Genomic DNA, 49147 nt, shown 5'->3' on the forward strand with positions numbered 1-49147 from the left:
CGCGCTGGTCGGCGGCGGGTGCCGGCCGGTGGTCGGGTGGTGGCAGCGCGGCCGGCGGCAGTGGGGCGGGCCACGACACGTCGGGCGCGGCGGGCTCCGGGCCGAGCGTGCCGGGTGCGGGGAACGCACCGGGCGGCGGCTCCACGCCGGGTGGTTCGGGGGCCGGGGTGGGCGGCCGGGAGGGGGAGGTGGGGCCAGGGATAGCCGAAGGGTCGCCGCTCACATGTCGAGCGTAGGCGATCCGGGCACCGGAGTGACGGCACGCAGAAAGCCGCGAGCGTCCAGGAAGTCACCGAGGGTGCTCCGGTGCGCGTCGCAGGCCAGCCAGGTCTTGCGCCGATCGGCGTCGTGCAGCCGCGGATTGTTCCACTCGAGGGCCCAGACGGCGGCGGCGCGGCAGCCCCGGGCCGAGCAGACCAGGGCCTCGTCGGCGGGGAGGGGGATGCTCATCCCGGCCAGTCTAGGGCGGCGGGAGAGGAAGTTTGAGCGCCGGGCGACCACGGGGGGAGCCGCCCGGCGACGGGGTGAATCGTACACGCGGCGGGCCGGTCCGTGCACGCCCGCGACGCACGATTCGGCTGCCGGGGACGGCGCGGCAAAAAACGGCTTCTCCCCACCTCGACACTCAGCAAGGCGTGCGAGTCTTGATACCGCACGAGCCGCGACGACGACCAACGCTGTGGAGGACCGGTGGCCCAGCCGACCATGCCCGACGCCCCGACGCCGAACGGGGCAGCACCGCAGACGCCTGCGCCGGTGACCACGCCCGCGCAGGACGCCAGTCTGCTGGAGAAGGCGTTGTTCGAGATCAAACGCGTGATCGTCGGGCAGGACCGGATGGTGGAGCGGATGTTCGTCGCGCTGCTCGCCCGGGGCCACTGCCTGATCGAAGGGGTGCCCGGGGTCGCCAAGACGCTCGCGGTGGAGACCCTCGCCAAGGTCGTCGGCGGGTCCTTCGCCCGGGTGCAGTTCACCCCGGACCTGGTGCCCGCCGACATCATGGGTACCCGGATCTACCGGCAGTCCAGCGAGAAGTTCGACGTCGAGCTGGGCCCGGTCTTCGTCAACTTCCTCCTCGCGGACGAGATCAACCGGGCTCCGGCGAAGGTGCAGTCCGCGCTGCTGGAGGTGATGAGCGAGCGGCAGGTGTCCATCGGCGGGGAGACCCACCGGGTGCCCGACCCGTTCCTGGTGATGGCCACCCAGAACCCGATCGAGCAGGAGGGCGTCTACCCGCTGCCGGAGGCGCAGCGGGACCGGTTCCTCATGAAGATCGTGGTGGGCTACCCGACCGACGCGGAGGAACGGGAGATCGTCTACCGGATGGGCGTGGCCCCGCCGGAGCCGAGCGCGGTGTTCGACACCCCCGAGCTGATCGCCCTGCAACGCAAGGCGGACCAGGTCTTCGTGCACAACGCCCTGGTCGACTACGCGGTCCGGTTGGTGTTGGCCACCCGCGCCCCGGCCGAGCACGGGATGCCCGACGTCGCGCAACTGATCCAGTACGGGGCCAGCCCGCGCGCCTCGCTGGGCCTGGTCCGGGCCACCCGTGCCCTGGCGCTGCTGCGCGGGCGCGACTACGCCCTGCCGCAGGACGTGCAGGACATCGCACCGGACATCCTTCGGCACCGGTTGGTGCTCAGCTACGACGCGCTCGCCGACGACGTGCCCGCCGACCACATCGTGCACCGGGTGATGTCGACGATCCCGCTCCCGGCCGTCGCTCCCCGCCAGCAGGCCACCCCGTCGTCGACCGCGCCGCCGCCGGGCGCTGGCTGGCCCGGGCAGCGCCCGTGACCTCACCCACCCCTCGTCCCGCCCCCCTCGCCGACCGCAGCGAGGCCGTGCTGTCCCGGCTGCAACTGCTCGTCACCCGCAAGCTCGACGGTCTGCTCCAGGGCGACTACGCCGGCCTGCTGCCCGGGCCGGGCAGTGAGGCGGGAGAGTCACGGGAGTACCGCCCCGGCGACGACGTGCGCCGGATGGACTGGCCGGTCACCGCGCGCACCACGACTCCGCACGTCCGTCGTACGGTGGCCGACCGGGAGCTGGAGACCTGGCTGGCCCTGGACCTGTCCGCGAGCCTGGACTTCGGCACCGGGCAGTGGCTCAAGCGTGAGGTGGTGGTCGCCGCCGCGGCCGCCATCACCCACCTGACGGTGCGCGGCGGCAACCGGATCGGCGCCGTGATCGGCACCGGCGGCGGCGCGTCCGCCCCGGCCCGCCGCTGGCGGGGAGCGCCACCGCCGGCCGGGCCGGGGGTGCTCACCCGCCTGCCGGCCCGTTCCGGTCGCAAGGAGGCGCAGGGCCTGTTGCGTACGGTGGCCGGCACCACCATCCAGCCCGGCCGGGGGGATCTGGGTGCCCTGATCGAGATGCTCAACCGTCCGCCCCGTCGACGCGGGGTGGCCGTGGTCGTGTCGGACTTCCTCGCGCCGGCCGAGCAGTGGGCCCGCCCGTTGCGCAAGCTCCGGGTCCGCCACGACGTGCTGGCGATCGAGGTGATCGACCCTCGGGAGCTGGAGCTGCCCGACGTGGGCGTGCTGCCGGTGGTCGACCCGGAGACCGGCGAGCTGCACGAGGTGCAGACCGCCGACCCTCGGCTGCGGCAGCGCTACGCCGATGCCGCCGCCGCCCAACGGGCCACGATCGCCGCCGCCCTGCGGGGCGCCGGCGCGGCCCACCTGCGTCTGCGTACCGACCGAGACTGGCTGCTGGACATGGTGCGATTCGTGGCCGCGCAGCGGCACGCCCGCACCCGGGGGACGACACGATGATCCGTTTCATGCAACCGTGGTGGCTGCTGGCCGTTCTGCCGGTGCTCGCCCTTGCCGCGTTCTACGTCTGGCGGCAGCTGCACCGCCGGGCGTACGCGATGCGGTTCACCAACGTGGACCTGCTGCGTACGCTGGCGCCGAAGGGGCTGGGCTGGCGCCGGCACGTCCCGGCGACCGCGTTCCTGCTCTGCCTGCTGGTGCTGGCCACCGCGCTGGCCCGGCCGGCGGTGGACACCAAGGAGCCGCTGGAACGGGCCACCGTGATGCTCGCCATCGACGTGTCGTTGTCGATGCAGGCCGACGACGTGGCGCCGAACCGGTTGGAGGCGGCCCAGGAGGCGGCCAAGCAGTTCGTCGGTGAGCTGCCGGAGAGCTACAACCTGGGCCTCGTGTCGTTCGCCAAGGCGGCCAACGTGCTGGTGCCCCCGGGCAAGGACCGGGACGCGGTGACCAGTGCGATCGACGGGCTGGTGCTGGCCGAGGCGACCGCGACCGGCGAGGCGGTGTTCACCTGCCTGGAGGCGATCCGGTCGGTGCCGGCCGACGGCGCGGCGGGCATCCCGCCGGCACGGATCGTGCTGCTCTCCGACGGTTTCCGCACCTCCGGTCGCGCGGTGGAGGAGGCGGCGGCAGCGGCGCAGGCGGCCAACGTCCCGGTCTCCACCATCGCCTTCGGCACCGACACCGGCCAGGTCGACATCGGCGGGCAGTTGCAGCGGGTGCCGGTGGACCGGATGGCGCTCGCCGAGCTTGCCGAGACCACCGAGGGCTACTTCTACGAGGCGGCCTCGGTGAGCGAGCTGAAGCAGGTCTACCAGGACATGGGCAGCTCGATCGGGTTCCGCACCGAGCCCCGTGAGGTGACCCAGTGGTACGCGGGGCTCGCGCTGCTGTTGGCGCTCTGCGCCGGCGCGCTCAGCCTGCTCTGGTCGTCACGGATGCTCTGACGTCGCGAATGCTCTGACGTCGGGCGGATGCTCTGACGTCGGCGGTGCCCGGGCTGGTACCGGGCACCGCCCGTCGGGGCGGCGGGACGGGGCGGGTGAGCGCGACGGTCAGTGACCGCCGCCGGCCAGCACGAAGACGACGGCCACCCAGACGGCGGCGAGGGTGAAGCCCAGCGGGGCGACGTAGCGGCTCATGGACGGCTCCGGGTGGCGGCTGGACGGTCCGCGTGCGGGGGCGGACCGCAGGGGGTGGGGACGCGCACACGAAGTCGTGACCGGGCGGCTCCCGGCGACCGTCCGGATTCGGACGGCGCGGCGCACGCACCTCGGCGTCGGCCGAAGCGGTGGGGGAGCGGAGCGGGGTCAGCTCACCAGTCTGAGTCGTGGCTCAGCGGGTCTGACCATCGGCCCGGCCACGACTGGGAGGATCGCTATCTCGCACAGCGATCACCTCCTGCAAGTCGGCCCGGCCGGAACGTTGATGATCGTACACCTGCGGTGCCGGCGGGACGCACTCGGCCGACCGGTCGGCGACCCCTCCACCGGCCGGTCGGCGCCGCGGCTGCGGTCGGCCCGTCCGCACCACCGTGACCAGCACCGCGGCCAGCAACGGCAGCCAGCAGCACCGCGCCAGCACCCAGCCCGGGCCGTCCGGGACGGTGTGCAGACCCGGCAGGGTCAGCCCGCTGCGGGCGGTGAGGGCGGTCACCGCCACCAGCACCGGCTGGTGCCACAGGTAGATCCGGACCGCCTGCCGGTTCACCTCGGTCGCCGCCCGGCCGGGTAGTGGCCGGGCGAGCAGCCGTTGCAGCGCCGGTCGGGCGAGCAGCCCCAGCCCGACCTGGGTGACCGCCAGCGCCACGGCCAGCAGCGACGGCGGGTTCAGGTTGGACACCCCGGCCCCGGGCACTCCGACCGCGCTCACCGGGTAGCCCAGCGCCAGCAGCGCCCCCAGCGCGACGACTCCGCCGCCCGCCAACGTGCCCGCCGTCCGACGACCGTCCAGCTGCCCGTCGGCGTGCGCCACGCCCAGCAGGAACGGCACCGCCCACGCCGCCAGCACGGTGACCGGTGGCACGTCGGTGCCGGCCGGCAACAGGCGGACGGCCAGGTCGACCGCCGCGACCGTGACCACCGCCGGCGCGACGCAGCGGGCCACCCCCCAACGGCGTACGGCGGCGCGCAGTGGGCCGGTCAGCGCGACCAGGGACACCAGCGGCACCAGGAACCACAGGGGACTGATCGCCAGCCGCAACGCCACGGTGAGCGTGTCGTCCGGGGTGCCGGCGACGGTGGCGGCGAGCAGCACGGCGGCACCCACCCCCAGCAGCGCCACCGTGGGCAGGAGCAGCCGGCGCAGCCGACGCGCCAGCCAACCGCCCGCGCCTCCCCGGTGGCGGGCCAGCGACCGGGTCGAGCCGAACCCGGCGGTGAAGAAGAACAGGCCGAGTGTCTGCAACGCCCAGGTCAGCGGGGCCAGACCGGGCAGGGCGGTCAGCGGGCTGGCCTGGTGCAGCCCACCGTCGCCGGTCAGTACCAGCCCGGTGACCAGCCAGTGCCCCAGCACCACCCCGCCGATGGCGTACGCCCGCAGCGCGTCGACGGCACGGTCCCGGCTCACCGGGCGTCCCCGACCCGCTCGGTGTCGCCGCCGCCCAGCACCACCGCCGCCACCGCGACCAGCGCGGCGCTGCCCGGCACCAGGTAGCCGTCGTGCCCGTCCACCCCGGCTGTCGACAAGGGTCGGGCGCCGAACGCCGGGTCGCCGGGGCGACGGCCGAAACCCAGGCCGAGCAGTCGCACCGGCGGCACCCGACGCACCCAGTCGCTCGACGCCTCGGCCGCCCAGAACCGCCGCCCACCGGGCAGCTCGTCGGCGCGCTGCACCCCGGCGCCCACACCACCGAGGCTGACCACGTCGGTGACCTGGGCCGGGGCGTCCGCCGCCGCCAGCGACACCACCAACGCCCCGTAGCTGTGCCCGACCAGCGTGATCGTCGCCGCCGGGCGGCGTGCGGCCAGTTCCCGCAGCAGCGCGCCGAGCCCGTCCGCGCCGCGCCGGGCGCTGACGCCACCGGCCGCGGTCAGCACCCCGTCGGGCGGGTCGTAGCCGAGCCAGGCCAGCACCGCGACCCGCGCCGCCGGCTCGGTCGCCCGCAGCTCCCGGTAGAGCTGCCCGGCCTGCACCGCCGGCGCCCGGCGGGTCACACCGCCCAACCCCCGGTCGAAGTCGGCCAGGGTGCTCCCCACCCCCGGCACCAGCACCGCGATCCGGTCCGCGCCGGCCAGGTCGCCGAGCACCTCGACCGCGCGACCGTCGCCCCGCGGGTCGAACGTCAGGAACCGGCGTCCGTCGGCCGCCCAGTCCGCGTAGGGCGGGCCGGCCGCGCGCAGCGCCGCCGCCATCACCGGGTACGCCTCGACGAACCCCGCCGCCGCAACCGGCTCGGGTCGGGTCGGCAGTACCAGGTTCACGCCGAGCAGTGCGGCCACCGCCACCCGGCTGGCACCTCGTCGTCGCATCACGTTCTCCCTCCGGAATGTCGTCCGGAGGGAGAGTGCGCGGGTGGGCGGCGCTCGGTCGTCGTCCCGGGGAGCCGTCTGCGGGCTGGCTCCCCGGGGCTACTCGCCGGCGGCCACCAGACCCGTCTCGTACGCCAGCACCACGGCCTGGGCCCGGTCTCGTAGTCCCAGCTTGGCCAGGATCCGCCCGATGTGCGTCTTCACGGTCTGCTCGGCCACCACCAGGTCAGCGGCGATCTCCGCGTTGTTGCGACCCCGGGCGATCAACCGCAGCACCTCGGTCTCCCGTGGGGTGAGCCCGGCCAGGTCGGTGGGGCGCGGACGGTGGCGGTCCGGGCGGGCCGCGAACTCGGCGATCAGCCGGCGGGTGACCGCGGGGGCGAGCAGCGCGTCACCGGCCGCCACGACCCGCACCGCCTGCACCAGGTCGGCCGCCGGGGCGTCCTTGAGCAGGAAGCCGCTGGCCCCGGCGCGCAGCGCCTCGTACACGTAGTCGTCCAGGTCGAAGGTGGTGAGGATGAGCACCCGGGGTCGCTGCGCCGAACGGTCACCGAGCAGCTTGCGGGTCGCGGCCAACCCGTCCATGACCGGCATCCGCACGTCCATCAGCACCACGTCCGGGTCGAGGCGGCGGGCGGCGGCGACGGCCTGCGCGCCATCGGCGGCGTCACCCACCACCAGCAGGTCCGGCTGGGCGGCCAGCAGCGCGCCGAAGCCCTGCCGGACCATCGCCTGGTCGTCGGCGATCAGCACCTTGATCACGCGTCCCCGCCCTCCGCGTCGTACGGCAACTCGGCCGCCACCGCGTAACCCCCGTCGGGCAGCGGCCCGGCGGTGAACGTACCGCCCAGCGAGGTGGCCCGTTCCCTCATGCCGGTCAGCCCGTGCCCGGGGCCGCCGTCGGGGGTCGGTGGGGCGTCGGCCGGGGAGTTCTCGACGCGTACCTCCAGACCGGAGCGACCCGCGCGGACGGTGACCCGCACCGCGGCGCCGACCGCGTGCCGGGCCGCGTTGGCGAGACCTTCCTGCACGATGCGGTACGCGGCCAGCCCGACCGGCGCGGGCACCTGCTCGTCGTCCACCGGCCCGGCGTCCAGGGTCACCGGCAGCCCGGCCCGGCGTGCCGCGTCCACCATGGCGTCCAGGTCGGCCAGGTCCGGCTGCGGCGCGGTCTGCGGCCCGGACGACTCGCTGCGCAGCACCCCCAGCAACCGTCGCATGTCGGTCAGCGCGTCGCGGGCCGACGCGGCGATGGCGACGAACTCCGCAGCCGCCGGCGCCGGCACGTCCGTCAGCCGGTACGGGGCGGTCTCGGCCTGCACCGCGATCAGCGACATGTGGTGGGCCACCACGTCGTGCATCTCCCGGGCGATCCGGGTGCGCTCCTCCAGCACCGCGCGGCGCTCCTGCTCCCGCTCGCTCTGCTCGGTCTGCGCGGCCAGCGCGGCCCGGGACAGCCGGTTGCGTCGGATCAGGTCACCGACGATCGCCAGCGCGCCCAGCAGCAGCAGGACGGCGACCCGGTTCTCCGGGTCGACCAGGGCGAGCACCGGCACCGTGCTGATCGCCACCACCCAGACCAGCACCGGCCGGTCGACCCGCGCGACGACCACCGCCAGCACCGCGATCGACCCGAGCGCCAGCGGCGGGGTCCACGGCCAGGACTGGTCGGCCGGCGCGTTGAACGTGCAGATCAGCAGGGCCAGCACGGTCAGCCGCCAGGCCAGCAGCGGACGCCGGGGCAACGCCAGCAGCGGCGCCACGGTCATCGCCGCGAACAGCAGCGCGATCGGCGTCGGCAGGCCCCACTCGCTCTCCACCGTCAGCGTGATCAGAAAGAGGCCGAGCGCGGCGAGCAGGCCCACCGGGGTGGCGTACGGGGCCAGCCGGGGCCAGCGGGCCAGCAGCGGCCGTTCGGCCGGGGCGTCCGGGCCCAGCAGGGTCTGCCGCAGCGCCCGCAGGGCCACGGCGATCGGTTGCCGGTTCACCACCGGAAGGCTACGGTTGCGCCGCCTCCAGGGCGTGCCACCAGGGGTTGATCCCGGTGTCGTACCCCAGTGTGACGCGACTCCCGTTAGCGCTTACCTGCCGGTAACGCCTAGGCTCCGACGCGTCCGTGCTGACCATTCGCAAGGGGGAACAGTGGCCCGTACCGTGCTGGTGACCGGGGGCAACCGGGGAATCGGCCTGGCCATCGCGCAGGCCTTCGCCAAGCAGGGCGACCGGGTGGCGGTCACCCACCGCAGCGGTGAGGCCCCCGACGGGCTGTTCGGCGTACGCGCCGACGTCACCGACGCCGCCTCGATCGACGCCGCGTTCACCGCCGTCGAAGCCGAGCTGGGCCCGGTCGAGGTGCTGGTCGCCAACGCCGGCATGACCGCCGACACGCTGCTGCTGCGGATGACCGAGGAGCAGTTCACCGATGTGGTGGACACCAATCTCACCGGTGCGTTCCGGGTCGCCAAGCGGGCCTCCGGCAAGATGCTCCGCGCCAAGTGGGGCCGCATGATCTTCATCTCCTCGGTGGTCGGCCTCGCCGGCGGCGCCGGGCAGGTCAACTACGCCGCCAGCAAGGCCGGTCTGGTCGGCGTGGCCCGCTCGATCACCCGGGAGCTGGGCAGCCGCAACATCACCGCGAACGTGGTGGCACCCGGCTTCATCGACACCGACATGACCGCCGGCCTGTCCGAGGACCGCAAGGCGGAGATCCGCAAGTCGATCCCGGCCGGCCGGATGGCCAGCCCGGACGAGGTCGCCGGGGTGGTCACCTGGCTGGCCTCCGACAGCGCCGGGTACGTCTCCGGCGCCGTGATCCCGGTCGACGGCGGCCTCGGCATGGGCCACTGACCCTTTTGACTACGGAGGAAATCTGCGATGTCCGGACTGCTCGCCGGTAAGCGGCTGCTCGTCACCGGTGTCATCACCGACGCCTCGATCGCCTTCTCGGTGGCGAAGCTCGCCCAGGAGAACGGCGCGCAGGTCGTGCTCACCGGCTACGGCCGGCTCTCCCTGGTCGAGCGGATCGCCAAGCGGCTGCCCGAGCCCGCCCCGGTCATCGAGGTGGACGTCACCAACACCGAGCACCTGGCCGGTCTCGCCGACCGCGTACGCGAGCACGTCGACGGCCTCGACGGTGTGGTGCACTCGATCGGTTTCGCCCCGCAGAGCTGCCTCGGCGGTGGCTTCCTCGACGCTCCGTGGGAGGACGTGGCGACCGCCCTGCACGTCTCCACCTTCTCGTACAAGTCGCTGGCCATGGCCGCGCTGCCGCTCATGTCGCCCGGTGGCGCGGTGGTCGGCCTGACCTTCGACGCCACGAAGGCGTGGCCGGTCTACGACTGGATGGGCGTGGCCAAGGCCGGCCTGGAGTCCGCGTCGCGCTACCTGGCGCTGCACCTGGGCAAGCAGGGCATCCGGAGCAACCTGGTCGCCGCCGGGCCGCTGCGGACCATCGCGGCCAAGTCGATCCCCGGCTTCGACCAGTTCGAGGACGCCTGGGCCGAGCGGGCCCCGCTGGGCTGGAGCCTCACCGACCAGGAGCCCGCCGCCAAGGCCTGCCTGGCGCTGCTCTCCGACTGGTTCCCGGCCACCACCGGCGAGATCGTCCACGTCGACGGCGGCTACCACGCCATCGGCTCCTGACGCTGCGCCCTGACGCTCCCTGGTCGCCGTTCGCGTGATCTGCGCGGCCGGACCAGGGGGCGTCGCCGGGCGGTCACGGCCGAGGGGCGAGAATGACCCCATGTCGTACGACGCGGTGGTGCTGGTGTCCTTCGGTGGGCCGGAGCGGCCCGAGGACGTGATGCCGTTCCTGCAGAACGTGACCCGTGGCCGAGGCGTGCCGCCCGAGCGGCTGGCCGAGGTCGCCGAGCACTACCAGCACTTCGGTGGGGTGTCCCCGATCAACCAGCAGAACCGTGAGCTGTTGGCCGCCGTCCGCGCCGACTTCGCCGCGCACGGTCTGGACCTGCCCGTCTACTGGGGCAACCGCAACTGGGACCCGATGCTCACCGACACCGTGACCCAGATGCGCGACGACGGGATCACCCGGGCGCTGGCCTTCGTCACCAGCGCGTACGGCGGCTACTCGTCCTGCCGGCAGTACCAGGAGGACATCGCCGCCGCCCGGGCCGCCGTCGGCGCGGACGCGCCGGTGATCGAGAAGCTGCGTCAGTTCTGGGACCACCCCGGCTTCGTCGAGCCGCACACCGACGCGGTCCGGGCGGCCCTGGGCCAGCTCGACCAGGCGTTGCGGGACACCACCCGGTTGGTCTTCACCGCACACTCCATCCCCACCTCGATGGCGGCCAACGCCGGCCCGCACGGCGGCCGGTACGAGGCGCAGTTGCACGAGACGGCCCGGCTGGTGGCCGCTGCCGCCGCCCCCGACCTGGAGTACGACCTGGTCTGGCAGAGCCGCTCCGGCCCTCCGCAGATGCCGTGGCTGGAACCGGACATCAACGACCACCTGGCCACCCTCGCCGAGAGCGGCACCACCGGCGTGGTGGTCAGCCCGATCGGGTTCGTCTCCGATCACCTGGAGGTCGTGTGGGACCTGGACACCGAGGCCCTGGAGACGGCCAAGCAGCTCGGCCTGGACTTCGTCCGGGCCGACACCCCCGGCACCGACCCGCGCTTCGTGACCATGGTGCGTGAGCTGGTCACCGAGCGGACCGACCCGGACGGTGCGCAGCTGCGCCGCCGCCTGGGTGAGCTGCCCATGTGGGACACCTGCGCCACCGTCTGTTGCGTGCCGACCCGTCGCCCCTGACCTCTGAGGATCATGATGCATGACCGCAAGCCCGTGCAGAGCTGGCTGACCGACATGGACGGCGTGCTGGTGCACGAGGGCCAGCCGGTGCCCGGCGCGCCGGAGTTCATCAACCGGCTGCGCTCCTCCGGCAAGCCGTTCCTGGTGTTGACCAACAACTCGATCTACACCCCGCGTGACCTGACGGCCCGCCTGAGCCGGATGGGGCTGGACGTACCGGAGGAGTCGATCTGGTCGTCGGCGCTGGCCACCGGCCAGTTCCTCGCCGACCAGCGGCCGGGCGGCACCGCGTACGTCATCGGTGAGGCCGGGCTGACCACGGCGCTGCACGCGGTCGGCTACGTGCTCACCGACTTCGCCCCGGACTACGTGGTGCTCGGCGAGACCCGTACCTACAGCTTCGAGGCGATCACGAAGGCCGTCCGACTGATCAACGACGGCGCCCGGTTCATCTGCACCAACCCCGACGTGACCGGCCCGTCCGTCGAGGGTGCCCTGCCCGCCGCCGGTTCGGTCGCCGCCATGATCTCCAAGGCGACGGGGGTCGAGCCGTACTTCGTCGGCAAGCCGAACCCGATGATGATGCGCTCGGCGCTCAACACGATCAACGCACACTCGGAGAGCACCGCGATGATCGGCGACCGGATGGACACCGACATCCTGTGCGGCCTGGAGGCCGGGCTGGAGACCATCCTGGTGCTCACCGGGATCAGCAGCCGCACCGAGGCCGAGCGTTACCCGTACCGCCCGTCCCGGATCATCAACTCGGTCGCGGACCTGCTCGACGAGGTCTGACCAATCCCGGTCGTCGCGCGGCGGCCAAGATCCGCGCAACTTCCGTGTTGTTGCTGCCTCAAGTCGGCCGGAGACAGCAACAACAGGGAAACTGCGCGGATCTTGCGCGCGGCGTGGCGGCGGGCGGCGCGGCGTGGCGGCGGGCGGGCACGCCCGTCTGGTCAGGGGCGCAGGGGAGCGTTGCAGGCGGCCACCAATGCCTGCCGGCAGGCATTGGTGAGAGGACGAAGTGCCGCGTCCCGTTGCTGCGCCTCGTAGTTGTTGATCGCCCCACCCGGCGCGGCGTGCCCGGCCAGCGCGAGCACCCGGTCGAGCACCGCGGCCCGGGCGAAGAGGCGGCGGGCCCGCGGGTCGAAGCCCGGGGGCAGGTCGGTGGTGCCGTCGGGCCGGCGCAGCGCGGCCAGCGCACCGGCCAGCTCGGGCCGCCACTGGGCCACGTCGAGGCGGGTCAGCGCGGCGGTCGTCTCGGCCAGCGCGGCGGCCAGCTCGGCCTCCGCCTCGGCGGCGCCGGGCAACGAGAGTGATGCGGCGGGCGCGTTGGCCGGCAGCGGGTAGACCCGCCACAGCACCGTCTCGAAGCAGTCCCCGGAGCCGGAGGTGTGCGAGCGGACCTCCGGGATCAACCCGAGCCCACCAGCCACCACCGCCTCACCCGTGACCAGCGCCGCGCCGGCGAAGTCACCGGGGCCGGGCAGCCCCCGGGGGTCGCCCGGCGCGGGCAGCACCAAACGGATCTCGTCCGGGGAGAGCTTGGCCAGGGTGGGCAGCGCGGCACCCAGCGGGACGTCGGTCCAGGTGCCCGGGGCATCCGCGACGAGATGTTCCTCGTCGCCGGCGATGGCGTCGGCGACCTCGTCGTACGGCACCAACCCAGCGCGCCACGCGCGCACCCAGGCAACGAACCGGCTCGACCGGCGCGGCGCGAGTGTGGCCGCGCCCGTTGCTGGGGTGGACATGCCGAAAGGGTACGTGGTCACGACCGGCCCTGTCTCGGCTGCCGCTCCGGCCGCCCGGCCTGCCCCGAACTACCCCCTTCGCCCACCCCCACCCCCACCCCGAACCCCCACCCCCGCCCACCCCCACCCCCTTCCGCGTCGATCAAGGAGTCGTGGTGGGCGATTGCTGGCGGTGGGAGCGTTTTGTCAGGCACCACAAGTCCATGATCGACGGGGGCTGGGCGGTGCGGCGGTCAGGCCTGGCTCGGGCGGTGTGTCGGTGGGGCGGGGGCGGGGGTTCGGGGTTTAGCGTGATCGACCATGGCGGGGCGATACGGCGAGGACGTGTTGGCGGGGGACTGGCGGCGGCGGAAGGTCACCCCCGAGGTGGACGCCGAGCCGGATCTCGTGGTCGAGGATGCCGACTCCGGGTTCTGCGGGGCGGTGGTGGGCTTCGAGGCCGGCGCGGTCGTGCTGGAGGACCGGCATGGCCGACGGCGCAACTTCCCGCTGCTGCCGGCGGCGTTCCTGCTCGACGGCCGCCCGGTGACGCTGCGCCGCCCCACCCGCGCGCCCGTGCCGGCGGCCCGTCGGCGCACCGCGTCCGGTTCGGTGGCGGTGGACAACGTCCGCGCCCAGGTGGCCAAGGCGAGCCGGATCTGGGTGGAGGGCATCCACGACGCGGCGCTGGTCGAGCGGATCTGGGGCGACGACCTGCGGATCGAGGGTGTCGTCGTGGAGCCGCTGGACGGCATCGACGCCCTCGACGCCGAGGTATGCGACTTCGGCCCCGGCCCGACCCGGCGACTCGGCGTGCTCGTCGACCACCTCGTGCCGGGCAGCAAGGAGAGCCGGATCGTGGCCCGGGTGAACTCGCCGTACGTGCTGGTGACCGGTCATCCGTACGTGGATGTCTGGCAGGCGGTCAAACCGTCGGCGTTGGGTATCGCGGCGTGGCCGGTCGTGCCGCCGGGGCGGCCGTGGAAGGAGGGTGTCTGCGCGGCCCTCGGGGTGGCCGAGCCGGCGGACATGTGGCGGCACATCCTGTCCCGGGTGAACAGCTTCGCCGACGTGGAGACGCCCCTGATCAACGCCATGGAACGCCTCATCGACTTCGTCACCGAAGCGCCCTGAGCGCCGGATCCGTCGCCCCTGACGGTCGGATCCGGGCGTGGGTCAGGGGATCTCGTCGGGGCTGCGCGTGAAGACGAACGTGGCGATGTCGACCGCCACCGCCCGGCCGCTGGCGTCTCGCCGTACGGTCAGGATCTCGCCGTTCTCCGGGCCGGAGCGGCCCCGCCAGCGGTCCGTCCCCTCGGCGGTGAACCGGCTCACCCGCTCGCCGCGTACGTGGGCCACCAGGTCACCCGCGTCCCAGCTCAGGTCCAGCGACGTGCCCATCCACCACCAGCGGCCGGTCAGCTCGGCCAGCTCGCCTGCGGGCACGTCGGTGGCCGGCCGCCACGGCTGCGTGAACGTGGGCTCGGCGTCCAGCACGGTGGTCAGCAGCCGACGGCCGAGCCCGGTGATCGGGAAGCCGTACGAGTTGGCGAAGCCGACCACGGCGGTACGGGTCGGCCGGTGCACCACGAGGGCGGCCACGTACCCGGGCATCGAGCCGCCGTGCCCGACGTACACGCGCTCGCCGTCGCGGTAGAGCTCCAGCCCCAGGCCGTGCCCGCCGGTCCAGGAGTCGAGGTCGCTGATGACCACGGGCGCGCACATCTCGGTGAGCGTCCCGGCGGCCAGCACCGACGGGTCGGGGTCGGCGAGGAAGGCGGCCCAGCGGCCCAGGTCCTCGATGGTCGACCAGAGCTGCCCGGCGGGAGCCATCGCGCCGGTGTCGGTGCGGGGCTCCTCGCGCAGCGTGCCGTGCCACGGGTGTACGACGTAGCCGCGGGCGTACGGCTCGGTGGCCGCGTACGTGGTGCGGCCCATTCCCAGCGGGCCGAACAGCCGTTGGGTGAGCAGGTCGGCCCAGGGCGTTCCGGTGAGTCGTTCGAGCAGACCACCGAGCAGCCCGTACGCCAGGTTGGAGTAGTGGTACGCGGTGTGCGGCGGATAGGCGATCTTGTCGGCGCTCAGGCCGGCGAGCAGCGTGGCCAGGTCGGCGCCGGCTGCCCGTTCCCACCAGTCGCCCTCGGGTTCGCGTTGCATACCGCTGGCGTGCCCGAGCAGTTGGCGCAGGGTGAGTGAGCCGACGCCGGTGCCCGGCAGGTGCTTTTCCAGCTCGTCGTCGACGCTGAGCCGGCCGGCGTCGCGCAGTTGCATGATCAGGGTCGCGGTCATGGTCTTGCTGATCGAGCCGACCCGGTACTGCAGGTCGACGGCCGGGTGGGGGTGCTCGCCGGCGGCGGCCACGTGGACCAGCGCGCCGTCGCGGACCACGCCCAGCACCAGTGACGGGGTGCGACCGTCGATCTGTGCCTGGGCGACCTGGGTGTCGATCTGCCGGGCGGTCGCGGGCAGCAGGGTCAAGGGAATCTCTCCTCGATCGGTGGCTCGGACCAGACGGTAGCGGGGGTGTTTCGGCCGGGCCAGCCCGTTTCGCGAGCCTACTGATCATCACAGGTGGGCTACTCGTGCATTGGCGTGTCACGATCAGAGGGTGGACGCGGTGGTGTGGATCGTATTGGGTGTGGTGCTGGCGGTCGCCGAGATCTTCACGACGACGCTCTTTCTGATCATGTTCGGGGCCGGGGCGTTCGCCGCCGCCGGTGCCGCCGCCCTGGGTGCACCGGTTGCGGTGCAGGCGCTGGTCTTCGCGGTGGTGTCGGCGTTGAGCGTGGTGGTGGTCCGGCCGGTCATCCGGCGGCACAGCCGTTCCGCTCTCGACAGCGGCGAGCAGCCGTTCGGCGTGGAGGCGATCGAGGGCTCCACGGCGCTGGTGCTGGAACGGGTCGACGCTGAGCACGGCCTCGTCAAGATCGACGGCGAGCTGTGGACCGCCCGCTCGTATGACACGACGCAATTTCACGAACCTGGCCAACGGGTTCGGGTGATCAAAGTTCGGGGCGCGACCGCCCTGGTCTGGCAGGACGACATTTCTTCCGGCGGCGAGCTGCCGGAAGCGAGAGGGTGAACGGGATGACGGTAATCGGGGTGCTGGTGATCGCGGTGGCGCTGATCGCCGTGATAACGCTGGCGAAGGCGGTGCGGATCGTGCCGCAGCAGCGCCAGGACGTGGTGGAACGGCTCGGCAAGTACAAGCGCACGCTCAGCCCCGGCCTCAACCTGCTGGTGCCGTTCGTCGACGCGGTGCGCACCAAGGTCGACATGCGCGAGCAGGTGGTCAGCTTCCCGCCGCAGCCGGTGATCACCTCGGACAACCTGGTGGTGTCGATCGACACGGTTCTCTACTTCAAGGTGGTCGACTCGGTCCGGGCGACCTACGAGATCTCCAGCTTCCTCCAGGCCATCGAGCAGCTGACCGTCACGACGCTGCGTAACGTGATCGGCTCGCTGGACCTGGAGCGCGCGCTGACCAGCCGGGACGAGATCAACCGGCACCTCTCCGGCGTGCTGGACGAGACCACCGGCCGCTGGGGCATCAAGGTCACCCGGGTTGAGATCAAGGCGATCGAGCCGCCGGCCAGCATCCGTGACTCGATGGAGAAGCAGATGCGCGCCGAGCGGGACCGTCGCGCGGCGATCCTCACCGCCGAGGGCCACAAGCAGTCGGTGATCCTCACCGCCGAGGGTGACAAGCAGTCGGCGGTGCTGCGGGCCGACGGTGACCGGCAGGCCCAGATCCTGCAGGCCGAGGGTCAGGCGAAGGCGATCCGGACGGTCTTCGACGCGATCCACCAGGCGAACCCGAGCCAGAAGGTGCTCGCCTACCAGTACCTGCAGGCTCTGCCGCAGATCGCCCAGGGCAGCGCCAACAAGGTCTGGATCGTCCCGGCCGAGCTGACCAAGGCCCTGGAGGGCATGGGTGGCGCGCTCGGCGGGCTGAGCCAGATGGTGGGGGACCTGCCCGCACCGGAGGCGGCCGAACACGCGAGCCAGGTCCAGCGCGAGGCCGCGGAGGCGGCGCAGGCCGCGGCGGATGCCGCCCAGCAGATCCACGACGAGGTACGCGTCGCCGAGGCGCAGGCCACCGGCGGCAACAAGCCGCAGGGGCTGCCCGCCCCGGAGCCGGTGTCCGCGGCCAGCCTGACCGAGGACCCGGCCGACCAGCGGGAGCGCGGCTGATCACGGCCTTAATGTGAGAAAGGCTCATGGGGCGCTCCGACGCCTGCCACGATCGGTCCTAGGACGGGTGGTGACCAGGTAATCGGGGCGCCCCGGCGCGTCTCGCACCGCTCGTGGACGAGCGAGGTGACGCATGAAGGATCCGGCGAATCGGATGTGGTCCTCGGCCCCGGTGCCCGGCGCGCACGACCCGGTCGCCCCACTGGGCTCCCGGCGCAGTGGAGGCGGGTTCGGCGTACTGCCGTTCGTCGGCGAGCCGACCCCGGGCGCCCCGGCCACGAACGCCAGCTGGGCCTGGTCGGTACGTCGGTTCGCGCGGGCCGCGGTGTGGCTGCTGCCCGCGTACGCCATCCTCTACGGCGCGGTGGCGATGGCCAGCGACGGAGGGGTGGGCAACGACCCCTATCCGGCCGACGGCCGCGCGGTGTATCTGATCGGGTGGGTGGCGGCGATCTGGCTCGGCCTGCTCGCGCTGCTGGCCCTCACCGGTCTGCTGGCCGCGACCCGCAGCCGCCGGGTGGCCGCCACTGGGCTGCTGGTCAGCATCGCCGGCACCGTGCTGATGCTGCCGTTCGCCGGGCTCGCCGAGCAGACGCCGGTCTTCGGCACCACCGAGCGGTCGCTGGTCCTGCTCGGGGCGACGTTCTACAGCGTCGGGTGGTTCCTCACCGGATGGGCGGTTGCCCGCTCGGGCACCTTCAGCCTCGGTGACGGCGTCATGTTGATCATCGCTGCGCCGCTCCTCGGCCTCGGTGGCGCCCTGATCGGTTCGCTCCAGACGTTCGGCGCGATCTTCGTACTGATCGCCGGCATCGGCATCGGCTACCGCTCCGGCCGCCTGATGCCCCGCGAAACCGCGAGAGACGCCGCCAGCGCCAGCCTGAGCACCCCGAACCCCTAACCCCGACCCACCCACCCACCCAGGCCCCACCCTGAGCCCCGTTGATCATGAAGTTATTGCCATCCCCGTCGGCGTGTCGTGACAATAACTTCATGATCAACGGCGTCAGGGCGGGTGGGGCCTGGGGTGGGGTGGGGCCGTGAAGTTGCTGACAATTGGCCTTCGGGGGTGGTCGGTTGGCGGCTTTCGTGGCAATCCTGGGGAGCATGGCCGCCTCTCGCTCGCCGCTGTCGCGGCTGTTCACCGTGCTGTTCGCTGGCGTGTTGGCCGGGCTCGTCCTGGCAGTCGCCGCGCTGCCGGGCAACCTGCTGCTCGGGCTCGGCGCCCGCTCCGCGCTCGGGTCGTACGCCGCGTTGCCGGCCTCGCTGAAGACCCCGGCCACGCCGCAGCGCTCGTACCTCTACGCCAACGACGGCAAGACGCTGATCACCACGTTCTACGACGTGAACCGCACCGACGTCCCGTTGTCGGAGATCGCCCCGGTGATGCGGCAGGCGATCGTGGCGGCCGAGGACCGGCGCTTCTACGACCACGGTGGCGCGGACCTGCGCGGCCTCGCCCGGGCGCTGGTGGCCAACGTCAAGGGCGGCGGCACCGAGCAGGGTGGCTCGACGCTGACCATGCAGTACGTCCGTAACGTGCTCAAGACCGACCCCACCCGCACCGCCGAGGAGCGCGCCGCCGCCACCGATCCGACCGTCGGGCGCAAGATCCAGGAGATCCGGTACGCGAGCGCGCTGGACAAGAGCCTCGGCAAGGACGAGATCCTCGACCGGTACCTGAACATCGCCTACTTCGGCTCCGGCGCGTACGGGATCGCGGCGGCCAGCCAGCGGTACTTCGGCAAACCGCCAGCGCAGTTGACCCTCGCCGAGTCGGCCCTGCTGGCCGGCCTGGTGCAGTCCCCGGACGCGTACAGCCCGATCAGCGGCGACAAGGACGAGGCGCTGACCCGCCGGTCGTACGTGCTGGACTCGATGGTCGCCACCAACGCGATCACCGCCGCGCAGGCCGCCCAGGCCAAGGCGGAACCGCTGAGCCTGCGCCCCACCGCCCAGCCCAACGGCTGCACCGCGGTCTCCCAGGGCCACGACGACTGGGGTTACTTCTGCGACTACCTGCGTCAGTGGTGGCTGACCCAGCCGGCGTTCGGCGCCACCGTCGCGGAGCGCGAGCAGGCCCTGCGCTCCGGCGGATACACCGTGGTCACCTCGCTGGACCCGAAGATCCAGGCCACCGCGCAGCAGCAGGCCACCAAGGTCTACGGATACGACAACAAGCGCGCCCTGCCGATCGCGGCGGTCCAGCCGGGCACCGGGCAGGTGCTGGCGATGGCGGTCAACCGGCACTACAGCCTGGCCGACAACCCGGCCGGGCAGGCGAACCATCCGAACACCGTCAACCCGTTGATCTCCGGTGGGGCCAGCGTCGACGGGTACCAGGCGGGTTCGACGTTCAAGCTGTTCACCATGCTTGCCGCGCTGGAGTCGGGCCGTACCCTCTCCACCGGCTTCGACGCGCCCGCCAAGCTGCCCACCCGGTACGCGGCCGAGGGGCCGGGCAGCTGCGACGGCCACTGGTGCCCGGCGAACGCCAACCCGGACTGGATGGACGGGTACCGGATGATGTGGGACGGCTTCGGCCGCTCGGTGAACACGTACTTCGTGTGGTTGGCCGAGCAGGTCGGCCAGGACAAGGTGGTCGAGATGGCGCAGCGCCTCGGCATCACCTTCCGGGCCGACTCGGACGCCGCCTTCGCCAAGAACAACGCCGCGAACTGGGGGTCGTTCACGCTCGGCGTGGCCGCCACGACCCCGCTGGACCTGGCCAACGCGTACGCCACGGTGGCCGCCGAGGGCACCTACTGCACGCCGGTGCCGGTGGTCTCGGTGACCGACGCCCACGGTGCGAAGGTGCCGGTCGGTCAGCCGTCCTGCAAGCGGGTCCTCGACGTCGACGTGGCCCGTGCCGCCGCCGACGCCGCGCGCTGCCCGGTGGGCCAGCAGTCGGCGTTCGGTCAGTGCAACGGCGGTACGGCGACCGGCGTGAACGACATCCTCGACGGCCGGCCGGTGGCCGGTAAGACGGGCAGCTCGGAGCAGAACTCCACCGAGACGTTCGTCGGTTTCACCCCGCAGGTAGCGGTGGCCGGCATCGCCGCCAACCCGGACGACCCGGCGGACTCGGTGGGCTCGGCGGTGCAGAGCAAGGTGATCGACGCGGTCGCCCGGGTCATCGCCACCGCCGTGAAGGGTCAGCCGGAGAAGGCGTTCGTCGCGCCCAGCCGCGAGCTGGCCGGCGACGCACGTCGCCCCGTGGAGCGCCCTGCGGTTCCGGAGCGTCAGCAGCAGCCCACTCAGGACCCTCGCTCGGCCCTGCAACGCTGGCTCGACCGTCGCGGCTGACCTCGCATCGTGTCGGCGCCTCCGCACCAACGGTGCGGAGGCGCCGGCCGATCGGTGTGAATGTGTTACCCGCGCTTCAACTGGTCGAAGTCGACAACCTGGTCCGCCGCGGGCGCCTTCAGCTCGTCGAAGGTCGCGCCGAAATCGCTGAACGTGATCTGGCCGGCCGCGTCCTGGCCGCCCTCCATCCGCAGCGGGTACGGCTCACCGGTGGTGGCGATGTAGAGCGTGCCGTCCTTGTCGCCGTCCACGAGGCCGATGGTCTTCACGCCGTCGATCTCCTTGGCCTCACCCTTGGTCATGGTGCCGGTGGGCTTGAGCAGGTCGTCGACGTTGGCGACGTCGAACAGCTGGGCGAAGTCGTCCTTCTTGGAGACCTTGGCCCACTTGTCGCCCATCAGCTTCACGATCTCGCCCGACGCCTGGGCACCGGCGTTCTTCGCCCAGAACTTCTCGTCCGGCCGGATGTACTGTTGGCCGCCGACCGAGAGCAGTTCCACCGTGCCCTCGGGCGTGGACACCTGACCAGCCAGGTCACTGCCGGTCATCTTGAAATCGAGGGTCATCTTCTGACCGTCGTTGTCGATGTCACCGGCCAGGCGGTACGACTTCGCGTTCTTCACCGCCGTGGTGGCGCGCTGAAGCGCCTCGTCCGGTGCGAGCGCGGCGACACCGTTGTCCGCCGGGGCATTCGATGCCGGCTGTCCGCCGTCACCGTCTCCGCCGCCGCAGCCGGCCAGCAACGCCATCGCCACCACGGCGACCATGCCTCGTCTGATTGTCGTCGATCTCATCGTCGGCTCCCTTGTGCCACCCCCCGTGGGTGAGCAGACAGCCAGGTACCCATGATCGATCACGGGCAATCCCTCGATGTGCCGGAAGATCCCGGGTCAGTGCGGCGTTCCGCTCAGCCCTTGCGGCGGCGGGGGCGGTAGCTGGCGAGGGTGGCCGGTAGACCACGTCGGACGATGCCGGCCCAGTCGGTGTCGCCGCGCAACACCGCCGCCGCGGTCTTGCGCGCCTGCTCGACGGTGAAGTGTGGTGGGAGCATCAGCTCGGCCGGGTCCACCAGGGCGTTGATGACCACCGGCCGGTCGGCGGACAGCGCCCGGTCCCAGACGTCGGGCACCTGCTCCGGCGAGTCGACCAGCTCACCGCGCAGCCCGAGCACCTCCGCCCACTGGTGGTAGGCGATGTCCGGCAACTGCTGGCTGTCCGGGAACATCGGCGTCCCCTCGGTGGAGCGCTGTTCCCAGCTGACGAACGCCAGGTCCCGGTTGTTGAGCACCAGCACCACGAACCGCGGGTCGGCCCAGCTGCGCCAGTACTTGGCCACGGTGATCAGCTCGTTGACGCCGTTCATCTGCATGGCGCCGTCGCCGATCAGCGCGACGAGCGGCCGGTCCGGGTGGGCGAACTTGGCGCTCAGCGAGTACGGCATGGCGCCGCCCATGGACAGCAGCGTTCCGGACAGGCTGGCCAGCATCCCGGGGCGGACCTGGATGTGCCGGGCGTACCAGGCGGTGGTGGTGCCGCAGTCGACGGCGAGCATCACGTCGTCGGGCAGCCGCTCATTGAGGGTGTGGAAGAGCAACTGCGGGTTGACCGGGTCGGCGGCCTGCTCGGCCAGGTCGCGCTGCACCCGCCGCCACGCCGAGGTGGTCTCGGCGATCTCCGCCCGCCAGGCGGTCGGCCCGGGGCCGGGGCCCAGCTCGTCGAGCAGCGCCCGCAGGGTGGGGCCGGCGTCACCGGTCAGGTTCACCTCGGTCGGGTACCGCAGCCCGAGCTGGGTGCCGTCGAGGTCGATCTGCACCCCGCGGGCCTGCCCGGGCGGCGGGTAGAACTCCGAGTACGGCATGTTGCTGCCCACGATCAGCAGCCGGTCGCAGCCGGTCATCAACTGCCAGCTCGGTCGGCTGCCGAGCAACCCGATCGCGCCGGTCACCCACGGCTCGCGGTGGTCGACGGCGGTGAAGCCGAGCAGTGCCGTGGCCACGCCGGCGCCGAGTCGGTCGGCGATCTCGCGCACCTCGTCGCGAGCGCCGAGCGCACCCTGCCCGACGAGCATGGCCACCCGCTGCCCGCCGCGCAGCACCTCCGCTGCCCGGCGTACGTCCGCCGCCGGTGGCACGGTCGGCGTGCTGCTCGGCGCGTTGCTGGTCCGGTAGTAGCCGTGCGCGTGCGGTGGGTCCGGGACGGCCGGCTCGTCCTGGATGTCCAGGGGGAGGATCAGGGCGGTGACGGTACGCCGGGCCAACGCCGTCCGGCACGCCCGGTCGACCAGGTGGCGTACCTGCGCGGGGTTGTCGAGCTGGGCCAGGAACGCCGCCGCCACGTCCTTGTAGAGGGCGAGCAGGTCGACCTCCTGGTAGTAGCCGCCGCCCTCGGCGGTGGTCGCGGTGTGCCCGACCAGCGCGATCACCGGTTGGTGGTCGAGTTTGGCGTCGTAGAGGCCGTTGAGCAGGTGGATGGCGCCCGGCCCGCTGGTGACGAGGGCGCAGCCCAGCGGCCCGCCGCCGTACTTGACGTGCGCGGAGGCGGCGAAACCGGCGGTCTCCTCGTGGCGTACCTGGATGAACTGGGCCCGCTCGTTGGTGCGTTGCAGGGCGGAGGTGAGCCCGTTGATGCCGTCGCCGGGGTAGCCGAAGTAGCGGTGCACGCCCCAGCTGGCCAGCCGGGACACGATGTGGTCCGCGACGGTCGGGTGCCGGGGCAGGGGCCCCGCCTCACCTGCGGTGGTGTGGTCTGCGCTCACCTGGTTGATCCTCCCGGCCGGCCCGATGCCGCGCCGGTCATTGCCCTTCTTCTCCGGACAAACCACCCCGGCGGGCGGGCGTCGGAGGGCGAGGCTCGCCGTCCGGCAGAATCGTCGGGTGCCCGTCCACCAGATCACCGACCCCGACGACGACCGGATCGCCGACTACCGAGCGCTCACCGACGTCGAACTGCGCACCCGCTGGGAGCCGCCGCACGGCCTGTTCATCGCCGAGGGGGAGCTGGTGCTGCGCCGGGCGCTGCGCGCGGGCTACCCGGCCCGGTCGTACCTGGTCGACGCCAAGCGGGTCGACCAGCTCGCCGACCTGGACACCGGTGACGCGCCGGTCTACGCCGCGACGCAGGACGTGCTGCAACAGGCCACCGGTTTCCACGTACACCGGGGGGTGCTGGCGTCGTTCCACCGCCGGCCGCTGCCGACGGCGGCCGAGGTGCTCGCCGCCGCGCGCAGGGTCCTGATCCTGGAGGACGTCAACAACCACACCAACCTCGGGGCGATCTTCCGGGGGGCCGCAGCGCTCGGCATCGACGCGGTGCTGCTGTCGCCGTCCTGCGCCGACCCGCTGTACCGGCGCAGCGTGCGGGTCAGCATGGGCGAGGTCTTCGCGCTGCCGTACGCGAAGCTCGATCCCTGGCCCACGGGTCTGGAGCAGGTGCGGGACGCGGGCTTCACGGTGCTCGCCATGACGCCGGCCCCGGACGCCGTACCGATCCAGCGGTTGACCCCGGCGCAGCGGGAGCGGGCGGCGCTGTTGCTCGGCGCCGAGGGTCCCGGCCTCACCGCGGCGGCCCAGGCGGCCAGCGACGTACGGGTGGTCATCCCGATGCGGCGCGGGGTGGACTCGCTCAACGTGGCAGCCGCCGCGGCCGTCGCGTTCTGGGAGCTGGGCCGCGACGACCAACCCTCCGACGGCGCGTAATCCGCTTCTATTTGCATGGCCATGCGTCTTGACGCATAATCTTTCCTGTGTCCAAGGTTCTCACCTCCCTGCCCACCGGCGAACGTGTCGGCATCGCCTTCTCCGGCGGCCTCGACACCTCGGTCGCAGTCGCGTGGATGCGCGACAAGGGCGCGATCCCCTGCGCCTACACCGCTGACATCGGCCAGTACGACGAGCCGGACATCGGCTCGGTGCCCGGTCGCGCGCTCAGCTACGGCGCCGAGGTCGCGCGACTCGTCGACTGCCGCGCCGCCCTGGTCGAGGAGGGCCTGGCCGCGCTGACCTGCGGCGCCTTCCACATCCGCTCGGGTGGGCGGGCGTACTTCAACACGACCCCGCTGGGCCGCGCCGTGACCGGGACCCTGCTGGTGCGGGCGATGATCTCCGACGACGTCCAGATCTGGGGCGACGGCTCGACGTTCAAGGGCAACGACATCGAGCGCTTCTACCGGTACGGCCTGCTGGCCAACCCGCAGCTGCGCATCTACAAGCCGTGGCTCGACACCGCCTTCGTCACCGAGTTGGGTGGGCGCAAGGAGATGTCGGAGTGGCTGCTCGAACGCGACCTGCCATACCGGGACAGCACCGAGAAGGCCTACTCCACCGACGCCAACATCTGGGGCGCCACCCACGAGGCGAAGACCCTCGAACACCTCGACACCGGCATCGAGACGGTCAACCCCATCATGGGCGTCCGGTTCTGGGACCCGTCGGTGGAGATCCCGACCGAGGACGTCACCATCGGCTTCGACCAGGGCCGCCCGGTGACGATCAACGGCAAGGAGTTCGGCAGCGCCGTCGACCTGGTGCTGGAGGCCAACGCCATCGGCGGCCGGCACGGCCTGGGCATGTCCGACCAGATCGAGAACCGGATCATCGAGGCCAAGAGCCGGGGCATCTACGAGGCGCCCGGGATGGCGCTGCTCTTCGCCGCGTACGAGCGGCTGGTCAACGCCATCCACAACGAGGACACCCTGGCCAACTACCACAACGAGGGCCGCCGCCTCGGCCGCCTGATGTACGAGGGGCGCTGGCTGGACCCGCAGGCGCTGATGCTGCGCGAGTCGTTGCAGCGCTGGGTCGGCACGGCGGTCACCGGCGAGGTGACGTTGCGGCTGCGCCGGGGCGAGGACTACTCGATCCTGGACACCACCGGCCCGGCGTTCAGCTACCACCCGGACAAGCTGTCGATGGAGCGTACCGAGGACTCGGCCTTCGGCCCGTCGGACCGGATCGGCCAGCTCACCATGCGCAACCTGGACATCGCCGACTCGCGGGCGAAGCTGGAGCAGTACGCCTCGCTCGGCATGGTCGGCGGCGCGGCCCCGCAGCGGATGATCGGCGCCGCGCAGGCGGCCTCCACCGGGCTGATCGGCGCCATGCCGGAGGGCGGCGCGGAAGCCATCGCCTCCCGGGGCGTCGCCTCCGCCGAGGACGAGGCACTCGACCGCGCCGCGATGGAGTTCGGCGTCGACTGAGCCGGCTGACCGGCTGGCCGGCTGACTGGCGCTGAGCCGGCTGGCCGGCTCGGCGGGTGAGTCCGCTGACCTGGCTCGGCGGGTGAGTCCGCTGGCCGGCTCGGCGGCGGCGAGTCGAGATCCGGCGTCACGGACGGTAGCGTGTCGGCCGTGTTCCCTACCGTCCGTGAGGTCCTCGCCCTGGACCCCGTCCGCCACGGCGCACCGCGCGTGGTCGCCGGAGACGCGGGGCTGGACCGACCCGTCCGCTGGGTGCACGTCGCCGAGGTGCCGGACATCGCCACCCTGCTCGGTGGCGGCGAGCTGGTGCTCACCACCGGCATCGGGCTGCCCGGGGACGACGCGGGGCTGCGTGCGTTCATCGGCGACCTCGCCGACGTCGGAGTCTCCGGGCTCGTCGTCGAGCTGGGCCGCCGCTACGTCAGCGGGGTGCCCCGGGTGATGGTCGCCGCCGCCGAGCGGCGCGGGCTTCCCCTGGTGGAGCTGCGCCGGGCCACCCCGTTCGTGCGGATCACCGAGGCGGTGCACGCGCTGATCGTCGACGCGCAGCTCACCGAGCTGCGCGCCACCGAGGAGATCCACCAGCGTTTCAACGACCTGTCCGTCGAGGGCGCCGACGCCGCCGAGGTCATCCGGCAGGCCGCCGAGCTGTCCGGCTGCCCGGTGGTCCTGGAGAACCTGTCCCGTCAGGTGCTCGGGTACGACCCGGCGGGCGAGAGCGCCGAGCTGCTCCTGGACAGCTGGGAGCAGCACTCCCGGCGGATCCGGCCGACCGGGCGCACCGCGTACGACCCGGACAACGGGTGGCTCGTGACCACCGTCGGCGCGCGGGGGCAGGACTGGGGGCGGTTGCTGCTGCGCTGGCCGGCCAGCGGCGACGTGCCCAGCGCCCAGTCCAGCGAGCCGGCCGCCGGCCCGCCCACCCGACTCACCATCCTCATCGAGCGAGCCGCGTCCACCCTCGCGCTGGGCCGGCTGATCCGCCGCGACGCCGAAGGGCTGGAACGGCAGATCCACCGCACCCTGCTCACCGCGCTGCTCGACCACTCCCGGCCGGTGGACGAGGTCGCGCTGCGGGCCAAGGCGCTCGGTGTGGTGCTCGACCGCCGGCATCTGGTCGGCGTGATGGTCCGGCACCGGGTCGAGGACCCGGTCGGGGAGAGCGGCCCGGAAGCGGGTCAGGCCCGGCTGCGGGACCTCTCCGAGGCCGTCGGCCAGGCACTGCGGGAGGCGAAGCTGACCGCGCTGACCAGCGCGGTCGACGACAACTCGGTGGGCGCGCTGCTGGCTCTGACCGACCCGGCCGCCGAGGACCGCGCGCTGTCCGCGTTCGCCAGCGCACTCCGTCGGGTACGCCTCGACTCCGGCGCGGGGCGGGCGACATCCGGTGGCGACGCGCCCCGGTCGACGGCCGGCACCGATCCGTCCCCTGCGCCGTTCGCTGTCGATCTGCACCGCGGCGCTGCTCCCGGTGCCGTGATCGTGGCCGCCGGGTCCGGGGTGGGGAGCCTGCGCGAGGCCCGCCGGTCGTTGGTCGAGGCTCGGCAGATCGCCGAGGCGGCCCGGCAGGACCGGCGGGACCTGTCGATCTTCCGGCTACCGCACGTCGGGCTCGCCGGGCTGCTGCACCTGCTTCGCGACGAGCCCCGGTTGCAGACCTTCGTCGAACGCGAACTCGGCGCCCTGCTGGAGTACGACGCCCGCCACCCCCGGGAGCAGTTGCTCGACACTCTGCGCGCGTACCTGGAACAGGGGCGCAACAAGACCGCGGGCGCCGCCGCCGCCCACCTGTCCCGGCCGGCGTTCTACGAGCGCCTGGCCCGGATCGCCCGCATCCTCGACGTGGACCTCGACTCGGTAGAGGCCTCCCTGTCCCTACACGTAGCCCTACTGGCCCTGGAAGCAGTCCGAACCCCCTGAAACCCCCGCCCCAGCGGCCCCCGCGCGCCCACCACCCACCCTCGCTTCGTTGATCATGAAGTTATTGCCACCCTGACCGGCGAGTCGTGTCAATAACTTCATGATCAATAGGGCGCGGGTGGGTGGGGGTTAGGGGTGGGTGGGTAGGGTTTTTGCGTAGGTTGGGGGGATGTGGTTGGGGCCGCCGGGGGTGAACACATCCGAGTGGGCCACTGCGGACCAGGCTGTTTCCGGGACGGCTGCCACCAGGGCCTGGATCACCGGGGCGTCGCGCCACTCGTCCTGTTCGGCCAGCAGACCGAGAGCCACCACCGACTCCTCGACCTCGCCCACGCACTCGAACGGCTTGTGCCCGTCCACACCCAGCAGTTCGCGGTAGCCGGGGATCTGCGACTCGTCGGCCAGCAGGTCGCCGCCGAAGATGCCCACCACCCGATCCCGTGACATGAACGGCGCCATGGCCAGGAAGACGAACCGGCACTTCGGGCAGTCACGGCACCAGCGCTCGCTCGCGTCGCGCAGCTTGAACGCGGCGTTGCAGCTGGTCACCACGTCGTCGTACCGGGTGATCTCGGCGAACAGTCGGGCGATGTGCAGCTCCGACAGTGAGCGCAGCAGCGAGAAGTACGGTTCGGTGAGGCCGGCGTGCTCGGCCAGCGCCGCCCGCAGCAGCCCCTCCGCCTCGACCCCCTTGGACCACTGGTGGTTGATCTCGTGGCCGTCCCAGACCAGGTTCGGGTCGGACGCCGAGCGCTCGTTCGACATCACCACCGGGCCCAGCCCGTGCAGCACCGCGGTGGCGACCGCGATCAGCGAGTTGATCGCGGTGACCGGGATGTGCCCGTTCAGCGCACCGGCCGCGTTCAGGTCGAACAGCACCGGGTCGAGCCGCCGTCGGGCGGCCAGCGGGGTCAGCCCGGACGCCTCGTTCACCGCGACGATCACGTGGTTCGGGTTGACCGAGAACGGCACCGGGTCCAGCTCGGCGCTGCGCAGCGCCTCCAGGCTGACGATCGAGTCCTTGCCGCCACCGACCGCCGAGAGGGGGCGACGGTCGGAGTCGTCGTACACACGCGGGGGCTCCGGCGAGCCGGCCGGGACCTCCGGGCGCAGCTGGAGCACGTGCGGCAGTTGGTTGCGGTACGCGTACTCGGCGAGGCCCTTGGTGTAGACGGCCGTGACGTAGTCGACGGTGGCCGCGCCCAGCGGCGCCGGCAGCACGAGCCGGGGCGGCGCGGCGGCCTTGTAGTAACTGACCCCGGCGACGAGGTGCAGCACCTCCAGCACCCGGTTGAGGGTCGCCACCGTCTCGTCCGAGGGGGGCTCCGCCGGCAGGGGGAGGGTGATCACCTCGGTGAATCGCTGCTCGCCGGTCGGGCCGGTCAGGGCGTAGTCGAACAACACCTCGCCAGTGGCGAAGTCGATCGAGTAGGACGGAAAGGTGAAGGCGTCCATCCGCCGCAGTTGTCCGTTAGGCACAGGTCATACTAGTCCGAGCGCGCCCACACACGAGCAAGGAGATCACAGGTGCACCTGGCTGACCTGCGCGGACGCTCTGTGGCCGTCTGGGGTACAGGCCGTGAGGGCGTGGCTGCGGTCACCGCCGTCGCCGCACACGGCCCGGCAAGCCTGGTCGCCGTGGACGACCGGACGAACTTCCTGTCGCTGCCGTGGGAGGGGTCGGTTGCCCAGGCCGCGCCACTGGTGACCGGCGAGGAGGGTCTTGCGCGGCTGGTCGGGGCGGACGTGGTGATCCGCTCACCGGGGGTGCCGCAGACGCACCCCTGGATGGGTGAACTGCGCCGACGTGGCATCCCCGTCACTCAGGGCACCGCGCTGTGGATGGCCGATCATGCGGCCCGCACCGTTGGGGTCACCGGCAGCAAGGGTAAGAGCACCACGTCGAGCCTGACCAGCCACCTGCTGAACGCGGTCGAGCGACCGAACCTGTTCGGCGGCAACATCGGGGTACCGACGCTGGAACTGCCGGAAGCGGACCTCTACGTACTGGAGCTGTCGAGTTACCAGTGCAGTGACCTCACCGACTCGCCGCATGTCGCGGTGGTCACCGCCCTATTCCCCGAACACCTGGACGCGCACGGCGGTGAGCGGGAGTACTACCGAGACAAGCTCAACCTGATCGCACACGACCCGGCGACCGTGGTGGTCAACGGCACCGATCCGCGACTCAACGCAGAGTTGGGTGACCGCCCGGTGACGCGGGCAGGCCTGCCCGACACCACCCACGTCGAGGCCGGACCGGACGGGACGCCCTGGTTCCACCTGGGGGACCAACCTCTCTTCCCGCGGGCGGTGCTGCCGTTGGTGGGCCGGCACAACGAGAGCAACCTGTGTGTGGCGCTGGCCGTGCTCGACGCCCTCGACGTCGACGTGGTCGCCCGCAAGGACACCATTGCCGTGGCCATCGCCGAGTTCCAGGGCCTGGCCCACCGACTCACCGAGATTTCCGACCCGTCCGGCCTCACCTTCGTCGACGACACCCTGGCTACCAGCCCGTACGCGGCGATGCACGCCATCGACGCGTACGACGGACGGCCGTTGACGGTGATCCTGGGCGGCAACGACCGGGGCGTGGACTACGGCCCGCTCCGCGAGCATCTGGCCGAGCGGGACCTCACGGTCATCGGCATTCCGGACAGCGGCCCGCGGATCATCCAGACACTTGCCGGGTTACCGCGGGTGCGTTGCGAGATCGTGGAGGACCTCACGGCCGCGGTTCGCCAGGCTCGTAAGCTCACACCTGCCGACGGCGTCGTGCTGCTGTCGCCCGCCGCGCCCAGCTATGGTCGGTACCGCAACTTCGAGCACCGCTCGGAGGCCTTCCTGGAGGCGATCGCGGAGACCGCAGGTCACTGACCGCGTAATTCCCGCGGGAAACCCCGTGACCCGCTCGGCGGGAAGTCCGGTGTGGGCACGGGACCGTGGGACCTCATACCACCGCCGGTGTTCTGCTTCAGTCGGCTTTCGGCGCTCGGCGCTAACCGATATCCGACTTGCCATTGGTGGAGTGCGGTGGGAATGTCGCCGGAGCTTGAAGAAACGACGAGTTCCTCTGCCACCACAGTTGTGCCCATCGACCTGAAAGGTTGATTGTGGTCGCTCGTGGCCCTACCTAACCTGTCTCCGAAACGCATCGCAGATCATCATTGATCAATCGCTGCGAAGGGGAGCTGTCCCAATCATGTGGACCATCGAAGAATTGGAAATGATCTGCCACGCCCTGCGTGCGGAATCCGAGGGTAGGGATGACCCGGATGTGGGACGCCGCACCGCCGAGGAAGCACTTATCGAGGAGATCGAGCAGGAAGTGGAGGAGTACCGCGAGTGGTACGCCAAGCACCGCTCGTCCGAGTCGATCGAGAACTCCGTCGAACCGCCGGAAGAGCTGCGTGAACGCCTCTGGCTCATTGGTTGGATGATCTACGAGGCGAGCTGGCAGATTGTCCGCTGGGCGCGGCGCACCGATGTGGGTGTGGAGGTCAACTTTCGCGCTGCCGGCCTGGTCGAGCGATTGGCCGAAGTCGCTCGCATCCTGCCGTGGCCGCATTTCGCACCTCGGGCTCTGGGGGCAATCCGCGCCGAGGCGCTGGTCGCGTCCAAACGGGATACACCACAGGGTTACAACGAAGCGTTCCTGCTGCACAAGGAGGTACGAGACCGGTACGGCCACTATGTCGAGAGTCATGGTCGTGCACCTGGCCGCGAACTGGAGTTGTTGGGCCTCGAGGAGATCTTCCTTCAACTGGTGCTCGCCGAGACAGGCACCGCCTGCCGCACCGCGGAGCGGTTCATCGGTCGTTGGTTGGACGAACTCGACAAGACGGAGCGCGAGCGGCAGTGGGCCGTTGACGACGAGGAGCACTGGGTCGAAATCCTCTACCACCAGCTGTCCATCGGCGTCATCATCGGCGAGCAGGCGCTCGACAAAGCTACCGAGATCGAGCGCGCGTATGGGCTGGTCAAGCGAGTGGGCCGGGACCGGCTGGCGCTCCGCACCGCCTTCCGGAACCCCGGCATCATGACTGCCAGGGCGGCCCTGCATCTGCTACCGCTGACCTACGAGATGGAGGCCGTCGGGTTGGAGCCGGGCGCCGATTACGATAACTGGGAGGAAATGCGCGAGGCGACGGTCCGTCGTTTCCTGAAGGCCTATCGGGCCATCGAGAAGCCCGTCCTGGACGACAATGAGCGGCCCGTTGCGCTGATCGCCGACCATCAACGCTCAGTCGCCCAGCTCCGGCTCAACGCCGCGCTCGTACTCCCCGGCCTCGACCTTCCCTCCGACCTGGACTTTGCCGACTTCCTGCGGCGCAGTCCACTCGATGACGACGCGGCCGAGGACATCTCGGCGTGGCTCGCCGAGAAGGACGGCGAGGGCAAGATCCGTGGGAACGCCAATGCAGTCGGCAGCGTGACAATGCCCGCGTTCCTACGGGGTGTCAGGGCTTGCCGGGCGGAGCGCGGCGTGTCTGGAGGGTATCGGGAATGGAGAGAGCGGTGGTTCGCCCTTGACCGCTACGCCGGCGAAGACGACCGCCGCGAGCGGGTGGAACGGGCCTTGAAGGGCGGCTGACAACGACGTCCACTCTCTGAACGATGAGGGACGGCGGGTGGCAGCCGCCGCTGTCACCCGCGCCCGGTTACGGCACGCTGGGCCGGGACGCCGCAGGCCTGAGGGGCCCGCCGATCGTGGTTCAGCGGGTGTAGGCGGCAAACAAGATCCAGGAGAGGTCAGGCCAGCGACCATGCACCCACTCCAGTTGGACCTCGCGTAGGGCTACGTCGAGCCGCGTGCCCTCCGTCCGGCTCTTGGCCACGATTGCGGCGGCGGTCTTACCTGCGGCGAAATCGGCGACGTTGTCGATACATGCCACGACCTGCTCCGCCCCACCCGCGAGCGCTGCCATCACGAAGTTCAGCGGTTCGGCGTGTTCGACGTTCACCAGTCGACCGACCTGGCACGAGGCGAGGAGCAGTGACTGTGGCCAGCGCAGCATCAATGCCCTGCCCGCACTGATGGGCGCGTCCGGCAGCAGCAGGGTCTGGCCGAGGCCGACGCCCTCGCCGTGCGAGGCAATGTGTGCGAAGCGCCACTGCACGGTCCGCCGGGACAGCGCTGCGGCGAGTGTGCCGGGCACGTCGACCGGACGGGCGTCCTGCTCCAGGTCGCACGAGCTCAGCGGGATCCGTCCATCGTCGCGTACCGGGATACCCCAGACGGTGCGCTCCCGTTCGGTTCCTACTCCGTGGCTGTCTTCACCGCTTTTTGCAACCAACTGGATCAGGGCAGGGCCGGCGGCGGGCGTGGTGGTCGGACCGGACAGAAAGGTGAGCACCGGCGTTTGCGTGAGGACGGCCCGCTCCACCAGGCGTGCTTGCCCGTTGATCCGGAGTGCCGCCCAGGGCATCAGGCTGAGCGCGGAGTGCGCCGAGATCACCAATGTGACGGGCTCCTCGGCGAGTTCCAGTGCGTCTCGCAGCTGCGACGGTATGAGCTGCTCGCCGAGCGCCTGCCAATCGACGCCGTCGGCCAGGACATCGGCCAGCGCGACCGTCGGAGGGCTGATCGCCGTGATGAAGGCCGAGAGGGCTTCGCCCACCGTGAGCTGACAGAAGGAAAGCGTGCCGGTCGGCCCGATGAGCGTCCGGAACCACAGGGTCTCGGCCGTCACGGTATCCGGGAGGCCGACATAGTCGAGCGCGTAACGGTCGCCAATGGAATCGATCACCCGCGCGATGTTCACCGGAGCCGGCACCACAGCGTCCGCGAGAAGCGGAGAGACTGCGTGTTCGATTCGTACGCGCAGATCCAGAAGACGCTTGGTGCTCTCCGCGTTCGCCGCGCCGAGTTGCTGACCCGACTCCGCCTCGACCACCTGGTCCAGCAGCCGGCGCAGTCGTCGACCGTTCCGCCACGTCTCCCACGTGCTCTCGACCCCGACCCGGTCAGCGCGGATCCGGGCGGCGAAGCCGGACTGCTTGGCCGAGAGGCTGACCCGCAGGCCGAGTTCGGCGGCCTGACGGCCCGGCAGAACCGCAGCGGCGCGGGCGATGTCGCCGTAGATGCGTCGGATCGCCGCCGCCAGCGGGCTGCCGGAGCGGGAGATCACCCGCCACCGGTCACGGATCCCCTCGATGGTGCGCAGCGCGTCGTCCAGGTGGTCGATCGCCTGGTTGACGACCCCCAGGGGGAGGGGGAGGGTGCCCTCGTCGATGATCAGATCAGCACGCGCCAATGACAGCAGGAGATCTTCGATGTCGTACTGGGCCGCGTGTCCTCCGGTCTTGTGAAGATACCGTTGAGCGTGGGCGAACCGTGCGGTCGCATCCTCGCGGTCGCCCTCCGCCCAGGCGCCGAGGGCGAAGGCGTAGTCGATGCGGTGACGGCTGACGAACTGGCTGGCCGAGACCGCATGCCAGTACCCATGCAGCTCCGACTCCCGCAGTAGGGGCCGGACCTTCGCCGCCTCGCCACTGAGCAGATACCCAGCGGCCAACTCGTAATGGAAATGAGCGCGGAAGATCTCGGCACCGATCCCCACGAATTCGCTGTCGTCGCGGTCGGCCAAGGTTATCCCCGCAAGGTGATTGCCGCAGATGCGGCGATCACGGGCCACCCGGTATCGGATCGTCCGCCCTCGGTACAGATCCCTGTCGAGATCTACGCCGGCCAGGGTCTCGGAATCGGCTTCCAGCCTGGCAAGCGCCTGCTCGTGGAGCGTGGCCACAGCGACGTCGGCCGGCGCTTGCAGGGGAGCCTTGAGCAGGGCACAGAGCCGGACGATGATGCCGGCGCTGTCCCGCGAATCCAGGAAGGCCCACGATGAGCCCCGGGTGCTGTCGGCATTACGGGCGGTATCGGAGTAGATCTTCAGTGCCTCGGAGAAGAGTTCGGTCTCCTGCTTGAACACGTGCTCGTCCGGCATGCCTTTTCGTGCGATGTCGACGACCGCCTCCGCGTCGCGAGCGAGCATCATCAGGTCGTCGCGGGCGATTATCCGCCGAACCGCAGGAGGCAGCGCGTTTTCAGAGGACACCGGCCGAGTATTCGGCCGCCGTCGATCTGCCGTCAATCGTGCGATCGGGGCAGGCAGTAGTCAGGATGCCGATAGATCGTCCCCATTGACTGCGGCTGTGATTCTGCTGAACTGGGTGACCATGGATGAGGCTGACCGGAAAGACCTGACGTACCTGGTAAGAGAGATCATCGACAGCGAGTTCGAAGACTCCGACTGGAGGCAGGTCGAACATGCTCTCACGCTCATGGAGCAGTCACGCGGCGCCGACGACGAGGACTGGACCGTAGGCAGAAATGTGCTGTTCAACCTGTTGAAAGAGAACCGCACAGCCCGGGGCCTGCGTAATACGCTGCCAGTCCGGACGGACAAGCCCGTCCCGCAGCCGGTACGCGACCGTTTCGTCCAGTTGTTGCACAAGGTCGGTCATGTGCCCCGCCAGGAGCAGCGTGTCGATGACTCTGCGTAGACCAGCCCTCGTCGTCCACACATTGTTCTCGGTCGGTACAGCCGCCGGCTCGTCGGCACCGTCGGCTCCGGCCCCGACGGTCGACGCGCTGTCGGCGCTCTGGGACGGGTTGGCCCGCCTCGACCTGACCGCGCCCATCGCTCCCTACCAGAGGGATCTGCCGGAGGATTTTGGTGCCGGAACACCCGGTGTGCTGCTGCTCGCCGCCCGGCAGCGGGTGGTACCGGGTTCGGTCTACGAGGCCTTGGCGTTCCGGTGCCGCGACGTCGTCGGGGTGAGTGTGATCCTGGCGCCCAACGACGACGGTGTCGGCTGGCAGGAATTGAGCGACCGATGGGCGTCGACGGCTCCAGCGATGTCCGGCGCGGAGCTGAGCACGACCACGATCTACCTCGGGCTCTCCGACCATGGTCGCGCCAACTGGTTCGGCAGAAGGGAGGGGGACGGAAGATGGGCGAGGCGGCTACATCGTCAACTGCCCGGCGCACCGCCCGAGCCGGGCTGGACGACGTCTTGGAGTCGCGTCGCCGGTAGACTTCTGATGTGGAACTTGCCGGCGGACGGTGGGTACGCTCAACACCGATATCTCGTTCTGGCGAGTCTGGCCGACGAGGCCGCGCTGGACGGGATGACCTGGCTGAGTAATGGTCAGGTTCTGCCGCCGTTGACCCGGTACGTGCTCTGCCGCGCCGAACTCCGGCATCAGGAACAGGTGCTCGAGGCGGCGATTCCAGGCTTGCGTGCCGCGATCGATAAGACTGACCGTGCGTGCGAGACCCTCGCCGAGCTTCTGCGTACGACCGAGCCGTCCGACCGGCAACTGCGAGCCGCCGCGCTGGAACTGTCCACTGTTCAGGCCGAGGGAAGCGGATTGATCGGGGCCACGGCCGACGTCAGCAAGATGGCGGAGACGGTGCGGGGGATCCAGGACAACATGGAGGCCGCACTTGGGCGCGATGTGCGCCACGGGCCTGGTGCGACGCTGCACCAAGATCAGAAGCCTGCGGTCTGGCTGGCGGAACAACTCCGGATCGAACTGACCTATGTCGATTCGACGTGGCGCAAGGCCGACCAACTCAACCGTCTCGCGACTGCCGTCGTGGGCGAGCGGCATCGTCGCAGGCAGGAGGTGTTGACGCTCATCCAGGCGTCGATCCTGGGAAGCCTGCTGATGGGGCTGGCCGCCATTCAGAGCCTTCAGTACCGGGTTCCGCTGGCCGGGCCGCTGGTGGCACCGTTGATCTGTGTGCTGGGGATCCTGGCGCTGCTGCTTCCCGCCACGGTCCTGCATTGGCCGCGCCCGGGCACCTCGACGCCTCGGCGCCGCTGGGTTGTGGTGGGTGGGTGCGCCTTCGGCGCTGCCCTCGGATGGCTGGCCAGCAGCATCTCCTGGTGGCAGGCTCGGGATGTGCCGGCCCCCCAGGGCTGGTCGGCTCTCCTGGCCGCCGCCGGTGCGGCGAGCGTGACGTTGGTGGCCCTGACGTTGATCCGCCTTCGACGGTCATGAACTTCCCGAGGGAGGGACAGCGAGCCGGGGAGCCGACGCCGTCGAGATGCCGCTCCGCCCTGTCGAGCGCCGATTGAGGACGACATGGACTTCGCCTTCGCCACTGAGCCTGGCCCGGACCGGCCCAACGAGGATCACGTCATCGCGTCGGCCACTTTCGCCGTCGTCCTGGACGGTGTCACCCAACTTCCTGACCTGGATACCGGTTGCGTCCATGATCCGGTGTGGTTGGTCCGGGAGTTAGGGATCTGCCTCGTGGAGTCGTTGACGAGGGAACCTCTCGTGCCGCTCGACCTGACTCTCGCCAAGGCGATCTTGTGGCTGCGCAGCCGTCACGAGGGCCGGTGCGACCTGTCGAACCCGAACAGCCCTTCGTCCACGGTCGCGATCGTGCGCGAGAGGGGTAACCAGGTGGACTACCTGGTGCTGTGCGACTCGTCGGTCGTGTTCGAGGACGCGTCCGGTGTCACGGTGATCCACGACAACCGAACCGATGGCCTGCCCGCCTACGACCGGCACACGGTGGCGCGGCTTCGCAATCGACCGGGAGGCTTCTGGGTCGCCTCGACCGACCCGGCAGCCGCCGCCGAGGCGGTGACGGGCAGTGTGCCCCTGGACGGGCTGCGCCGAATGCTGCTCTGCACTGACGGGGTCTCGCGGCTCACCGAGTTCTTCGGGTTCGACTGGACGGATGTCTTCCAGTTGGTCGAGCGGTCCGGGCCACGAGCCGCGATCGACGTGGTTCGAGAATATGAAATGAACAGCTCCGGGCTGCTGACCCGGCCGGGGCGTGGTCGGGTCAAGCAGCATGACGACGCCACACTCGCCGTACTTTGCTCGTGAGGTTGAATCGGCGCCGAAAGTCGGCCGGATCGTTGACGGAATCCCGACGGTGCTGTTGCACTGGAGGGCACGTGCCGGTTCAATACTGCCGTTCTGACCTGACGGGACGACATCACCACATGCGCCAACCCGCACCCGTACCGTCTGCCTCACGATCATTCATGACCGGACTTCGTGGGATTGCGCGCCGGGAGCCCGGTCCGACGGGATGTGCAAGCTGTGATCGAGGAAACGGACAGGCCGATGTCCTCCGATGACCTGTACCGAATGGCAGCGATGGATGCCAAGACGCTGCAGGATCGGATTTTGTCGGCAGCTGGGAACAGCGTCGACGTCAGCGACGGGCGGGTGGCGGCGCTCGCACTCGCCAACGCCCTTCTCTCCGTCGTGCAGGAATACCTCGAACGGACGTCGGACGAGCATGACGTCGAGCTGTTCCTCGAGGTCAACGGACGGCAGCCGGACGACGCCGGTTCGTGGCCGGTGAACATCCTGGCGGGCCTCAGGCTGCGGCGGACCCCGGCCGAGGACCGGCGCTCGATCTGCGAGCGGGCGGTTCAGCTGGCAGTACGACGACTCCGACCGCCGTCAGGACCCTGACCGTCGTCTCTGCGCTCCGCCGCGATCACGGCCGACGGGCCTTCGGACGATCAGTAGGCTGGCGCTGTGACAACCACGTTTGCTGATCTCACCACGATGCGGGTCGGCGGTCCCATCGGTCGCCTGCACACTCCGGTGACGGTCTCGGAGGCGATCGAACTTCTGCGTCAGACCACCGCCGCAGGTGAGCCGCTGTTGGTGATGGGCGGCGGCTCGAACCTGGTGGTGGGTGACACCGGCTGGGACGGCACGGTGATCAAGATGGCGTCCTCGGAATTCGACATCGACGGCGAGCTGGTCACTGCGGCCGCCGGCGTCGAGTGGGACCACCTCGTGCAGGCAACCGTCGCCGAAGGGCTTGCGGGCGTGGAGGCGCTCTCCGGCATTCCCGGCTTGGTGGGAGGCACACCGGTGCAGAACGTCGGCGCGTTCGGCACGGTGACCTCGGACGTGCTGGAGTCGCTGTCCGTCTACGACCGGCAGACCGGGGCCCTGGAACGGTGGACTCCGGACCGCTGCGGCTTCGGCAGCCACCGGCAGTCCGTCTTCAAGCACAGCGACCGGTGGGCCGTGGTGGACGTGACGTACCGCCTCCGCCGGAGCAACCAGTCCAGACCGATCGAGTACGCGGAGCTCGCCGCGAAACTGGGAATCGAGGTCGGCGGCACTGCTGCACCGGCCGACGTTCGGCACGCGGTTCTCGCCCTGCGCCGCGGTAGGGGCATGGTCCTCGACCCGCGGGATCACGACACCTGGAGCGTCGGGTCCTTCTTCATCAACCCTGTCCTCGCCGAGGTGCCCGAACTCGCCGGAGAATGCCCGCGCTACCCCGACGTCAAAGGCACGAAGCTGCCAGCGGCGTGGTTGATCGAACATGCCGGGTTCCCCCGTGGCTACGGGCGAGATTGGGGAAGCGGGACCGTGGCGTTGTCCAGCCGCCACGCCCTCGCCGTCACCAATCGGGGGGCCGCCACAACCTCAGAGATCATGAAGTTCGCGGCGCACATTCGGGAAGGTGTCGAGGCCCGATTCGGTATTCGCCTGGGCCCAGAGTGCGATCTCGTCAACTGCTCATTCTGAGGCGATCTCCGCAGTGCTGGCCCGCGCTCGTCAAGGCAGGTCCAGGTCGGACAATGGCGGTCAGGGTCTGCGTTGACATTGACTGAGCGACGTCGCTCTCGTCTAGCATGCCTAACGGGACGTCATGACTCCTCCTACCCACGCGTCACGATCCCTGTGAAGGAGAAGCATGGCCAGCTTCGCTGCTGTCGCCCTGCCGACCTGCGAGCCGAACTTCGGCCCGCAGACGGTGGCCGCGGAAATTCACGGTTGGATCTCCTCGGCTCCGATGCGTGCGCTCGTCGCCGAGTACGGCGGCACGCTGCCGTCGGCCAGCGTCGGTGACCTGTTGGCGTGGCTGGATGCCTTCTCGGACGAACACTGGGATTTCCGCAAGCACGGCAACGTCGAACGCGACCAGGTGAAGGCACCCAGCTTCAGCCCGGCCCAGACTGATCTCATTCAAGCCGTCGCGACGGCGCTTCGCCTCGTCGACGCGGAGCGGCCGCCGCGCTCGGCCTACGATCATCTACTTGTCCTGGGCGGTCTCGGCCGAGCCTGCCTGCAACGCACGGAATATGCGGCCAACCTCGTCCGTGACAACATCGTGGTTGTTCCCGAGGTGTCGGCGCTCGGTAGTTTCCGACCACTCACGCCGGCGGAGACGGCCCTTCCCAGCCTCGCCGGCGGCCGCTACGAAGTGGATGCCATGGACGTCGGCGTACGGCTTGGGTTCGGGCTTGAGGAACCTGCGCTGTCCGAATCCTCCGACGGTGCCGTGACGCATAAGTCCTGGCAGGTACGCACCTATCGTGCCGCCGGCCATCCCGAGGTGCACGTGTTGGCGGCACCGTCGAGCGAGCCGGAGTCGCGGCGCGCCAACACGCCGGACACGTACGAGTTCTGGGCCCGCCGGTCCAGCCTCCGGGCAACCGACCGCATCCTCGTCGTCACCTCTTCGATCTATGTACCCTTCCAGCACAACGACGCGATCCGCATGCTGGCGATGCGGTACGGATGCGGCATCGACACAGTCGGGTTCGACCCGACGCAGGCCACCATTCCCATGGCTTCGGGGGCCACGGGTCCCGACCGGTACCTGCAGGAGATCCGGTCCGGAATCCTGTCGATGCGACGGCTGCATCACGCGCTCGCCGGGAGCCTGACCGCGTGAGGGCCACGGCATTTCCGCCGGTGCCACTGCCAACCACGGTTCCGGGCGGCGACAACCGTGCCGAGATGTCCGAGGCCATCGCGTCCTGGATTGGCTCGTCGGCGATGACCGCCCTGTTGCGGGAGTTCCGCTACGGGCCATTGCCGGACGGGCCTCTCGCCGATCGGCTGGCGGCACTGGAGAAGATCTCGGCCGAGCGGTGGGACTACCGGAAGGGCAATCTTGAACGGCACGAGGCGGTGGGGGAGCGCTTTGAGCCCGCGGCCGACGCGAGGATCCGGTCCGCGGCCGGGTCGTTAGGGCTGGCCGACCGGTCCGCGCCGCTCGCGCAGCGCTACGACCACGTTCTGGTGCTCGGCGGTGGCATCCGCACGATGATGGCTCGCGCGCATCTGGCGGCCACGATTCTGCATGGTGGCGTCAGCGCCAGCTTCGTCACCGGGCTCGGGAGCCTACGTCCCCTCCACGACAAGGACGGAGATGCCCGCCGGCTGGGTCTGGGCGAGTGCGCGACCGAGGGCGATGCGGTCGACGAGGCGCTGCGTCACGCCTTCGGCGCGCCCCGGCCGACCGATCGGCGGTTCGGGACGACGGGGGCCGGTGAGCCCTGGTGGATCCGGTCCTACTCCGAGGCGCGCCCCCCGCTGCACGTGCTGGCGGCGCCGTCGACCCGCCCGGGTGAGCGTGCGAACACCGCGGACACCCTGACCGGCTGGGCGGAGCTGACGCAACAGTCGCGAACCAGCTCGCGGTTGTTGCTGGTCACGACCGACATCTTCGTCCCGTTCCAGCACTGTGACGCTGTTCGGCTCCTGGGCCTCGGATACGGCTGCGGCGTGGAGACGGTGGGCTTTGCCAACGCGTCGAACCAGTGGGTTCAGGCGGCGGAGACCTTCGCGATTCTCCAGGAGGTCCGTTCGGCCATTCGCTCGATGCAGGCGCTGCATCGGGCACTCTCCTGAACCGTCGGGCGCACGCCGTCCCCGCTGCGGCGGCACCGACGGTTGTGGTTGGTGTCTACCCTGGCGGCAGCGGCTGATTGGGGGACTTCGATGGCCCGTGACGTGGTCCGCCGGCGGTCAGGGGAGCGGGGCGGCAGCTCAGAGGGCGGCTTCGTCCGGTTGGTGGCGCACACCGACCCGGTGGCACTGGTCGGCATCACGCTGTCGATCACCCTCAGCATCGCGCTCGATCTCAGCAACGCCGCCTCCGGGGTGGAGTCGCTGTTGGCCGGCCTGATGGGCATCACCATCTCGCTGCTGGTGGACTCGCTGGCCCGCGCGGAGCGCCGGTTTCACCTGCGTACCCTGCTGGACGGCCCGCCCTGGCTCGTCCGCACCACCACGGAGCTCGCGGGGGCCATGCGGGACGCGGCCGAGCAGCACGCGGGCACCCGGGTCGCGGTGGAGGCGCAACGGCGGTACGAGCAGTTCCGGCTGGAGGCCGAGCAGCTCGCGGACGGCCGGATCATCCGACGCGGCGACGAGGACGAGGACCTGATCGGCGCGACCCGCACCTGCGCACAGCGACTGGACGCCCTGACCAACGTGATGCCCCGGGCGAGTGGGGAGCTGAGCTGGTGGCGCAGCGAGATCGGCCGGCGCTACTGGGACGCCAACCTCGAAGCCCTGCAGCGGGGCGTCAAGATCACTAGGGTCTTCGTCTACGCCAGACTGAGCGACGAGCTGTCCGCCCTGGTGGAGAAGCAGCGGGCGGCGGGGGCCCGGGTGGGGTTGCTGCCCTACGGTGTGGTCAGTCCGCAGCTGCACGTCAATCTGGCACTCTGGGACGGGTCGAGCTGTTGGGAGGCCCACATGACCGCACACGGCGAGATCGGCGAGAACCAGTTCTCGGTCAACCGGACGGACGTCAACCGGCTCACCCGCGTGTTCGACCTCTGCGCGAATGCCGCGACCTTCCAGGACTGACGGCCCCACGGGGGCGGAGACGGGTGACTCATGACGTGGAGTGCGGTCCTGCTGGTGACGGCCGTGGTCTGGGCGGTCAGCGTGATCCGCTCCGTCCGGCTCCGAGCGCTGGTCTACAGCCTGCCGTTGCCGATGACGCTCGTCCTCGTCAGCACCGACAACGACCGGGTGGACGGCGCGCAGTTGCTCGGCGTGCTCGGGCTCAATCTCTTCTTCGTCACGGTGGCGGTCACCCACCATCGGCTGCGCTGGCCGATCCTGCTCGCTGACGCCGCGGGCATCGCTGTCTACGTGGCGCTCAGCGCCGGCCTGTTGGCCGTCGTCATTCCGTTCGAGGCGGCGCTCGTCGGCACGCTCGTGCTGTGGCTGGCGGCCATGCTGCTGCTGCGCCGTCGCGCCCGCCAACGCGCCGCCCCCGCTGCCGACCGGGCCGCCACGGTCGAGACCTCGGACGGAGGTCGTCCGGACGGGCTGCCGCCGTTGCTCAAGTTGGTGGTGATCTTCGTCGGGGCGATCCTCACCGCGCTCCTCGGCACCGTGTTGCGCGGCATGGTGGTGACATTCCCGTACTCGGGGGTGCTGGTCGCTGTCGAGGCCCGCCACCAGTTGCGCGAGTTCAGTCGACACTTCGCCCGCAACAGTCTCGCGCTGGTGGGTTTCCTCACCGCGTACCACTACCTCCAGGACGTCTCGTCGGCCGTGGCGTTGGGAGCCGGCTGGGCGGCCTTCGCGGTGGTCGCGGCGGCACTGCACCTGCCGTTGCGCCCCCGACCGGCAGCACCGGCCCCCACGACGGCGGCCCCCACCATCGCGCCCCCGACCGGCCAGCCGTCGTCCGACCGTCGACCGGCCACGCCGCCCGTCGGCGACGCGACCCCCGACGGTCCCGCACGCCGTCCGGATCCCGCCACGTCGACCGGCGGCGGCCCGGCGCAAGCACAAAGGGCCGTCAGGGTACGCCCGCCCAGGCCGCTCCGGCCGAGTGCCGAGCCGCCCTCGGTGCGATGAGGACACTCAGGGGCTGTTTCGGACCAGCTCCGCGATGAGGGTCAGGGGTTCGGCGTAGGCGGGCCAGTCGAGGCCGTCGACGCTGACCGTCGGGCGGCGACGCACACCGTCCACCGCGCCCGCGCGCACGATCGCGGTCAGCAGGTCGTACGACCACGCGGGCTCCAGTAGCGCCCGGAGCGAGGGCACGTCGGGGCTCAGTAGCGACAGTGCGCCGACGAGAGCGGCGGCGGCCCAGTTGGAGGTGCCGCCGACCAGCAGCGCGTCCGCGCCCACCACGCACCGGATCCGCTCTCCCGAGGCGACCACCCGTCCCACGAGGTCGGCTGGCAACAGGCCCATGCCCAGTTCGTTGCCGCCGTCGCCGATGCCGATCCGGTAGGCCGACCCGGAGGTGTAGAGCCGGTCCAGGGGTGCGGTGTGCGCGCCGATGTCCTCGCCGCGCATGTTGCGGGGCCGCCCGTCCACCCCGGGCCCGACCCGTTCGCACGCGATGAGGTGCGTCAGCCGGCCGTACTCCGGCAGGCGGGCGGCTGCCCACTCCTCGTACCCCCGCAGTGGCGCGACGTCCACCGGCAGGCCCGGTGCGGCGGCGGCGACGGCGGCCTGGAGCACCGGGGCGCAGGGTTCGTCGGTGACGAGCCGGCACCGGCCGCCGAGAAGGCGCAGCGCGGCGGCGATCTGGACCGCGCCGAGCGGGCCGTCGGTCTCCGCGGCGGGCGGTTCGGCGCCCGGAATGAAGAACCCGGTGAACACCGCCGCGTCCGGCGCGCCGGCGGTGGCGAGCGACCGGGCGGCGGCCAGCAGCCCGCCCGCAGCGGGCTCGGCCAACGCCTCGCTGCCCCGGCCCACCTCACGCGCGGCGACGCGCTCCAGCTCGGCGATCGTCTGTTCGATGCGCACCGTGTGCCTCCCCGGCGACAGTGGACCGACCCAGGGTAGCGGTGCCCGGCCAGGCTGCCGGTCGAGCGGCGGACGGGGTCAACCCCGGGTTGCCCACCCCGACCTGAGCAGTCGCAGCACGCCCGCCCCGGCCACGTACGCCAGCAGCGCCGGGACGGGTGTGCCGAGCGGCTCCGGGGCGTGCTGCGGTGTCGCGCTGTTGATCAGCAGCCCGGCCACCACCGCAGCGTAGCCGGCGACGGTCAACGCGGCCCGGGCCCGACCGGCCCGACCAGTGGTGCGGTGTCGGCCACTGCGCGCCTCCACCGGCCCGACGATGACGACCAGCACCGCCAGGACGACGGTGAGCAGCAGCAGCCAGGGCAGCCGCCACGCCCACCAGGCGGCGGAGTCGACCGTCGGGGTGGGCAGCGTCCCGGTCGCGTCGAGCAACCCGATCAGCACGATCGCGGCGGTCAGGTGCCAGAGGAAGACGGTCAGCACCACCAGGTTGACCCCGATCACCACCTGCCAGGGGCCGGTGCGGCGCAGCAGTCGGTGCGCCGGGCCGCGGAGCAGCAGGATCAGGCCGAGCTGACCGGCGGCGACGGCCAGCAGCGCGAGGCTGGGCGGCGCGGCGTTGTCGAGCCGCTCGCCGGGCACCTTGAGCATGGCCACCGGCCACGGGCCGAGCACGGTGAGCAGCACCAGAGCGCCCAGCCCGCCGGCGAGGAACACCAGGCCGGCCCGGCGGGAGACGGGCAGTTGTCGGCGTACCCCCGGAGGCTCGTGATCCGACGGCGCGTCGGCGTCGGCGTCGGCTGCCGCTGGCGGTGCGGCGCGGGTGTCGTGCCAGGCGAAGCCGAGCTGGTGGACGGCCAGCCATCCGAAGAGGTAGTTGCCGTAGCTCGACTCCTCCGGCCCGGTCAGCCGGCCGAGGTCGCCGAGGCCGACCAGAGCGACCAGCACCAGCGGGACGGCCAGGCCGAAGCGGCGGTGCAGCGCGTACATCGGCGGGGTGAGCGTGACCACCGCCAGGTAGGCGACCAGGAACCAGAGCGGGATGGTGGCGAACCAGAACACCTCGCGGATCCGGGTCGGGTCGGCGCCGCGCAGCCAGGCGACCGCCGCGGCGGCGGTGAGCACCAGCACCAGCACGCTGGTCGGGCGGACCAGGCGGGCACTGCGGTCGAGCAGCCAGCCGGCGGCGTCGCCGCCGCGGGCCCGCAGCCGGGTCAGCGAGGCCGCGTTGGCATAGCCGCCGACCAGGAAGAAGACGGGCATCACCTGGGCCAGCCAGGTCAACGGGTACGCCCATCGCAGATCGCCGAGAGCGGAGTGCCCGGTAATCCGCCCGCCGGGGTCGTGCTCGATGACCGCGGCAGCCCAGTGTCCGATAATGACCAGGGTGATGGCGAGCGCGCGAAGCAGGTCGACGTACCGTTCCCGCCCGGCGGGGGTGCGCTCGGCCAACTGGCGCAGACGGCGCATCGCCCCAGGCTAGGCGACCGGAGCGCCGCCGGTGGCGATAACGGTTCGACCGTCAGGACTTGAAGTCCGGGGCCGGCTGTCGTAGAAATTCTTCAGCAACAGAGCATGAACTGAAGAGAATCAACGTGCCTCGCGCGGCGGCCGCCTTCCCCCTGACATCGGCGGTCCGCCCGACCCGACCCGAGGAGACTCGATGAACAGGCGTGACATCCTGCGGCGCACCGCTGCCGCCGGCCTGCTGGCCACCCCCGCCGCCGGTCTGCTGACCGGCTGCGCCACCGGAGGTGGCGGTGACAAGAACGACGCCGCCACCTATAAGGGCACCAAGAGCGCCCAGAACCCGCTCGGCGTGAAGGAGGACGCCCCACTGGAGGTGGTGATCTTCGGCGGCGGGTTCGGTGAGGAGTACGCCAAGGCCCACGAGGCCATGTACACCGAGAAGTACCCGAAGGCCAAGGTCAAGCACTCCGCCACGCAGGAGATCAGCAAGACCCTCCAGCCGCGTTTCGTCGACGGCACCCCGCCGGACGTGGTCAACAACTCCGGTGCCGGCCAGATCGACTTCAACGGACTGGTCAGCCAGAACGCGATCGCCGATCTCGGCGAACTGCTCGCCGCGCCGAGCCTCGACGTCCCCGGCAAGACCGTCCGGGACACTTTGCTGCCCGGCGCGGTCGAGGTCGGCTCGTACGACGGCAAGTTCCTGGTGCTCAACTACACGTACACCGCCTACGGCATCTGGCACTCCGGCAAGCTGTTCACCGAGCGCTCCTGGGAGTACGCGAAGACCTGGGACCAGCACATCGCGCTCTGCAAGGAGATCAAGGCCGCCGGCATCGCCCCGTGGACGTACGCCGGTCTGCACCCGCGCTACATGAGCTGGCCGGTGATCGCCACCGCGATCAAGCTCGGCGGCCCTTCGGTGGCGACCGCCATCGACAACCTCGAACCGAACGCCTGGAAGTCCGAGTCGATGCGGACCGCCGCGGACGCCTGGCACCAGATCGTCAAGGACAAGTACATCCTGGACGGCTCGTCCGGTTTGGATCACAAGCAGTCGCAGACCGCCTGGTGCCAGGGCAAGGCCGCCTTCGTCTCCTGCGGCTCCTGGCTGGAGAGCGAGCAGAAGGATGTCACCCCGGCCGGTTTCAACATGACCATCGCCCCGACGCCGAGTCTGGGCAGCGGCGACAAGCTGCCGTTCGAGGCGATCCGGGGCACCGCCGGTGAGCCGTTCATGGTGCCCGCCAAGGCCCGCAACCTCGCCGGCGGCCTGGAGTACTTCCGGACGATGCTCTCCAAGAAGGGCGCCCAGGACTTCACGAAGAAGGTCGCCAGCCTCACCGTGGTCGCCGGCGCCAGCGAGGGCGTCGACCTGCCGTACGGGCTGAACTCCGTGGTCAAGGCCCTCGACGCGTCCGGCGCCAACGGCTTCAACTGGGTCTACAACAACTACTACCGCAAGTTGGAGCGCAACCTCGTCGACGCCGCGTGCGGCGAGTTCTTCAGCGGCCGGACCAGCCCCGCCGAGTTCCTCGACCAGTGTCAGAAGGGCGCCGACTCGATCGCCCAGGACAGCTCGATCAAGAAGTACAAGCGAGCGGCCTGACCGCCCGGCCGGTGGGGAAGAGGTCCGCCCCCACCGGCCGTACCCCCTTCGGAAAGGTCCCCCTCGTGAGACAAGGCAAGTGGCCGCTGATCGTCACGTTCCTGGTGCCGCCGGTGCTGCTGTACGTGTTCTTCGTCGTCTCGCCGTACCTTCAGGCGTTCCAGATCTCCACCACCGACTGGCTCGGCTACTCCGCCGACGCCAACCAGGTCGGCCTGGCGAACTTCAGGAGCCTGTGGCACGACGACTACGTGTGGAACGCGCTGAAGAACAACGCGATCCTGCTCGGCCTGGTGCCGGTGCTGACCATCGTGCTCGGGCTCTTCTTCGCCAGCATGCTCGCCCTCGGCGGGCGCAAGGGCCGCGCCGGGGTGACCGGGGTACGCGGCGGGGCGCTCTACCGCACCGTGTACTTCTTCCCGCAGGTGCTCTCCGTGGTGATCATCGCGCTGCTCTGGAAAGAGGTGTACCACCCCAACCAGGGTCTGCTCAGCGGCGCCGTACGCGCGGTCGGCCTGCCCGCGCCGACCTGGCTCGGCGACCCGGCGACCGCGTTCTGGTGCGTACTGGCGGTGATGGTCTGGAGCAACGTCGGCTTCTACGTCGTGCTGTTCGGGGCCGCCATGTCGGCCGTGCCGAAGGAGATCTACGAGGCCGTGCTGCTCGACGGCGCGTCCCGGTTCACCACCCTGCGCCGGGTCACGCTGCCGCTGCTCTGGGACACCATCCAGGTCGCCTGGGTCTACCTCGCCATCTTCGCCCTGGACGGGTTCATCCTCGTGCAGCTGATGACCAACGGGGGCCCGAACTTCTCCACCGACGTGATCGGCGTACGGATGTACGACACCGCCTTCGGCAGCGAGACCAAGTTCGGCTACGCCTCGGCGATCGGCGTGGTGATGTTCTTCCTGACCCTCACGGTGGCGGTGCTGTCGCTGCGGGTCGGCCGGCGCGAACGGATCGAGTACTCGTGACCACTCTGGATCAGCCCACCGTGAACGCCCCGACCCCGGTTGCCCCACGGGACCGCCCGGTGCGCCGGGAACTCGGCCTGGGAAACGCCCTCTCGCACGGCTTCCTGCTGTTCTGGGGCCTGCTCACCGTACTGCCGCTGCTGTGGATGTTCATCAGCTCGTTCAAGACCAACGGTGAGATCCTGTCCGACCCGTGGGGGCTCCCCGGTGCGCTGCACTGGGACAACTGGGCGCGGGCCTGGACCGGCGCGCACATCGGCCGGTACTTCCTCAACAGTCTGGTGGTGGTGACCGGCTCCGTCACCCTCACCATGCTGATGGGGGCCACCGCCGCGTACGTCTTCGCCCGGTACGAGTTCCGCGGCCGTCAGGTCGTCTACTACCTGTTCGTCGGCGGCCTGATGTTTCCGGTGTTCCTCGCCCTGGTGCCGCTGTTCTTCGTGGTCCGCAACGCCGGCCTCTTCGGCACCTGGAAAGGGCTGATCCTGGTGTACGCGGCCTACTCGCTGCCGTTCACGGTGTTCTTCCTGACCGCGTTCTTCCGGACGTTGCCGACCACGGTGGCGGAGGCCGCGATGGTCGACGGCTGCGGTCACTTCCGGCTCTTCTTCCGCGTGATGCTGCCGATGGCCCGTCCGGGAATGATCAGTGTGGCGATCTTCAATTTCCTCAGCCACTGGAACCAGTTCCTGTTGCCCCAGGTGCTGATGCAGGGCGACGACTCCAAGTGGATGCTGGCGCAGGGGCTGTTCGCGCTCTCGGTCAGCCAGGGCTATGCCGGCGACTACGCGCGGCTCTTCGCCGGGCTGAGCATCGCGGTGCTGCCGGTGCTCGCGATCTACGTGGCGTTCCAACGGCAGGTGCAGGCCGGCCTCACCGCAGGCCAGCTCAAGTAGGGCCCGCAGCCACTCAACGCGCACCGGCCCCGCCCGCCGCGGGGGTCGCCGGTCCCGCCCGACCGGCGCAGGGCTTGCCGGTCCCGCCCCTCGCGCGGGTTGCCGGTCCGCCCGACCGTCGCGGGGTCGGCGGTCCCGCCGGACCGTCGGTCCCGTCCGTCCAGCCCAAGATCCGCGCAACTTCGGTGAAGTTGCTGCCTCGCGGCGCGCTGAGGCAGCAACTTCACCGAAAGTGCGCGGATCTTGCGCGTGCGACGCCCGGCGCCCGGCGTGCGGTGTGCGGCGCGCGGCGTGCGGCGTGCGGCGTG

42 protein-coding genes and 1 pseudogene are annotated in these 49147 nt (G+C 70.9%); 29 read left to right on the forward strand and 14 right to left on the reverse strand.

Going from position 1 to position 49147, the window contains the following annotated elements; all coding sequences use genetic code 11:
• A pseudogene (locus LADH09A_RS25365) lies at positions 1–223 on the reverse strand (PH domain-containing protein); the annotation flags it as partial.
• Entirely contained in the window at positions 220–450 is a 231-nt protein-coding gene (locus tag LADH09A_RS25370; RefSeq protein WP_238648018.1) for a hypothetical protein, read from the reverse strand. The gene LADH09A_RS25370 and the pseudogene LADH09A_RS25365, both read right to left, overlap by 4 nt.
• Before the next feature lie 240 nt (positions 451–690).
• Here LADH09A_RS25370 and LADH09A_RS25375 point away from each other — a divergent pair, with 240 nt between their 5' ends.
• From LADH09A_RS25375 to LADH09A_RS25385, 3 genes are read left to right on the forward strand one after another with little or no spacing between them, the layout of a single operon-like run.
• On the forward strand, positions 691–1797 hold the full coding sequence (locus LADH09A_RS25375) for an AAA family ATPase (RefSeq protein WP_238648019.1): 1107 nt from the start codon (positions 691–693) through the stop codon (positions 1795–1797).
• Entirely contained in the window at positions 1776–2777 is a 1002-nt protein-coding gene (locus tag LADH09A_RS25380) for a DUF58 domain-containing protein (protein WP_238648067.1), read from the forward strand. Before LADH09A_RS25375 ends, LADH09A_RS25380 begins: the two co-directional genes overlap by 22 nt.
• A complete protein-coding gene (locus LADH09A_RS25385) occupies positions 2774–3724 on the forward strand; it encodes a VWA domain-containing protein (RefSeq protein ID WP_238648020.1) in 951 nt (316 codons plus the stop codon). The genes LADH09A_RS25380 and LADH09A_RS25385 overlap by 4 nt, the downstream gene beginning before the upstream one ends.
• Before the next feature lie 388 nt (positions 3725–4112).
• On the opposite strand, the gene LADH09A_RS25390 is transcribed toward LADH09A_RS25385, so the two are convergent.
• From LADH09A_RS25390 to LADH09A_RS25405, 4 genes are all read right to left on the reverse strand, one after another.
• Positions 4113–5345, reverse strand: coding sequence for an acyltransferase family protein (locus LADH09A_RS25390; RefSeq protein WP_238648021.1), 1233 nt, complete (start codon positions 5343–5345; stop codon positions 4113–4115).
• Positions 5342–6247, reverse strand: a complete 906-nt coding sequence (locus tag LADH09A_RS25395; protein ID WP_238648022.1) for an alpha/beta hydrolase — start codon at positions 6245–6247, stop codon at positions 5342–5344. Before LADH09A_RS25395 ends, LADH09A_RS25390 begins: the two co-directional genes overlap by 4 nt.
• 99 nt (positions 6248–6346) lie before the next feature.
• Complete coding sequence (locus LADH09A_RS25400) at positions 6347–7009, reverse strand: response regulator (RefSeq protein WP_238648023.1); 663 nt, start codon at positions 7007–7009, stop codon at positions 6347–6349.
• Complete coding sequence (locus tag LADH09A_RS25405) at positions 7006–8235, reverse strand: sensor histidine kinase (RefSeq protein WP_238648024.1); 1230 nt, start codon at positions 8233–8235, stop codon at positions 7006–7008. Before LADH09A_RS25405 ends, LADH09A_RS25400 begins: the two co-directional genes overlap by 4 nt.
• A 154-nt stretch (positions 8236–8389) precedes the next feature.
• Here LADH09A_RS25405 and fabG point away from each other — a divergent pair, with 154 nt between their 5' ends.
• The 4 genes from fabG (at position 8390) to LADH09A_RS25425 (ending at position 11813) form a co-directional block, all read left to right on the forward strand.
• Positions 8390–9094 (forward strand): 3-oxoacyl-ACP reductase FabG, encoded by a 705-nt coding sequence (gene fabG / locus LADH09A_RS25410; protein ID WP_238648026.1) that lies wholly within the window; start codon positions 8390–8392, stop codon positions 9092–9094.
• Positions 9095–9121: 27 nt separating this feature from the next.
• Positions 9122–9889 (forward strand): enoyl-ACP reductase FabI, encoded by a 768-nt coding sequence (gene fabI / locus LADH09A_RS25415; protein ID WP_179780039.1) that lies wholly within the window; start codon positions 9122–9124, stop codon positions 9887–9889.
• Between the two features lie 100 nt (positions 9890–9989).
• Positions 9990–11018 carry a ferrochelatase gene (locus LADH09A_RS25420; RefSeq protein WP_238648028.1) on the forward strand — a complete coding sequence of 343 codons (1029 nt, stop codon included), beginning with the start codon at positions 9990–9992 and terminating at the stop codon, positions 11016–11018.
• Positions 11019–11033: 15 nt separating this feature from the next.
• Positions 11034–11813 carry an HAD-IIA family hydrolase gene (locus tag LADH09A_RS25425; RefSeq protein ID WP_099855682.1) on the forward strand — a complete coding sequence of 260 codons (780 nt, stop codon included), beginning with the start codon at positions 11034–11036 and terminating at the stop codon, positions 11811–11813.
• A 161-nt stretch (positions 11814–11974) separates the two neighbouring features.
• Here the strand turns inward: LADH09A_RS25425 and LADH09A_RS25430 are convergent, their stop codons facing one another.
• Entirely contained in the window at positions 11975–12769 is a 795-nt protein-coding gene (locus LADH09A_RS25430; RefSeq protein WP_238648030.1) for an Rv1486c family protein, read from the reverse strand.
• A 300-nt stretch (positions 12770–13069) separates the two neighbouring features.
• On the opposite strand from LADH09A_RS25430, the gene LADH09A_RS25435 reads away from it, so the two are divergent.
• On the forward strand, positions 13070–13882 hold the full coding sequence (locus LADH09A_RS25435; RefSeq protein ID WP_238648031.1) for a DUF3097 domain-containing protein: 813 nt from the start codon (positions 13070–13072) through the stop codon (positions 13880–13882).
• Positions 13883–13924: 42 nt separating this feature from the next.
• On the opposite strand, the gene LADH09A_RS25440 is transcribed toward LADH09A_RS25435, so the two are convergent.
• The gene (locus tag LADH09A_RS25440) at positions 13925–15226 is read right to left on the reverse strand and encodes a serine hydrolase domain-containing protein (protein WP_238648032.1); all 1302 of its coding nucleotides are present in this window, start codon (positions 15224–15226) and stop codon (positions 13925–13927) included.
• 130 nt (positions 15227–15356) lie between these two features.
• Between LADH09A_RS25440 and LADH09A_RS25445 the strand changes: the two genes are divergently transcribed.
• From LADH09A_RS25445 to LADH09A_RS25460, 4 genes are all read left to right on the forward strand, one after another.
• Positions 15357–15830, forward strand: a complete 474-nt coding sequence (locus tag LADH09A_RS25445) for an NfeD family protein (protein WP_238648033.1) — start codon at positions 15357–15359, stop codon at positions 15828–15830.
• A gap of 5 nt (positions 15831–15835) precedes the next feature.
• Complete coding sequence (locus tag LADH09A_RS25450; RefSeq protein WP_238648034.1) at positions 15836–16942, forward strand: SPFH domain-containing protein; 1107 nt, start codon at positions 15836–15838, stop codon at positions 16940–16942.
• Between the two features lie 133 nt (positions 16943–17075).
• The gene (locus LADH09A_RS25455) at positions 17076–17843 is read left to right on the forward strand and encodes a hypothetical protein (protein ID WP_238648036.1); all 768 of its coding nucleotides are present in this window, start codon (positions 17076–17078) and stop codon (positions 17841–17843) included.
• A 206-nt stretch (positions 17844–18049) separates the two neighbouring features.
• Positions 18050–20248, forward strand: coding sequence for a transglycosylase domain-containing protein (locus tag LADH09A_RS25460; RefSeq protein WP_238648038.1), 2199 nt, complete (start codon positions 18050–18052; stop codon positions 20246–20248).
• A gap of 65 nt (positions 20249–20313) precedes the next feature.
• On the opposite strand, the gene LADH09A_RS25465 is transcribed toward LADH09A_RS25460, so the two are convergent.
• Positions 20314–21042 (reverse strand): hypothetical protein, encoded by a 729-nt coding sequence (locus LADH09A_RS25465; RefSeq protein ID WP_238648040.1) that lies wholly within the window; start codon positions 21040–21042, stop codon positions 20314–20316.
• A 113-nt stretch (positions 21043–21155) separates the two neighbouring features.
• The gene (locus LADH09A_RS25470) at positions 21156–23003 is read right to left on the reverse strand and encodes a thiamine pyrophosphate-requiring protein (RefSeq protein WP_238648041.1); all 1848 of its coding nucleotides are present in this window, start codon (positions 23001–23003) and stop codon (positions 21156–21158) included.
• Positions 23004–23028: 25 nt separating this feature from the next.
• On the opposite strand from LADH09A_RS25470, the gene LADH09A_RS25475 reads away from it, so the two are divergent.
• From LADH09A_RS25475 to LADH09A_RS25485, 3 genes are all read left to right on the forward strand, one after another.
• Positions 23029–23943, forward strand: coding sequence for a TrmH family RNA methyltransferase (locus LADH09A_RS25475; protein ID WP_372492350.1), 915 nt, complete (start codon positions 23029–23031; stop codon positions 23941–23943).
• 47 nt (positions 23944–23990) lie between these two features.
• Positions 23991–25442 carry an argininosuccinate synthase gene (argG, locus tag LADH09A_RS25480; RefSeq protein WP_238648043.1) on the forward strand — a complete coding sequence of 484 codons (1452 nt, stop codon included), beginning with the start codon at positions 23991–23993 and terminating at the stop codon, positions 25440–25442.
• 150 nt (positions 25443–25592) lie between these two features.
• Positions 25593–27362 carry a PucR family transcriptional regulator gene (locus LADH09A_RS25485; RefSeq protein ID WP_443677160.1) on the forward strand — a complete coding sequence of 590 codons (1770 nt, stop codon included), beginning with the start codon at positions 25593–25595 and terminating at the stop codon, positions 27360–27362.
• A 129-nt stretch (positions 27363–27491) separates the two neighbouring features.
• On the opposite strand, the gene LADH09A_RS25490 is transcribed toward LADH09A_RS25485, so the two are convergent.
• Positions 27492–28841 (reverse strand): MurL-like N-terminal domain-containing, encoded by a 1350-nt coding sequence (locus LADH09A_RS25490; protein WP_238648045.1) that lies wholly within the window; start codon positions 28839–28841, stop codon positions 27492–27494.
• Positions 28842–28889: 48 nt separating this feature from the next.
• Here LADH09A_RS25490 and murD point away from each other — a divergent pair, with 48 nt between their 5' ends.
• Positions 28890–30239: a UDP-N-acetylmuramoyl-L-alanine--D-glutamate ligase gene (murD, locus tag LADH09A_RS25495; protein ID WP_238648046.1), complete on the forward strand. Its 1350-nt coding sequence runs from the start codon at positions 28890–28892 to the stop codon at positions 30237–30239.
• A gap of 325 nt (positions 30240–30564) precedes the next feature.
• Positions 30565–31956, forward strand: a complete 1392-nt coding sequence (locus LADH09A_RS25500) for a hypothetical protein (RefSeq protein WP_238648048.1) — start codon at positions 30565–30567, stop codon at positions 31954–31956.
• Positions 31957–32077: 121 nt separating this feature from the next.
• Here LADH09A_RS25500 and LADH09A_RS25505 read toward each other — a convergent pair whose 3' ends face one another.
• Entirely contained in the window at positions 32078–34420 is a 2343-nt protein-coding gene (locus LADH09A_RS25505) for a CHAT domain-containing protein (protein ID WP_238648049.1), read from the reverse strand.
• Positions 34421–34517: 97 nt separating this feature from the next.
• On the opposite strand from LADH09A_RS25505, the gene LADH09A_RS25510 reads away from it, so the two are divergent.
• The 9 genes from LADH09A_RS25510 to LADH09A_RS25550 all read left to right on the forward strand — a co-directional run bounded on the left by LADH09A_RS25510 (position 34518) and on the right by LADH09A_RS25550 (position 42987).
• Positions 34518–34868: a CATRA system-associated protein gene (locus tag LADH09A_RS25510; RefSeq protein WP_238648050.1), complete on the forward strand. Its 351-nt coding sequence runs from the start codon at positions 34518–34520 to the stop codon at positions 34866–34868.
• Positions 34855–36375, forward strand: a complete 1521-nt coding sequence (locus tag LADH09A_RS25515; protein WP_238648069.1) for a CATRA conflict system CASPASE/TPR repeat-associated protein — start codon at positions 34855–34857, stop codon at positions 36373–36375. The genes LADH09A_RS25510 and LADH09A_RS25515 overlap by 14 nt, the downstream gene beginning before the upstream one ends.
• Before the next feature lie 84 nt (positions 36376–36459).
• Positions 36460–37218, forward strand: coding sequence for a protein phosphatase 2C domain-containing protein (locus LADH09A_RS25520; RefSeq protein WP_238648051.1), 759 nt, complete (start codon positions 36460–36462; stop codon positions 37216–37218).
• Between the two features lie 219 nt (positions 37219–37437).
• Positions 37438–37818, forward strand: coding sequence for a hypothetical protein (locus LADH09A_RS25525; RefSeq protein ID WP_238648052.1), 381 nt, complete (start codon positions 37438–37440; stop codon positions 37816–37818).
• Positions 37819–37884: 66 nt separating this feature from the next.
• Complete coding sequence (locus LADH09A_RS25530) at positions 37885–38898, forward strand: UDP-N-acetylmuramate dehydrogenase (RefSeq protein WP_308194689.1); 1014 nt, start codon at positions 37885–37887, stop codon at positions 38896–38898.
• A 169-nt stretch (positions 38899–39067) separates the two neighbouring features.
• Entirely contained in the window at positions 39068–40051 is a 984-nt protein-coding gene (locus tag LADH09A_RS25535) for a hypothetical protein (RefSeq protein WP_238648053.1), read from the forward strand.
• A 20-nt stretch (positions 40052–40071) separates the two neighbouring features.
• A complete protein-coding gene (locus LADH09A_RS25540) occupies positions 40072–41013 on the forward strand; it encodes a hypothetical protein (protein ID WP_504854036.1) in 942 nt (313 codons plus the stop codon).
• Between the two features lie 90 nt (positions 41014–41103).
• Complete coding sequence (locus tag LADH09A_RS25545) at positions 41104–41979, forward strand: hypothetical protein (RefSeq protein WP_238648056.1); 876 nt, start codon at positions 41104–41106, stop codon at positions 41977–41979.
• A 30-nt stretch (positions 41980–42009) separates the two neighbouring features.
• Positions 42010–42987, forward strand: coding sequence for a hypothetical protein (locus tag LADH09A_RS25550; RefSeq protein WP_238648058.1), 978 nt, complete (start codon positions 42010–42012; stop codon positions 42985–42987).
• 6 nt (positions 42988–42993) lie between these two features.
• Here LADH09A_RS25550 and LADH09A_RS25555 read toward each other — a convergent pair whose 3' ends face one another.
• Positions 42994–43890, reverse strand: a complete 897-nt coding sequence (locus tag LADH09A_RS25555) for a glutamate cyclase domain-containing protein (RefSeq protein WP_238648060.1) — start codon at positions 43888–43890, stop codon at positions 42994–42996.
• 78 nt (positions 43891–43968) lie between these two features.
• Positions 43969–45360 (reverse strand): acyltransferase family protein, encoded by a 1392-nt coding sequence (locus tag LADH09A_RS25560; protein ID WP_238648062.1) that lies wholly within the window; start codon positions 45358–45360, stop codon positions 43969–43971.
• Positions 45361–45553: 193 nt separating this feature from the next.
• Here LADH09A_RS25560 and ngcE point away from each other — a divergent pair, with 193 nt between their 5' ends.
• The 3 genes from ngcE (at position 45554) to LADH09A_RS25575 (ending at position 48839) form a co-directional block, all read left to right on the forward strand.
• A complete protein-coding gene (gene ngcE, locus LADH09A_RS25565; protein WP_238648064.1) occupies positions 45554–46969 on the forward strand; it encodes an N-acetylglucosamine/diacetylchitobiose ABC transporter substrate-binding protein in 1416 nt (471 codons plus the stop codon).
• A gap of 65 nt (positions 46970–47034) precedes the next feature.
• Positions 47035–47943 (forward strand): carbohydrate ABC transporter permease, encoded by a 909-nt coding sequence (locus tag LADH09A_RS25570; RefSeq protein WP_238648065.1) that lies wholly within the window; start codon positions 47035–47037, stop codon positions 47941–47943.
• Complete coding sequence (locus LADH09A_RS25575) at positions 47940–48839, forward strand: carbohydrate ABC transporter permease (RefSeq protein ID WP_372492349.1); 900 nt, start codon at positions 47940–47942, stop codon at positions 48837–48839. Before LADH09A_RS25570 ends, LADH09A_RS25575 begins: the two co-directional genes overlap by 4 nt.
• Positions 48840–49147 lie beyond the last annotated feature (308 nt).

The organism is Micromonospora cabrerizensis (assembly GCF_022230955.1).
GTDB classification, from domain to species: Bacteria; Actinomycetota; Actinomycetes; order Mycobacteriales; family Micromonosporaceae; genus Micromonospora; species Micromonospora cabrerizensis.

Excerpts from the sequence above, each read along its gene's own strand:
- fabI (WP_179780039.1), top strand. The coding sequence starts at position 9,122 with ATGTCCGGACTGCTCGCCGGTAAGCGGCTGCTCGTCACCGGTGTCATC.
- LADH09A_RS25460 (WP_238648038.1), top strand. The coding sequence starts at position 18,050 with ATGGCCGCCTCTCGCTCGCCGCTGTCGCGGCTGTTCACCGTGCTGTTC.
- LADH09A_RS25560 (WP_238648062.1), bottom strand. The coding sequence starts at position 45,360 with ATGCGCCGTCTGCGCCAGTTGGCCGAGCGCACCCCCGCCGGGCGGGAA.
- LADH09A_RS25425 (WP_099855682.1), top strand. The coding sequence starts at position 11,034 with ATGCATGACCGCAAGCCCGTGCAGAGCTGGCTGACCGACATGGACGGC.
- LADH09A_RS25455 (WP_238648036.1), top strand. The coding sequence starts at position 17,076 with ATGAAGGATCCGGCGAATCGGATGTGGTCCTCGGCCCCGGTGCCCGGC.
- LADH09A_RS25475 (WP_372492350.1), top strand. The coding sequence starts at position 23,029 with ATGCCGCGCCGGTCATTGCCCTTCTTCTCCGGACAAACCACCCCGGCG.
- LADH09A_RS25385 (WP_238648020.1), top strand. The coding sequence starts at position 2,774 with ATGATCCGTTTCATGCAACCGTGGTGGCTGCTGGCCGTTCTGCCGGTG.
- LADH09A_RS25465 (WP_238648040.1), bottom strand. The coding sequence starts at position 21,042 with ATGAGATCGACGACAATCAGACGAGGCATGGTCGCCGTGGTGGCGATG.
- LADH09A_RS25450 (WP_238648034.1), top strand. The coding sequence starts at position 15,836 with ATGACGGTAATCGGGGTGCTGGTGATCGCGGTGGCGCTGATCGCCGTG.
- LADH09A_RS25420 (WP_238648028.1), top strand. The coding sequence starts at position 9,990 with ATGTCGTACGACGCGGTGGTGCTGGTGTCCTTCGGTGGGCCGGAGCGG.
- LADH09A_RS25395 (WP_238648022.1), bottom strand. The coding sequence starts at position 6,247 with ATGCGACGACGAGGTGCCAGCCGGGTGGCGGTGGCCGCACTGCTCGGC.
- LADH09A_RS25520 (WP_238648051.1), top strand. The coding sequence starts at position 36,460 with ATGGACTTCGCCTTCGCCACTGAGCCTGGCCCGGACCGGCCCAACGAG.
- LADH09A_RS25545 (WP_238648056.1), top strand. The coding sequence starts at position 41,104 with ATGGCCCGTGACGTGGTCCGCCGGCGGTCAGGGGAGCGGGGCGGCAGC.
- LADH09A_RS25430 (WP_238648030.1), bottom strand. The coding sequence starts at position 12,769 with ATGTCCACCCCAGCAACGGGCGCGGCCACACTCGCGCCGCGCCGGTCG.
- LADH09A_RS25550 (WP_238648058.1), top strand. The coding sequence starts at position 42,010 with ATGACGTGGAGTGCGGTCCTGCTGGTGACGGCCGTGGTCTGGGCGGTC.
- LADH09A_RS25500 (WP_238648048.1), top strand. The coding sequence starts at position 30,565 with ATGTGGACCATCGAAGAATTGGAAATGATCTGCCACGCCCTGCGTGCG.
- LADH09A_RS25370 (WP_238648018.1), bottom strand. The coding sequence starts at position 450 with ATGAGCATCCCCCTCCCCGCCGACGAGGCCCTGGTCTGCTCGGCCCGG.
- ngcE (WP_238648064.1), top strand. The coding sequence starts at position 45,554 with ATGAACAGGCGTGACATCCTGCGGCGCACCGCTGCCGCCGGCCTGCTG.
- LADH09A_RS25435 (WP_238648031.1), top strand. The coding sequence starts at position 13,070 with ATGGCGGGGCGATACGGCGAGGACGTGTTGGCGGGGGACTGGCGGCGG.
- LADH09A_RS25515 (WP_238648069.1), top strand. The coding sequence starts at position 34,855 with ATGACTCTGCGTAGACCAGCCCTCGTCGTCCACACATTGTTCTCGGTC.
- LADH09A_RS25535 (WP_238648053.1), top strand. The coding sequence starts at position 39,068 with ATGGCCAGCTTCGCTGCTGTCGCCCTGCCGACCTGCGAGCCGAACTTC.